Raw genomic sequence first — 56,280 nt, forward strand, 5'->3', positions numbered from 1 at the left:
CCGCCACCCGGGGTGTTACTTCGAGGCGGGCCTGGTGACCGGCCCGGGAGCGGGAGCGGAAATGTTGTTCGCGAGCGGGCTCTGCGGGTTGATGCGCCGGCGAAGCCGGTAGGCGATCAACGTCGCGATGAGGGCTCCGACGCTCAGGGAGATCTGCGAGCGGGACGATTCGACGTAGAACATCGACACCAGCACGGCGAGGATGCCGCCGGCAGCGAGGATCGACAGGTAGGGGAACAGCCACATCTTCAGGCGGAGTTGGGCGACCTCTTCGCGGGTCATCAGGCCGCGCAGTTTGATCTGCGACATCGCGATCATGAGGTAGACCATCAGGATGGTCGCGCCGGAGGCGTTGAGCAGGAAGGCGAAGACGGTGTCGGGGGAGAGGTAGTCGAGGCCGATGCAGGCGAAGCCGACGAGGGTTGCAAGGAGCAGCGAGTTGCGGGGGACGCCGTGCTTGTCCAGCTTTGCGATGCTCTGTGGCGCATCGCCTTTGTGCGCGAGGGTGAAGAGCATCCGCGAGGAGGTGTAGAGGCCGGAGTTCAGGCAGGAGAGTACGGCGACGAGCACCACAGCGTTCATGATGTCAGGTCCGCCGGGGATGCCCATGTGGGTGAGGGCGTCGACGAACGGCGACTGGCCGACCTTGACGTCGGTCCAGGGCACGATGATGGCGAGCAGCAGCACGGAGCCGATGTAGAAGAACCCGATGCGGGCGATCACGGAATTGGTGGCCTTGGCGACGGCCTTCTCCGGTTCGGCGGATTCGGCGGCGGCGATGGTGGCGATTTCGGGGCCGACCATGGAGAAGACGGCGACGACGACGCCGGAGAGGATGACGGCCCAGCCGTTGGGGGTGAAGCCGCCGTGATCGGTGAGGTTGGAGAAATCGGCGGAATGGCTGGGCCACAGCCCGAAGACGTAGGCGGCGCCGAGGGCGAGGAACAGCAGGATCGCGGCGACCTTGATGCCTGCGAACCAGTATTCGAACTCGCCGAAGTTGCGGACCGAGCGGAGGTTCGTGGCGACCATGGCCAACAGCAGGACGACCGCCATCACCCAGGAGGGCAGGTCGATCCAGCGTTGCAGCAGTTTGCCGCCGATGACGGCTTCGGCGCCGACCGCGACGACCCAGAAGAACCAGTACAGCCAGCCGGTGGTGAAGCCGGCCCACCCCCCGAAGGCCTTGCGGGCATAGCCGGCGAACGATCCGGTCGACGGGTTGGTGGTGGCCATTTCGCCGAGCATGCGCATCACGAGGACGATGACGACACCGGTGATGGCGTAGGACACGAATGCTGCGGGGCCGGAGGTGTGCAGCAGGGCGCTCGAACCTACGAAGAGCCCGGCGCCGATGACACCTCCGATCGCGATCATGGTGAGGTGTCGTTGTTTCAGAGACTTCTGCAACGTCTCGGGCGGTTGTTCGAGAGTGGACATCAAACGCTCCAAAGGTCGAGTCGGACACGAGATCGAAAGCGCGAGCTGTGCCCCGGTGGTCGCAGGCGTGATCGGACGCCGCGATACCGTGACGGGTCGGGACGGAAATGCCGTCCTGGGCCCGGCGAGATGGCGAACTTCCGTTCGTGTGTGATCAACCTAACGGCCCACCACGTAGCATGCTAGGGACATGTGCCAGAACTTTCCGCCCCGTCAGTCAGACACATGTATGGCCGACTCCGAATGATCGCCATAGTTATCGCTCACGAAATACGCTGTTCACGGAGATGGTGAAGTGAATCTCGATGAAGTGGTCACCGAGGTGGCCGAACGTCTGTCGGCATCAGTCGTCCTGGTCGACCGGGCCTTTTCGCTGATCGCTTACAGCACCCAGTTGCCTGGCGTCGACAAAGATCGGGTGCAGTCGATCCTTACCCGCAGTTGCCCGCCGGAGGCGCGCGCATGGTACGAAAGCTTCGGAATTGCCGATACCACGCGCCCGGTGATCACGCCGGACAATCCGGATATCGAAGCGTCGTCGCGGATCTGTCTTCCGGCTCGCTACGCAGGCGCGGCATACGGATATCTGTTCGTCCTGGCGGATGAGAACAGCGCCGTGTCCGAAAGCGATCTCACCGCCGCAATGTCCCTGGCCGGCCAGGCCGGCGCGCAACTCGCACACACCGCCCGGGGTCGTGACGATATGGCGGTCGCCGTCGCAGACCTCCTCGAAGGCGACCGAAAGGCGTTCGCCCGTGCGATTACTCGCATCGAAGACTCGGGGCTCTTCCCGGACGGCGGCGCGTTGACCGTGCTGGCCGTCGACGGTCTCCTGCCCGCCCCTGGCGCACGCGCTCTGCTGGCACCGATCGGATCGTTGACCGCGGTGATGATCCCTGCCGGCGACGGCGCCGTCGACCCCGTTCGGTCCGTTGCCGAAAGCGGTGCGGGTGCCGGAGCTCTGGTCGGGGTGGGGGGTTCGTACCAGGGGTTGCGGTCTGCCCGCCGAAGCTGGCAGCAAGCCAAACTCGGTGTCCGGGTCGCCCGGCACGACGAATCGATGGGACCGATCGCGTACTGGGAAGAACTCGGCATCTACCGGCTGTCCTCGTGCGGGCCCACCAGCGTCGTCGCCGATGCAGTCCTCACCCCGTCCGTCCGGGCCCTGCTCGACCACCGCAACGTCGACCTGCTCGTCACCGCACAGACTTACCTGGACCAGGCCGGTGACACCGGCGCAACGGCCGGTGTCCTCGGCATTCACCGTCAGACGCTGTACTACCGCCTCGCGAAGATCGAGGAAATCACCGGCCTCGATCTCTCGGTGGGTGCGCAGCGCCTCGAGTTGCATGTCGGCCTCACCCTCGGGCGCTTCATCTTCGAGCACCTCGGAACCGAAGAGGGCCGCAACGGCGAGCAGACCTGACCGCTGCGTCCGATCGGGCGATCAGATCTTCTCGGCAGCCGTCGACGCCGGGTCGACCGCGGCGCGAACGATGTCGGTGATGGCCCGCACCGTAGGCCTGGTCTCCGAGCCGGCGAGGCGTATGAGGACGATTCGCCGACCGATCTCCTGCTCGAGGTCGACGCGGATGATCGGCACCGAACTGTTGAGCCTGATCATCATGTCGGTGACCGGCGCTGCCCCCAGCCCCTTTCCGGCCAGCGCCAGAGACACCGCGGTATCGACGATTTCGTGCCGCACGATCGGCTCGAAACCCTCCTGACGGCAGGCGATGCGGACAGCGCGACCGAACTGGGTCTCCGCGGGAGGCAGAATCCAGTTCCACTCCGCGGCCTCGCGCAGATCGATGGTCCCCTCGGTGCGGATGCCGTAGGCGCCGGAGGAGACGGCGAGCCCGAATCGCTCGCTGCGCAGGGTGATCATCTCGATATCCGGTGTGCGGGGCATCGGTGAATTGGGGTAGTCCAGCCCGAATGCGACGTCGACCTGACCGCGTTGGACGGCGGTGGCGGCGTCGTCGACGTCGAGTTCGCGGCTGCTCAGGGCGAGATGCGGGTACTTGCGCTGCGCTGCGGCCACCACCGGTGGCAACAACGCTGCAGCGGTACTACCGAAGGTGCCGAGAAGAAGAGGCGCAGCGACGTCGTCGTGCACCGCGCGCAGCGCGTCGAGGGCCCTCTGTTCCGCGCTCAAGATTTTCACCGCATGCTCGGCCAGAACGGTGCCGGAATCGGTGAGCACGACATTGCGACCCACCTTGGTGACGAGCCGGGAGCCGACGGCTTTCTCCAAGGCTGCGATCTGCTGCGATACTGCGCCAGCGGTGTACCCGAGTTCCTCGGCGACCGCGACCATCGTTCCACGCCGGGCCAGCTCTCGGAGTGCGACGAGGTGCGCCAAGCTCATATTCATATAGAGATTCTAAACGGTAGTGGCTAACTTTCTTCGCTGGTGCTATTCATTTCCGCGGACCACGATGAACGTGCGGAACGAGACGTCGGACACGTCGGAGCTCTTCTGAGCCGGCCGGCGACCACGATCTCGATCTCACCCGATCCTCATCGACCCTGGAGTTGCACGCCATGCCGATCACCCAGCAGTGGGAACTGCGCGCCGAGTTCGCTCGCCGTCTCTCGCACATGTACGGGAAGGAAGTTCCCGCATACACCACGTTGCTCGAGGTATCGCAGGCCGTCAACGACACCGTGCTGTCGAATCTCGGTGCGGGCGCAGAACGTCTGGGTTCCATTGCCCGGGTCACCGCCGAACGTCACGGAGCCATCCGAGTGGGCACCCCGCAGGAGATGGCCCAGGTCGCCCGCGTGTTCGCGGCCATGGGCATGTACCCGGTCGGGTTCTACGACCTGCGCGAGGCCGCTGCCAGTTCCGTCCCGGTCGTCTCGACGGCTTTCCGTCCGACGGACCCGGACGAACTGGCGCGCAACCCCTTCCGGGTGTTCACCTCCATGCTGGTGCCCTCGGATCGCCGCTTCTTCAGCGCCGATCTGCAGCAACGCCTGGAAAGTTTCCTCGCCAAGCGCAAGCTGTTCACCACCGAACTGCTGGTCCTCGCCGACCGGGCGACCGAGTACCAGGGGCTGAATTCCGGTGACGCGGAGATGTTCCTGACGTTGGCCACAGCGGCATTCAAGCTGTCCACCGAGGCCGTCGACCGCGCCTGGTACCGCGAACTCGAGGAGGTCTCCTCGGTGGCCGCCGATATCGGTGGCGTCACCAGCACACACATCAACCACCTGACCCCTCGCGTGCTCGACATCGACGATCTCTACGCCCGCATGGAGCGTCGCCGGATCGACATGATCGACACGATCCAGGGTCCGCCGCGGTGGGCCGGTCCGGATCTGCTGCTGCGGCAGACCTCGTTCCGGGCTCTCGCCGAACCGCGGGTGTTCCGAGAGGCCGACGGCGCCGTCGAGAAGGGTTCACTGCGAGTGCGTTTCGGTGAGGTCGAGGCCCGCGGTATCGCAGCCACGGTCCGCGGCCGCGAGGTCTACGATCGGTTGACCGTCGAGATCGAGCAGGCGGTCAGGGAGGCGGCCGCGACCGCGCCGGTGTCGGCCGACGTACGCAACGAGATCGCTGCGGAGCTGTGGAACCAGCAGGTGCCCGCCACCGAACAGGGGCTCGCGCTCCACGATCTGGCGTACTTCACCTACCGGGTCGACAACGACAAGCAACGCAACGGCACGATGCCCGGACGATCGCTACAGGATCTGATCGATCAGGGCTGGGTCCGCCCGGAGCCGATCGTCTACGAGGACTTCCTGCCGAAATCCGCGGCCGGGATCTTCCAGTCCAATCTGACCTCGGACGGACACAAGGACACCACACAGTCGACGACCGATATCGACGCCGCCTGGATGGAAGGAGTTCTGGGACGCACACTGCACAACCCGTACACGCTCTACGACGGGATCCGCCGCGCTTCCCTCGATCACGTTGCCAGCCAATTGGGAATCCGCGGACCCATCGAAGAACCGGCACCCATCGCTACCCAAGGAGTCAAGTAAATGAGCACCGCTGTAGCCGAGACCATCGCCCTTCCCACCACCGACGAACTGCGCACTCTCGCACGCACCAGCCTGCAGCGGTGTGGGGTCGACCCGGCCGTACTCGATACCGCAGGGGTCGAGAACACCATCACCACCCGCTCCCCCGTCACGGGGGAGAGCCTCTTCGACTATCCCGCCGCCGACGCCACCGACGTCGAGGCCGCGATCGATGCCGCCCACGAGGCCTTCCTGCAGTGGCGCACCGTTCCCGGCCCGGTCCGCGGATTCCTGATCAAACGCCTCGGCGAACTGCTCACCGAGCACAAGGAAGACGTCGCCAACCTGATCAGCATCGAGGTCGGCAAGATCCGCTCGGAGGCCCTCGGCGAGGTCCAGGAAATGATCGACATCTGCGACTTCGCGGTCGGTCTGTCCCGGCAGCTCGACGGCCGCACCATGCCCTCGGAGCGTCCCGGACACCGACTGATGGAGACCTGGCACCCGCTCGGTGTCGTCGGTGTCGTCTCGGCGTTCAACTTCCCGGCCGCGGTGTGGTCCTGGAACCTGGCTCTTGCCATCGTCTGCGGTGACTCGGTGATCTGGAAGCCCGCGCAGCTGACCACCCTCACCGCCGCCGCCTGCTCGGCGCTGTTCGACCGTGCCGCAAAAGAATCCGGCGCCCCGGCCAACCTGAATGTCCTCGTCTCGGCGAGTGCCGCCGACACCCAGGCCCTGATCGACAGCCCGAAGGTGCCGTTGATCAGCGCGACCGGTTCCGAGCGGATGGGCGAGCAGATCGCTCCCCGCGTCGCCGCCCGGTTCGGCCGCGCCATCCTCGAGCTCGGCGGAAACAATGCTGCAATCGTCACCCCGTCGGCGGACCTCGACATCGCCACCCGCGGAATCGTCTTCGCCGCCGCCGGCACCGCCGGCCAGCGCTGCACCTCGATGCGCCGCATCATCGTCCACCAGGACATCGCCGACGAGCTGATCGACCGGATCTCCCAGGTCTACGGCCGCCTCCCGATCGGCGACCCGTTCGCCGACGGCACCCTCGTGGGCCCGCTGATCGACGGCAAGTCCCACGCCAACATGACCGCAGCCCTCGACAAGGCTGTCGCGCAGGGCGGCGAGATCCTCGTCGGCGGCAAGCGCCGCCCGAGCAGCGAAAGCTCGTACTACGTCGAGCCGGCGATCGTGCGGATGCCGGCCCAGAGCGAGATCGTCAAGGACGAAACCTTCGCCCCGATCCTCTACGTGCTGACCTACGACACGTTCGAGGAAGCGATCGCCCTGCACAACGACGTCCCGCAGGGTCTGTCGTCGTCGATCTTCACCACCGACCAGCGTGAGGCGGAGCGGTTCATCGCCGCCGACGGTTCGGACTGCGGCATCGTCAACGTCAACATCGGCACGTCCGGCGCCGAGATCGGCGGCGCGTTCGGCGGCGAGAAGACCACCGGCGGCGGCCGCGAATCCGGCTCGGACGCCTGGCGCGCCTACATGCGCCGCGCGACCAACACCATCAACTACTCCCGCGAGCTGCCCCTGGCTCAGGGCGTCAACTTCGGCTGACATTCCCCCTATCGAATCGCACGAGGAGCAACGACGATGTTCGAATTGATCGACGAATGGGGCCCGGAGAAGGTCGTGTGTGTCTCCGATGCACGCACCGGCATGCGCGGCGTTCTGGTCATCGACAACACCGCCCGCGGAATGGGCAAGGGCGGCACCCGCATGTCCACCACGGTCAGTGTCGGCGAGGTCGCCAGGCTGGCCCGCAACATGACCTGGAAGTGGGCGGGGGTCGACCTGTTCTACGGCGGGGCCAAGGCCGGCATCTGGGCCGACCCGACTGCCTCCTCCAAGGAGGCGGTCCTGCGTGCCTTCGTCCGGGCACTCCGCAACGAGGTCCCCGAGGAGTACGTCTTCGGGCTCGACGTGGGATTGACCGAGAAGGACGCCGCGATCATGCTCGACGAGGTCGGCGGACGCGGTGGCGCGGTGGGCACCCCCCACGCGCTCGGCGGGCTCCCGTACGACCAGCTCGGGGTCACCGGCCACGGTGTCGCGGAGTCGGCCGACGCCGCCGCGCAGGCCCTCGGCCTGTCCACCGGTTCGCTGAGCGTGTCCATCCAGGGCTTCGGAGCGGTCGGAGCCGCGAGCGCGAAGCGCCTCGCGGAACTCGGGGCCACCATCGTCGCTGTGTCCACCTCGCAGGGCGGCATCCACAACCCGGACGGGCTCGACGTCGCCACCTTGCTCGATCTGCGCGATCAGTACGGTGACGGACTCGTCGACCAGTACTCCGACGCCAAACCTCTCGCTGCCGGGGAAGAACTCTCGGTGACCGCGGACATCCTGATCCCGGCAGCGTTGCAGGACGTCGTCGACGCCGACCTCGCCCGCACGTTGCCGGCCAAGATCGTCGTCGAAGGCGCGAACCTGCCGAGCAGCCCCGAAGCACAGTCGGTGCTGTTCGACCGCGGCGTGACCGTGGTTCCGGATTTCATCGCCAACGCCGGCGGTGTGGTCGCCGCAGCCGTGGCGATGGATGCCCGCTACTCCGGAATCCGCCCCGAACCGGCAGCCGTGTTCGACAACATCTCGAACAAGCTGCGCGCCAGCACCATCGACACCCTCGATGCGTCGAAGGCTCAGGGTCGAACCACCCACGAGGTGGCCCGCACCACCGCCCAGGAGCGCGTGCGCGAAGCCATGGTGCTCCGCGGGCGTTCCCCGCAGAACGCCGCGTTCTAAAAGGTTCGGCACCAAATACCCCCACGCGCAACTGTGCGACCCCACTCCGGTCAGCGGGCGCGCGCCATTCTTCCAGGCATAGTCATCGACCCGGTCGTTCGTCAGGTGTCCCGGAAACCGGTCGGGCATCACATCACTACTCTCGAAGGAAAGAAGAGGACGACATGAGCAAGGAACTTCCCGAACAGGCATCCGTCGTCGTGATCGGCGGCGGCGTCATCGGCGCCAGCATTGCGTTCCACCTCGCCGAATCCGGGGTCTCCGATGTCGTCCTCCTGGAAAAGGACGAGTTGGCCTGCGGCTCGACCTGCAAGGCCGCCGGCGGTGTTCGCGCCTCCTTCAGCAACGAGGCCAACATCGCGATCGGTTTGCGCGGCCTCGACGTGTATTCGCGGTTCGCGCAGGAGTACCACCAGGAGATCGACTTCAGCCGCGACGGCTACCTCTATCTCCTCTCGGACCAGGCCAACGTCGACATCTTCACCGAAAGCGTCGCACTGCAGAACCGCCACGGCGTTCCGAGCCGCATGGTCACCCCCGAAGAAGCGCAGAAGATCTCGCCGCTCATCAGCACGGACGGACTCCTCGCCGCCTCGTGGTCGCCCCAGGACGGCAAGGCCACCCCCGAATCGGTCGTGATGGGATACGCCGCCGCTGCCCGTCGACACGGTGCCCGCATCATCCGTCACTGCGCGGTCACCGACATCGAGAGCACAGGCGGCACCATTACCGCAGTCGTGACCGAACACGGACGCATCAAGACCGACACGGTGGTCTGCGCTGCCGGAGCCTGGTCGGCCGGCATCGGCAACATGCTCGGGGTGAACATCCCCGTCGTTCCCGTTCGCCGACAGATCGCCTTCACCGAGCCGCTCTCGGAGTTGCCCGAATCCTCGCCGTCGCTGACCATCGACTTCCCGTCGAACTTCTACTTCCACCCGGAAGGCAAAGGCCTGCTTCTCGGCTGGTCCGACCCGAACGAGCGCGAGGGATTCAACCTCAAGTTCGAACTCGAGGACTGGCTGATGGGACTGGGCGCCATCGCCGAGACCCGGGTGCCGGCTGTACTGGACTACGGCATCAGCACCGGGTGGGCCGGTCTCTACGAGGTCACCCCCGACCGCAACCAGATCATCGACCGCTCCACCGAGGTCGAGGGCCTGCTCATCGCCACCGGCTACTCCGGCCACGGCTTCCTGATGGGACCGGCGACCGGCGAGATCGTGCGAGACCTCTACCACGGCAAAGAGCCCGGATACGACATCAGCTCCTTCGCCCTGGACCGCTTCGCGCAGGCCGGTATCGGCGCAGGCGAAACAAACATCGTCTGACCCCACCCGTTGCACCGCCCAGCAGAAGACGATCACCTGCCCCTCAGGAGCCGGATTCATGGCCGAACAGATCGATGATCACTTCACCACCACCGTCGCCGCGATGGCCGATACGACACGTCCGGGAGCGAGAGATCACGACCGGCCCGTCGAGACAGCGTCGAGCCTGTCCGTGCAGCAAACCCTGGACCTGTTCGATTCTCAATTAGGCAGTCGGCACCTGGATCTGGTTGCCCGACGGCTTCGCGCGAAGGGCAAGGGCTTCTACACGATCGGATCGTCCGGGCACGAAGGGAACGCCGTCGTCGCGGGAGCCCTCCGGCCGACCGATCCGGCGCTGCTGCACTACCGTTCCGGAGCCTTCTTCCTCGAACGTGCCCGGCAGGTCCGGGGCAGCAACCCGCTGCGCGATGTTCTTCTCGGCGTCGTCGCAGCCACCGAGGAACCGATGTCCGGCGGCCGGCACAAGGTGTTCGGCCGCCACGACCTCAATATCATTCCCCAGACCTCGACGATCGCCTCTCACCTGCCCCGGGCGGTCGGCGTCGCCTTCTCCATCGCCCGCGCCACCAAACTGAACGTGCTCTCCGCGTGGCCCGAGGACGCGGTCGCGGTCTGCAGTTTCGGCGACGCCTCGGCGAATCACTCGACCGCGGTGGGCGCGATCAACACCGCCATCCACTCGGCCTTCCAGGGCCTTCCGCTTCCGCTGTTGGTCGTCTGCGAAGACAACGGCATCGGCATCAGCACCAAGACGCCGAAGGGGTGGATCGCCGCGAACTTCGGCAACCGCGAAGGTCTCGAGTACTTCACGGTCGACGGATCCGACCTCCCGATGGCCTACGCCACCGCGAAGCATGCCGCCGACTGGGTTCGCAGGCACCGCAAGCCGGCGTTCCTGCACCTGCGCACCGTCCGGTTGATGGGTCACGCCGGCTCCGACTTCGAAGCCGCCTATCGCACCACCAGCGAGATCACCGCCGACTTCGACCGGGATCCGGTGCTGTGCACGGCGAAACTCCTCATCGAGCGTGGACACCTGAGCCCCACCGACATCCTCGACCTCTACGAGAACAAGCGCGCCGAAGTCGACGCGCTCGCACAGGAAGTCGGCGAGCTGCCGCAACTCGACAGTCCCGCCGCAGTGATGCGGCCACTGACCGAGGGCCTCGACGAGGCGATCGACGCCGAACCGCGACGGACCTACCCGGCCCGCCGAGCCCAGATCGTCGGATCCCCGCTTCCCGAGGAGGAAGGTCCGCTCACCGTCGCTCTCGCGATCAACCGTGCCCTGCTCGATGTGCTCATCGAGTATCCCGAGGCGCTGGTGTTCGGTGAGGACGTCGCCCGCAAGGGCGGGGTGTACGGGGTGACCCGGGGTCTGATGAAGAAGGCGGGGTCGGCGCGGGTGTTCGACACGCTCCTCGACGAGCAGGCGATCCTGGGTCTCGCGCTGGGCGCGGGGGTGTCCGGACTACTGCCGTTCCCGGAGATCCAGTACCTGGCGTATCTGCACAATGCGGCCGATCAGATCCGGGGGGAGGGTGCGACGTTGCAGTTCTTCTCCGACCGTCAGTACCGCAATCCGATGGTGGTGCGGGTCGCAGGCTACGGGTATCAGAAGGGGTTCGGTGGGCATTTCCACAACGACAACGCCGTCGCCGCGCTGCGCGACATCCCCGGTATCGTCGTGGCGTCGCCGGCGCGCCCCGACGACGCCGCGGCCATGATGCACACGTGCGCGGCGGCCGCGCGGACCGCGGGGGCGCTGTGTGTGTATCTGGAACCCATTGCGCTGTATCACACCCGGGATCTGTACGAGGACGGTGACGAGCGGTGGCTGGCCGCGTATCCGGATCCGGCAAAGCGGACCGAGAACCATGTGCCGATCGGCTCCGCCCGCACGTACGGTGACGGCACCGACCTGACGATCGTCACGTTCGGCAACGGTGTGTACATGAGTCTGCGGGTCGCGCGCCGTCTCGAACGGGCGAACATCGCCGCGCGTGTGGTGGACATGCGGTGGCTCGCACCGCTGCCTGTCTCGGACATTCTCCGGGAGGCGAACGCCACCGGACGGGTGCTCGTCGTCGACGAAACCCGATCCTCCGGGGGCGTCGCGGAGGGCGTCGTCACCGCCCTGATCGACGAAGGTTTCACCGGCCGTCTCGCGCGGGTAGCCAGTGAGGACAGTTTCATCCCGCTCGGCGATGCCGCCCTCGAGGTCCTGCTCTCCGAAGACACCATCGAGGCCGCGGCGATCAAGTTGGTACAGGTGAGCTGATGGCATTGGTCGGGCCGGAATACTGGGGCGGACTCTCCCCGAAAGAGCGTCGCCAGTACACATGGTTCCACCCCTCGAGTAAGACTGGGACGTAACCTGTCCGAGCACGAACCGACACCTGGAGCAGTTGTGCCCACCTTCGATCCCGAACCGCACGCTGAACCGTTACGTGCCCAGGAATTCAACGGAATCGCAGTGTTCGACGCCAGCGAACACAACCTCGCCCACGTCGATGTGTTCATTCCCCGGGACTGCATCGTCGCGTTCACCGGGGTCTCGGGATCGGGGAAGTCGTCGTTGGCCTTCGGCACCGTTTACGCTGAAGCACAAAGGCGGTTCCTCGAGTCCGTCACCCCGTACGCACGCCGGCTGATGGATCAGATCGGAGCGCCCAGGGTTGGGGACATCACCGGGCTTCCACCGGCGGTCGCCTTGCAGCAGGCCCGCGGTCACACCTCTGCCCGATCGTCGGTCGGCACCCTCACCCACATCTCGAACGTGCTGCGGATGCTGTTCTCCCGAGTCGGCACCTACCCGCCGGACGCCCCCGTTCTCGACTCGAACGCGTTCTCGCCCAACACACCCGAAGGCGGATGCCCAGCCTGCCACGGCCTCGGCCGTACCCACGACGTCGATATCGATGCCCTGGTGCCGGACCCGAGCCGCAGTATCCGCGGCGGCGCCGTCGCCGCCTGGCCCGGCGCCTGGCTGGGCAAGAACTACCGCGACATCCTCGACACACTCGGTATCGACGTGGACCGCCCCTGGTCCGAGCTTCCGGAAGACGAGCGCGAGTGGATCCTCACCACCGAGGAACAACCCACGGTCACGGTGTCACCCGTGCGCGACCCGGGCAAGATGGTGCGCGACTACCAGGGAACATTCTCGAGCGCCCGCACCTACGTTCTGCACACCTACGCGACGACGAAGAGCGCAACCCAGCGGGCGAAGGTTGCCCGATATCTGGTGTCCCGGCCCTGCAGTGCGTGCAAGGGCAAACGGCTGCGCCCCGAGGCGCTGGCCGTACGGTTCGCCGGGCTCGACATCGCCGACGCCACGGAACTGTCACTGGCCGATCTGGCCTCGGTCCTCGACGCCGTCGTCGCATCCCGCGGTTCCGACGCAAGCGACGCAACCGAACGCGCATCCGCGGCGCTGGTAGACAACCTTCGCGGACGCCTCGCGGGTCTGACCGAACTCGGGCTGGGCTACCTGAGCCTTGCCCGTTCGACCACCACGCTCTCGCCGGGAGAACTTCAGCGCCTGCGGCTGGCCACCCAGCTGCAATCGGGCCTGTTCGGAGTGCTGTACGTCCTCGACGAACCGTCCGCTGGCCTGCATCCCGCCGACACCGAGGCGCTGGTCACCGCCGTGCGCCGGCTACGCGCGGCAGGTAACTCCGTCTTCGTCATCGAACACAACCTCGACGTCGTCCGCGCGGCGGATTGGATCGTCGACGTCGGTCCCGGAGCCGGGGAGCACGGCGGGCGGGTGCTGTACAGCGGTAAGGTGGACGGTCTCGCTCACGTTCCCGAATCCATAACTCGCCGATACCTTTTCGGAACACCTGAGAGTTACCCCGAGCCCGGTCTGCCGAGCAGGTGGATCGAACTCGCCGGCATCACGATGCACAACCTGCGGGATCTGACGGTGCGAATCCCGCTCGGGGTGCTCACCGCGGTCACAGGCGTGTCCGGATCGGGCAAATCCACACTCGTGAGCCGGGTTCTCACCGACGTCGTCGCCCAACACCTCGGCGTCGACAGCGAACCCGTCACCGACACCGGGGGAGACGACGCCGACGACTCCACAGTCGTACTGGCCGAAGAGCGCGAGAACGACACCGAGCCGACGGTCGTGGCCGCCCACGGGCTGGGACACATCAACCGGCTGGTGCGCGTGGACCAGACCCCCATCGGGCGGACTCCACGTTCGAATCTTGCCACCTACACCGGTCTCTTCGATGTGATCCGGAAACTCTTCGCCGCACATCCCGTTGCCCGTGAACGCGGATACAGCCCGGGCCGATTCTCATTCAATGTCGGCGGCGGCCGTTGCGAGGAATGCGAGGGCGCCGGTTCGATCACCATCGGCATGCTGTTTCTACCCGAGGCCTCCGCGCCGTGCCCGGCGTGCGCGGGCGCACGGTACAACGCGGAGACCCTCGAGGTCCTCGTCGACGGCCGGACGATCGCCGACGTTCTCGCGATGACGGTCGACGACGCGCGCGCGTTCCTGAGTCACGTTCCGGCAGCAGCGAAAAGCCTTGACATGCTGGTCGAAGTCGGTCTCGGATACCTGCGACTCGGCCAATCGGCCACCACCCTGTCCGGTGGGGAGGCGCAACGGGTCAAGCTCGCCAGCGAACTGCAACGCATCCGATCCGGGCACACGCTCTACGTACTGGACGAACCGACCACCGGATTGCACCCCGCCGACGTCGACCGCCTCATGACGGTGTTGCGACGTCTCGTCGCGGCGGGAAACACCGTCGTACTCGTCGAACACGACATGCCGGTCATTGCCTCGGCGGACTGGATGATCGACCTCGGGCCCGGCGGCGGAGACAACGGCGGCCGGATCATCGCCTCGGGGCCACCGACGGTCGTTGCCGAGACGGCCGACTCCGCCACCGCCGCCTACCTCTCCCGGCACCTCGCCGTGTGACGTTGCGTGTGCGGTACCGGTTCAGTGCGCGTGAATTCCGTAGACGGTGACGACGAAGCTGTGGCCCTTGGCGGTGCAGGTGACGTCGCCCATGAACCCTGCGAGACAGGTGGTTCCCCCGTGGGTGATCGTCTTCAGATACATGCTCTGGCTGGTGGCGACCTCGGAGATGTCGGGGTTGCCGCCGGGCAGGGTGAACGGGGTGCCGGGAGGGTAAGTGGGGTGCGCCGGAAGCCAGGGAAGGTCGATGACGACGTGCTGGACGGGTCCCAGCCACGGCAGTCCGAACTCGCCGAGGATCGGGAAGTCCATCGGCAATGGTTGCGGCAGATCGCATCCCACCGTGTCGTCGGGTGCGATCGAGCAGTTGAAGTTCCCCACCCGGAAGTAGACGGGGGTGGGGGAGTCCGCCTCCGCGGGTGTGGCGAACGCGAGGAACGCGGCTGCTGTGGCCGTGAACAGGCCGATGGCTCGCGTCACTGAAGGTTTCATACGAGGTATATAGGCTGGGAGCGGCGGGCGTTAGCTGGATGTGGCATCGGCGGGCGAAGAGCTGACCGTGAGCACTGCCGTGCGAGTTGCCCTGTGGCGGGCGATGCACGTACAGGTCGACGCTGCACCGCACGTTCTCGTCGACGAGAACGGCCAACCGGCCGCGAAGCCTGGAAGCGGAACCGGCTGATCGAGCTGGGCTTCGGTCGCTGGACATTTGTCTAGATGACAGGCGCGGCGCCGTCGGCTAGAACTGGTGAGGCATCGACAGTGACGTGACTCACATTTTGCGTCCGGACGGGATCGTCGGCACACCGGCGGGTCGGCAGCCGATGCACGAGAGCGAAGGAGCATCGCGGAATGATCGAGGACAGCACCGAACTACTGACTCCGACTCCCGGCCCGACACGCCTGATCCCTCGTAGGCGTCCCGACGGACGTGAACTGCTCGGCACGGCGAAGGGAATCCTGATCGCCGGTCGCGGCTGCAGTGACGCCCAGGCGTTCGACGAACTCCTCGACGTTGCCCGGCGTCATCATCTGACCGTCCTCGGCGCTGCCCGGAGCCTGGTCGACCTCGCTGCCGGCCCCTCGCCCCGACGGCGCTCGCCCGAAGCCGCCCGATTCGAAGAGTGGGAGCAGCTGGTCAATCAGCTTCCGCCCCGCCGACACGCACAGGCGAGCTGATGCGACAGGAGTCGAGCCACCCGCGTGAAAGTACAGGGCCGCTCCCGGCCGACGCGATCGTGTGGCCGGAACCGAGCCCGCTCGATTCGTGGTGGAAGCACGTGGTCAACGACCATGCGGCCGCAGTTCCCGAGCGCGAGCCCGTCACCGACGCCGGCAAGTAGCAGACCACGACAGGCGGGTTCTCCAGGAAGTCTCGCTTCAGCCTAGACTGCGCGGTGCCCGGCAGTGCGAGCCGATCATGCGAGATCGGCTTCGGTGGCGCGTTGGACCCAGGTCGCGAACTTCTCGGAGCCTTCGCGGCCGGCCACGTACCGGCGGACGATCCGCTCGACGTAGTCGGGCACCTCGGTGGCGGGGAGCTTGTGGCCGCGCAATTTGCGCCCGAAGCTCGTGTCCAGCCCGAGGCTGCCGCCGAGATGGACCTGGAAGCCCTCGACCTGGTTGGAATCGGCATCGGTCACGATCATGCCCTTGAGGCCGATGTCGGCGACCTGAATGCGGGCGCACGAGTTGGGGCACCCATTGAGGTGAACTGTGATCGGGTGCTCGAGCTGATCCTGGACGTCGGCAAGTCGCTTCTCGACGTCTGTGATGAGTGCGGCGGCTCGCGCCTTGGTCTCGACGATCCCGAACTTGCAGAATTCGATGCCGGTGCAGGCCATGGTGCTCCGTCGCCAGGGCGACGGACGAGCGGGGAAACCCAGTTTTTCGAGATCGGCTTGGAGGGAGTCGATACTGTCGTCCTCGACGTCGAGGATCACCAGTTTCTGCATCGGGGTGATGCGTACTCGTCGGGATCCGGATGCTTCCGCTGCTCGTGCCAAGTCGGTCAGCACGGTGCCGCCGACCCTGCCGACGACGGGTGCGATCCCGAGGGCGTTGAGCCCGTTCTTCTGGCGCTGGATGCCGACGTGATCGCGTGGTTCGTCGAGCGGTTCGGGTGCTGGTCCATCGAGCATCGCGCGTCCGAGGTATTCCGTTTCGAGCACGTCGCGGAACTTTTCGACACCCCAGTCCGAGACGAGGAACTTCAGGCGTGCCTTCGCCCGCAGTCGCCGATACCCGTAGTCGCGGAAGAGGGAGACGATTCCGATCCACACGTCGGGCACGTCTTCCAGTGGTACCCACGCTCCGAGGCGCTCGCCGATCCGCGGATTCGTCGACAGGCCGCCGCCGACCCAGACATCGAGTCCCGGGCCATGGTCCGGGTGGTCGACACCGATGAACGCCACATCGTTGATCTCGTGGACCACGTCTTGGAGACCGGAGATGGCGGTTTTGAATTTGCGCGGCAGGTTGGAGTAGTCGGGGTTTGCGATCAATCGGCGGGTGATCTCGTGCAGAGCGGGTGTGGCGTCGAGAACCTCGTCGACGGCGATGCCGGCCATCGGTGAGCCGAGGACCACGCGCGGGGTGTCGCCTGCGGATTCGGCGGTCGTGAGGCCTACCCCCTCGAGCCTCCGCCAGATTTCGGGTAGGTCCTCGACCCTGATCCAGTGCAGCTGAATGTTCTGGCGGTCGGTGAGATCCGCGGTGTCGCGGGCGAACAGTTGGGAGACTTCACCGACGACGCGCAGCTGTTCGGTGGTCAGTGCCCCTCCGTCGATGCGGATGCGCAGCATGAAGTGCTCGTCCTCGAGCTCTTCCGGCGGCAACGTGGCGGTTCGGCCGCCCTCGATGCCGGGTGCGCGCTGGGTGTAGAGCCCCCACCAGCGGAAGCGGCTTCGCCGATCGGTCGGGTCGATGCCGGCGACACCGGTACGGCAGTACACCTCCTCGATTCTCTTGCGCACGTTGAGGCCGTCGTCATCCTGTTTGACCTGCTCGTTCACGTTGAGTGGCTCACGGTCTCCCTGAGCCCATTGCCCCTCCGTGCGCGGGGCCTTTGCCTGCGCAGGGCGGGTCTTCGGTGTTGTCATCGGTGCTCCTGTCGAAACTGCGTGCGCAAAACTGTAGCGTAGACGAATAGATCGTGCATTAATTATATGTGCACACCCCGGTTGCCGACGAAGTGAAGGATGAACCATGAGTAGAAGCAATTTTCTGGTCGACGCCGAATGGGTCGCCGAACACGGACGCGACCCCGACGTCGTCCTCGTCGAGGTGGACGAGGACACCACGCAGTACGAGACGAACCACATCGACGGTGCCGTCCGCATCGACTGGAAGCGCGATCTTCAAGATCCGGTGCGCCGCGACGTCATCGACCGGCGATCGTTCGAGAAACTCCTGTCCGAGCGAGGAATCGCCAACGGCGACACGGTGATCCTGTACGGCGGGAACAACAACTGGTTCGCCGCCTACGCGTACTGGTACTTCAAGCTCTATGGCCACCGCGACGTCCGGCTGCTCGACGGCGGACGCAAGAAGTGGGAGCTCGACGGCCGGCCCTTGTCGAGCGAGACGGTCACCCGGCCGGCCACCGACTACGTGGCGTCCGAGCCCGTGTCGGGAATCCGCGCGCACCGCGACGAGGTGATCGAGCAGATCGGGAGAAAGAACATTGTCGACGTCCGGTCTCCCGACGAATTCTCCGGGAGGATCCTCGCCCCGGCGCACTTCCCGCAGGAACAACCCCAGGTTCCGGGGCACGTCCCGACTGCTGTCAACGTGCCGTGGTCCAAGGCTGCCGCTGACGACGGCACCTTCCTCGGTGAGGACGCGCTCCGCGCCCTGTACGGCGACGCCGGCCTCGACGAGACGAAGGACATCATCGTCTATTGCCGGATCGGCGAAAGATCGGCGCACAGTTGGTTCGTTCTCCACGAATTGCTCGGCTACCCCGACGTCCGGAACTACGACGGCTCCTGGGTGGAGTACGGCTCGTTGGTCGGCGTCCCGGTCGAGAGGTAGCCCGCGCCTTGACCAGGTCTCGCTTCACCGAACTCAATCAGCGCGTGCGGTTCATGATGTTCACCGTGTTCCAGGTGGTCCCCGGCGCGCTGCCGGATGTCCGCGACGAGGTCGTGGACGATGCGCGCACCTACCTCGAGCGAGTCGCCGAGTCCGGTGTCGCGATCCGCGGAATGTACGACGTCGCAGGACTACGTGGAGACGCCGACTTCATGATGTGGACGCATGCCGACACCGTCGAGGAATTGCAGGCCGCCTACTCCGGTTTCCGGCGCTGCAGACTCGGTCGAGCGTGCACGACGGTGTGGAGTGCGGTCGCACTCCACCGGCCGGCCGAATTCAACCGCAGCCACATCGCGGCATATGTGGCCGACGAGAAGCCGGGACAGTTCGTGTGCGTGTACCCGTTCAACCGATCGCTCGAGTGGTATCTGCTGCCGGACGCCGAACGGCGACGGCAGCTCGCCGAACACGGCCGAGCGGCTCGCGCCTACCCGGACGTGCGGGCCAACACCGTGAGTTCCTTCGGGTTGAGCGACTACGAGTGGATCCTCGCCTTCGAGGCTCCGGACCCGAGCCGGATAGTTGACATGATGCGAAACCTTCGCGCTACTGACGCGCGCAGGCACGTTCGGCTGGAGACGCCGTTCTTCTCCGGCCCGCGAACCGGCCTCGATGCCCTCGTTGCGCGATTCCCGTGACGATCGCCGGCAACCTCCAGAATGATTCGTGCAATATTAGTTATTGCACGAATCATTCTGGTAGCCTGGTGGCATGACCGCAGACATCCAGCAGGGGAAGGCCGGCGACGATCTACTCGCTCTCGACCGGCAGGTGTGTTTCGCGCTCGCGATCGCGAACCGGGCGGTACTCGCCGTCTACCGCCCCTTGCTCGAACCGATGGGGCTGACGCATCCGCAGTACCTGGTCATGCTCGCCCTCTGGGGAAAGGCCCCGATGGCGGTCAAGGAGATCGGGACCGCACTGCAACTCGATTCACCCACCCTCTCGCCGCTCCTCAAGCGTCTCGAAGCGTCCGGACTGATCACGCGCACCCGCAGCCGGGCCGACGAGAGGCAACTGGATGTCGAACTGACCGAAGCCGGTGCTGCGCTACGTGCGGAGGCCGAGAAAATTCCGCCCGCCGTTATCGAAAAGCTCGGTGTCAGCCTGGCCGAACTCGAAGAACTTCACGACGTTCTCACCCGCGTCAATCAGGCTGCGCTCAGAGCGGGCGCGCTCGATCACTGAGGACAATCATGTCGAATTCGACTTCAGCACAACATGAACAGGTAATAGTCATGTCCCGAAACACGCAACGAACCCGGCCCGGCCCCCTACAGTGGCTGGGCTACGCGGTAGGCCGTAAACTACCCGACTCCATGCAGGACTGGGTCCGCAACGACCTGGTCGGTGACTGGGCGGTTCCCCGGCACCTCGTTCGCAGCATGGTCCCGTTCGTTCCGGTCTTCGCCGCGTTCTTCCTGTTCCCGGGGCCGCTCGGACTGCGAGCCTCCATGGTCTTGCTCGGAATGCTGCTCGCCGTGTTCTATGCGGTGTCGTACATGGCACAGAACCGATCTCGACGCCTGGAGAGGCACGGACTGCCGCCCGACCTGGAGAACCCGAGGAAGGCGTCCCGTCACGACGCCGAAAAGGCCGCGTACGAGAAGCTCCACGGACCTCCCGGCACCTGGGGCATCGAACGGCGCAGCGGCAACGAACTCCGCTGAAGACAGTCGATCAACCGTTGCCGAGAACGGTCACATCGTGAGGACCATCCGATAGCGTGCGCGTCCTTCCTCCATCGCGGCGTAGGCCTCCGCCGCTTGGGCCAGGGGCCGTTCCTCGATTCGGGCGCGCACGCCTGACAGGACCGCGAAGTGCATCGTCTCTTCGACGTCGCGGGCGGTGCCGGACGGGTGGCCGGTGACATCGACGCCGGGAGTGATCAGCTGTAGGGGGCTGATCGGCAGTGGGTCGGGCGTGACACCGACGACCGTGAGTTCACCGAACGGAAGCAGCCCACCGACCACATCACCCATCGCTTTCGAATTCGCCGCGGTCCCCAGAACCACGGATACGCCACCGAGAGCCTGCAACGCTTCGCTGACGTCACCGGCGGTGGAATCGATGTAGTGGTGGGCGCCGAGCTGACGGGCGTCGTCGCCTTTGTCTGCGCCGCGGGCGATGGCGACCGTCTCGAAACCCATCGCCCGGGCGAACTGCACACCGAGGTGGCCGAGTCCGCCGATGCCGAGGATGGCGACGCGGTCGCCCGGGACGGCCCTGGTTTTGCGCAGCGCGTCGTACGTGGTGACTCCGGCGCAACTCATAGGTGCTGCTTCGGCGAAGGACAATTCGTTCGGAATCCGGGCCAGTGCGTTTGCTGGAACGATCACCGACTCGGCGTATCCGCCGGGGTACTGCCAGCTCGGCACCTGCAACTTCTCGCAATGAATGAAGGAGCCCTGACGACAGGGGATGCACCGGTTGCAGTGCCCACCGAACCAACCCACAGCGACGCGGTCGCCGACGGCGTAGTGGTCGACGCCGTCGCCGAGTTCGGCGATGGTTCCGGCAATCTCGTGTCCAGGTGTCAGGGGCCAAGACATGTCCGGGAACGCGCCGTTGACGAAGGCGTGGTCGGTGCCGCACACTCCGCACGCCGACACCGCGATGCGTACGTGGTCGCGCGGGGGCGACCCTGTTTCGACGTCGACGAGTGTCAGCGGTTCGCCGGGGGCCTGGACGTGAACTGCCTGATGGGTGGGCATCTGTATTCTCCCTGTCTGTCGTCCTGGGCGATCGAGAACCAGGTTTCAGTGAAGCCCCTCGGCGGAGCTCCTGACAAGGGTTGACGGGGTCCAACCCATCGACGTGGAGACAAATGGTGCCCGGCGACACGACCCTCCGTAGGTCATGGCCGCGCCTTTTCCAACAGTGCTTCCTCGGTGGCGGCATCCGTCTCCCCGCGGATCACGTGCTCGTCCGGGGCGCCGGGGCTCAGGTGTTCGGCTGTGCTGATCCGCACGGTGATCAGGGCTGCGAGGGAGAATGCCATGACGGCTGCCGCGAACGTGATGATGGCTGCGCTGAAGGGGAGGAATTGGATCAGGTAGCCCGTTCCCACGGGTAGTAGAGCCGCAGGAATGTAGCCGGCAATGTTCAAGGTCGCGTTTGCTTCGGCGCGATGGTTCGAGGCGATGCGGGTGCCGATCAGCGTCAACGCCGCAAGCTGGCCGAGGCCCTGTGCGGCGCCGGCAAGAAGTGCCGCGATGACGAACAACGTCGGTGTAGGGGAGATGGTGACGCTCGCTGTCAGCGTCGCCATCGAGACGAACGCGGCAGCGGAACTCAGGGCGAGATGGGTTCTGGTACGGAGATGTGCCAGGGCGAACTGAATTCCGGTTGCTACCAGAAACATGCCGCATGCCGCCGCGCCCGCGAGTAGCGGGCTGGGGGCGTCGATGCCGGTGGCGAGGACTGTCGGCCCGAGGGAGAGGAAGAACGAGGTCGAGGTGATGCCCGGAGCGAATGCTGCTGCTCCCCAAGCGAGCTCACGGCGATTCGGGCGAGGAACGGAAGGCCATGACCAGAGAGGTCCGACAGGACCGTCCTCTGCGAATCCGCGGTGGAGTGGCAACCGTATCGCGACGACCAGCGTCAGCGTCGTTATCGCGAGCACGATTCCGAATATCCAGGACTGTGGTGTGTCGATGAGCTGGGAGAGCGCCCCGGACAGGAGGGGGCCGAGTCCGGCACCGAATACCATTGCAGCGGAGGCGATCATAGATCCGGTCCGGCGCCGGTGATCGGGGGCGAGATCGATCGTCGCCGACATGCCCGCTGTGACGGCCGCGCCGACCGCGGCGCCGGCCAGCAGCCTGGCCGCCAGCAACCACAGTACGTCCGTGGCCGACAGGAAGAGCCCCGCCGCGGTGACCGCGGCGATCAGGCCCGGGACGAGCACGATCTTCCGCCCGTATCGATCGGCGAGTTTCCCGGCGACGAGCAGGGTCCCGATCAGCCCGACCATGTACGCCCCGAACACGATCGTCAAGGTTCCGGAACTGAATCCCCATTCCGCTTGCCAGCGCGTGTACAGCGGTGTGGGTGCGTTGGACAGCACGAATACGGCTGTCACCGTGCTTGCGGCGGCCAGGGACCACCTCAGTTCCTTCGGGCCGGCCGAACTCTTTGCCATCGCTGTCTCCTCTTCCGCACCCGGTTCGATACCGGTCGTACTAGTACGAGAAATGTCGTACAGAGATGGTACGACAAAATTCGTACTAGCGCTATGCTGGATCTATGACCGACCTTGCGCCGACCTATCGCACGAGCGACAGCGAAGAGCCTTCTCTGCCGACGCCGCTACCCGAACCGGCGGCATCGGAGATCCGTCTGGAGCGGGTCATGGGCGTCCTCGCCGACCCGCTGAGACTCACGATCGTCAATCGGCTGTTGACCAGCTCCGAGGAATACGACCACACGTGCGGATGGTTCGGATTCGACCGGCCGAAGTCGAGCCTCACCCACCACTTCAAAGCGCTCAGGGAGGCGGGTGTCATCCGACAGCGGCAGCACGGGCTCGAGCGACGAAGCCGAGTCCGCATCGAAGACCTCGATGAGCGTTTTCCCGGCCTCGTGGAACTCATTGCGGACTGGCAGCCGGCCGATGGCGAAGCAGTGTGAGTCATTCGGAGCGCACTCGGCTCCTGATCTGCTCACCGATTTCCTCGGTGGAGCAGGATTCCTGTCCGCGGGATGCGACGTGGTCCTGAACTGCCTGGTCGATGGCGTTCGCTTCACGTGACAGCCCGAGGTGATGCAACATCAACGCGACCGAGAGGATCGCGGCTGTGGGATCGGCGACTCCTCGACCTGCGATATCCGGGGCGCTCCCGTGTACCGGTTCGAACATGCCGGGGTTCCTCCGTGAGCCGTCGATGTTTGCGCTTGCCGCCAGCCCGACACCCCCGCCCAGGGCTGACGTGAGATCGGTGATGAGGTCGCCGAAGAGGTTGTCGGTGGCGATGACGTCGAATCGGGCAGGGTTTGTGACGAGATGCAGCATGGCCGCATCGACGAGCATGTGATCAACCTCGACGTCCGGATACAGCGCTGCCAGGTCGTTGGCAGCGCGGGTCCACAAGGAGCCTGCGAAGGCGAGAACGTTCGGTTTGTGCACGATCGTCAACCTCTGCCGCCTGACCGTGGCGCGCTCGAACGCCTCCCGGAGAAGTCGATCGACGCCGAAGCGTGTGTTGACACTGACTTCCGTAGCGACTTCATGGGGCGTTCCGACGCGGAGTGCGCCCCCGTTGCCGGTGTACGGGCCTTCGGTTCCCTCCCGGACTGCCAACAGGTCGACATTCACATCTCCGGCAAGCACTCGAGGCGCGCCGGGCATCGTCTTCGTCGGGCGTAGGTTGATGTGATGATCTAGCGCGAAGCGCATTTCGAGCAGGAGGCCACGTTCCAGTGTGCCGGCGGCGACGGTGGGGTCGCCGATTGCACCGAGCAGGATCGCATCGTGATGCCGGATCTCGTCGAGTGTTTCCGGGGCGAGCAGGCGACCCGTTGCCCGGTAGTTTCGGGCGCCCAGGTCGAAGTAGCTGGTGTCGATGGTGGGGACAACCTCGTGCAAGGTCCTGACCGCCTGGTCGATGACTTCGGGGCCGATTCCGTCCCCGGGAATCACTGCAATTTTCATCAGATCTCCGAACTATGAACGTGGGACTGGGTCCGCGCGTGACGAGTCGCCCAGCGCGAGTGCAGCGGGCGGAAGGGGCGTCGGTCCACTGAAGCTATCGCGCTCACCCAAATGCTGGAATAGCGGTGCCACATAGTGGGATTCACGTCAACCGACGAACCCTGTGGACCATGCGCATCTCCGAGTGGTGCAGTTCGGCGCTGGGGTCTGTCGGGCTCGGGCATCGGAGGTCCACGTCGGCGTATTGACAAATTGTGAGCCAGTGCACATACTCGAAACTGACACGGCGTACCGCTGAACGGCACAGTCCCGCTAGGGGCGGCCCGCGGTTGCCATGTCTCGCGAACCCCACGCCGCCCGCGTGTGATCGCAGGTCGAATAGCGACTTACTGGAAAGGGAAAGGCCATGCCATTTGTGGACACGGAGAGGTTCACAGAGGCGCTCAACTTGGATCCCGAATTCAAGATTGCGGCGCGCTTCTGGAACGCCATCGTCCGGTTGGAGATCGGCGATGAAACCTACGTGCTGGTGATTCGTGACGGTCGACTCGACTCCATGGCACCGCCCGAGGGCAACAACCTCATGACGGTTGCGCGGAACTACGACATCGAGATCTCGGCGTCGATCGAAGAATGGAGCAAGTTCTTCCAGCGGGTGCCTCGCCCGTTCTATCAGGACCTCTTCTCGGCGGTCACCCGGCACAACTTCCGCTATGGGGGAGACATGAAGATGTTCTTCGCCTACTACGCCGCGCTCAGGCGACTCTTCGATTTCATGCGTTCGTACACCAACGTTGCCGAGGAGGCGAAATGACCACGACGAAGTTCGACAAGGCGGTCGGGCGGTACGTCCATCTCACGATCGACGACGTCGAGTACCGGGTCTACTACGAGGAGAGCGGGTCCGGGATCCCGCTGCTTCTCCAGCACACCGCCGGCTGTGACGGCCGCCAGTATCGTCATCTCCTCGAGGACGAGGAGATCACCTCGCACTTCCGTGTGATCACGTGGGATCTGCCGTATCACGGGCGGTCGCTGCCGCCGCTCTCGGTGCGATGGTGGGAGCAGGAGTACAACCTGACCCAGGACTTCTTCATGAAGTTCGTCATTGCCATGGCCGAGGCCCTCGACTGCGAGGACGCGGTGTACATGGGTAGTTCGATGGGCGGCAACCTCGCCCCCGATCTGGCCCTGCACTACCCCGGCGTGTTCCGTGCCGTGATCGCGCTCGAGGCGGCGCTGCATTCGCCCGGCTTCTATCTCGACTACTGGTTCCACCCCGAGATCAGCAACGACTCCAAGCCGGCGGCGATGTACGCGCTCACCTCGCCGACGGCGCCCGAGGCCGGCCGCAGGGAAACGACCTGGGTCTACAGCCAGGGGTCCCCGCCGGTCTTCAGGGGTGATCTCCACTACTACAGCGTCGAGCACGATCTTCGGGAAACGGCACAGAACATCGATACGTCGAAGACCGCCGTGTACATCCTCAACGGCGAATACGACTTCGCGACGGGACCGGAGGAGGCCGAGGAACTCGGCGCGCGGATCGAGGGTGCGAAGGTCGTTCCGATGGCGGGACTCGGACACTTCCCGATGAGCGAGGACGCAGCCCAGTTCTTCCGGTGCATCAAGCCGGTGCTGTGGGAAATCCGTGACTCGGCCGTGCCGTCGAAGGTGCTTTCGGCTACCCAGTGACCCACTGACCGGTTGCGCGGCCGGCAGTGCTCGTGGTGGTCACGAGGCACGGGGCCGGCGCAACCTCGCGGGCCGCCGACGAGCGAGTTCCTCCAACCTCGCTGTCGGCGGCTCCGCGCCACCCATCAGGTCGCGACCCGACTCGATGGGTATGAAAGATCGAATCCAGGATGGAAGTAGAAGTTGAGGTGGGCGTGAGCGAAGTCGAATGGGACGAGGTGCGCGACGGTGGGTTCATCGGGTTGATCGGTCCACTGCTGCTGCGTCGCGGAGAAGGCGGTGCACGGGAATACGGACTGCGGTGTGAACCCAAACATCGAAACCTTCGAGGAGTCGTGCAAGGGGGCCTGATCATGGCCTTCGCCGACCGAGCTCTCGGTTCGACCGCTCTGGCGGAAACCGGCACGCAGAACATGGCGACCGTGCAGCTGAATGTCAGTTTCCTCGGTATCGTCCGGGTCGGTGACCTCTTGACGAGCTCACCCCGTATCGTGCGGCGCACGGCATCGATCGTCTTCGCGGACTCCGACCTGCGGGTGAACGACTCGGTGGTGGCAACGGCGACGGGCGTCTTCAAGATCCTCGCGGACAGTTCGACGCCAGTCGGCGTCGGCGCGGCCGCCGAGGGTCGCCTTTCGGTGAGTCCGTAGCGGACATCCAGACTGGACATTTCGAGATACTGTGCCGATAATCGGCACAGTATGAAATGTTGCACCGCGCGGAGCGGCGGTCGAGGGAGAGGAACAGTAGGTGCAGGGCATCGAACGAGGTTTGCGCGTACTCGAAGCTGTGGCGGAGAGCCAGCCGGTCGGAGTAGGCGAACTGTCACGCACCCTTCAGTTGCCGAAATCGACCGTGCAGCGGACTCTTCAGGCACTCGCATCCGCCGGCTGGATCCGCAGCGATGAGAGCGAGTACACGCGATGGAAGCTCACGTCACGGGCACTCGCCGTGGGCCGGCGCGGCTGGGACAAGGGAGACTTGCGAACGGTCGCGCTCGAACCGATGCGTGAGCTGCGGGATCTGACGAACGAGACCATCACACTCCAGGTCCGTGACGGTGCGGAACGGGTGGTTCAGATCGAACGCATGGATTCCCATCAGGCGGTTCGCACCTTCATCAAGGTCGGCAGCACATGGCAGCTACCTCACACGTCGGGTGGAATGGCCATCATGGCGCGCCTGCCGGACGACGAGGTCGACAGAATTCTTTCCAATCCCATCCAGCAACTCACTCCGCAGACCGACACCGATCCCGAATCGATCCGAAAGAAGATCGAGGAGATCCGCCGCGTCGGGTATGCGGTGAACGTCAATCAGAACCGGATGGGAGTATGTGCCGTCGGGGCAGCTGTGCTGGGGGAGGGGGGATGCCCGGTAGGTGGCATCGGTATCTCGATGCCGGAGACCCGTTTCGACGAGCATCGTGTGCCCTGGTGGGGAAAGCAGGTCTCCGACACTGCAGCGAACGTGAGTTCACTGCTCTGATCCCGCCGGTAAGCGCTAGTCCGCGCAGGCGAAACTCGTTCGCGGTGATTCCTGGAAAACGCCCCGTGCCTCAGATGCGGCACGGGGGCTTCGACTGTGGTGACCTCGCAGGTCCGGCGATGTCGTCAACTGATGCGGTTACCCCGCGTCGGAAACTATGCCCGAGAGGAACTTCCGTTCCTCTCGGGCACAGTTGCCGCTCCGTCACAGGCGTGCGGTAACCGTCTTGAGCTGGCAGTAGTGCTTGAGCGCCTCGAAGCCCTTCTCCCGGCCGAAACCGCTCAACTTGTATCCACCGAACGGGGTTTCGACACCACCGGCGAAATACTGGTTGATGAAGACCTGCCCCGCCTCGATGGCGCCGGCCACGCGATGGGCCCGGCCGTGGTCTCGGGTCCAGACCCCCGCGACGAGTCCGTAGTCGCTGTCGTTGGCGATCTCGACCGCCTCCTCATCGGAATCGAATCGGAGCACCGTCAGCACCGGGCCGAAGATCTCCTCGCGCGCCACGCGCATCGTGTTGTCGACGTCGACGAAGATGGTCGGCTCGATGAACAACCCGCGGCCCAGCCGCCCGGTGTCGGCGACGTGTCCACCGGTCGCGACACGTGCACCCTCGCTGGGACCGAGTTCGAGATACGAGCGGACCTTGTCGAACTGCCCTCGCGTGGCCAGGGATCCGATGTCCGGGTCCTCGATGCCCGGCGCGATGACCGTGGTCTTCGCGTGCTGGACGAGGCGATCGACCAACTCGTCGTGCACCGAAGAATGCACCAGCAACCGGCTGCCGGCAGAACATACCTGCCCCGCCTTGGTGGTGAACGCGGTCCAGGCGCCTGCCGCGGCCGCGTCGAGATCGGCGTCGTCGAAGACGATGTTGGGGGACTTGCCGCCCAACTCGAGAGTCAGCGGAATCAGTCGCTGGGCGGCCGCCCGCATGATCGCCCGGCCGGTCTCCACCGAGCCGGTGAAGACGATCTTGCGGACCTTGTCGTGGCCGGTCAGCGCAGCTCCCGCATCAGCACCGAATCCGGGAACGACGTTGAGAACCCCTGCGGGCAGTCCCGCTTCGACGGCGAGACGGCTCATCTCCAGTGCCGACAGTGGCGTGTCCTCGGCGGGTTTGAGGACCACCACGTTGCCCATCGCCAATGCGGGTGCGATGGCCCGCGCGGCCTGGTTGATCGGCGCATTCCAGGGTGTGACGACACCGATCACGCCGAACGGTTCGTTGCGGGTGTACGAGAGGTAGTCGGGTCCCAGCGGAATCGTCTCGCCGTGTACCTTGTCTGCCGCCCCGCCGTAGTACTCGAAGTATCGTGCGGCAGTCTCGATGTCCACGTTCGACTGCGACAACGTCTGACCGGTATCGAGTGTTTCGATTCGGGCCAGTTCGTCTGCGTGTTCACGCAGTGTGCGGGCGACCTCGAGGAGAATGCGACCGCGAGTGGCGGCCGGGGTGTCACGCCACGAGCGGAAGGCGCTCTGCGCTACGGCAACTGCTGCCTCGATATCCTCCGCTCCGCCGAGCGCGACTTCGGCGATGACGTCGCCTGTGGCGGGATCACGAGTGGAAAAGTACTGCCCACTCCTACTGCGCTCGTCATGTCCGCCGACGAACGTTTCGTAACGCTCTCGCATTGTGCTTCCTATTCCGAGTGGTGCAGCCGGGTGACCGGCGCACCGAGTTTGTGCCGATATATGGCACAGTGTTTCTATTGATAGCTTGGTTCGTTCCCGCGATCTCTGTCAAGGGCCGGGTGTCCTCCCACCATCGGGGGAACACCCGGCCTGGATCGAAGATCGGAGGTACGAAATCCTCGATCCGCGGATCACGCAGCCGACCCGCAAATCCCATCCGGCTTCGGTGAGAACGGCTGTGGGCGTTGCAGACGGGAACGCTCCCCAACCGGAGTCGACTACGCGTGCGGCAGCGGTCGAGCGGGTTGTTCGCCGCCGCGCGCGTCGCCGTAGCTTCGCTTGGGTACGAGAACTTTGCGTCGGAAGATGCAGACGATCTGCCCGTCCTGCTTGTAGCCGCGGGTTTCGACGTACACGACGCCTCGGTCGTCCTTGGACTTCGAGGGCGTGACTTCCAGGACCTCGGTTTCGCCATAGATCGTGTCACCGTGGAACGTCGGCTTGACGTGCCGCAACGATTCGATTTCGAGATTGGCGATCGCTTTGCCGGACACATCCTGTACGGACATACCGAGCAGAAGCGAGTAGACGTAGTTGCCCACGACCACGTTGCGCCCGAATTCTGTAGTCGCCTCCGCGAAGTGAGAGTTGATGTGCAACGGGTGGTGGTTCATCGTCAGCAGGCAGAACAGGTGATCGTCGTATTCGGTGACGGTCTTGCCTGGCCAATGCCTGTAGATTGCTCCGACTTCGAAATCCTCGAAGTACCGACCGAACTGCATGTTCTGCACTTTCTCCGTGGTCGTCACTGTTCACACACCGCTCTCTACGGTCTCGGTCTCCGGCTTCCACACATCGAGTCGTTCCATGCCGGCCGCGCGGCCCTGGCCGGCGATGACCAACGCCATCTTGCGGGACGCCTCGTCGATCATTTCGTCGCCGAGCATCACAGCGCCCTTGCGGCCGCCCTGGTCGGAGGTGAACCACTCGTACGCGGCGAGAATGTTTTCGGCGTGGTCGTAGTCGGCCTGGGCGGGACTGAAGGTGTCGTTGGCGGCGTCGATCTGGGCCGGATGCAGCACCCATTTCCCGTCGTAGCCGAGTGCAGCGGCCTGTCCGGCAACCCGGCGGAAGCCGTCGACGTTTCGGACCTGAACATAGGGTCCGTCGATCGCTTGCAGCCCGTTGGCTCGGGCGGCCATCAGGATTCGCATCAGCGGATAGTGGAATGCGTCGCCGACCCCATAGCCCGGTGGCTGCTCACCGATCACGAGCGACTTCATGTTGATGCTCGCCATGAAGTCGCCGGGGCCGAAGATGATCGTTTCGATGCGCGGCGACGCGGCTGCGATCTCGTCGACGTTGATCAATCCGGCGGCGTCCTCGATCTGCGCCTCGATTCCGATTCGGCCTACCTCGAAACCCATGGTCTTCTCTATCTGGGTCAGAGTGAAGTCGAGCCAGGCGATCTGGGCAGCCGACTGCACCTTCGGAAGCATGATGCAGTCGAGATTCTGACCGGCACCTTCGACGACCTCGACCACGTCACGATAGGTCCAGTGGGTCGTGAGGTCGTTGACCCGCACCACGCGAATCTTCGACCCCCACCCACCTTCGTTGAGTGCCGAGACGATGGTCTTGCGCGCACCAGGTTTCGCGAGTGGAGCACACGCGTCCTCGAGGTCCAGGAAGACCTGGTCGGAATCGAGACCCTTCGCCTTCTCGATCATCTTCGGGTTCGAACCGGGAACCGCGAGGCAGGAACGCCGCGGTCGTTGTGTTCTGGACATGATCTCCCTATCTTGTTTCTTCGAGCTGAAAGGCAGCTGTGGTGTTGTCGAACTGGGCCAGCACTTCATCGGTATGCTCACCGAGTAGCGGTGCTCGCCGGACATGGGTCGGGGGCGCATCCGCGAACTTGATCGGAGAGTTGGCGATCGTCAGCGGGTGGGACACGCCGGGATGATCGACCTCGACCAACATGTTGCGGGCACGCACGTGGGGATCCGCATAGATGTCCTCGACGGTATTGACCGGTGCCACCGGGACCTTGCCGCCGAGTGTTTCCACGATCTGGTCCTTGGTCCGGGTGGTTGTCCACGCGGTCACCGCAGACATGGTGAAGTCACGATTGGCCAGTCGGCTGACGTTGTCCCTTGTGCGTTCGTCCGTAGCCAACTCGGGGCGACCGATTGCCGCGCAGAGTTGCTGCCAATGTTTGTTGCCCGGCGCGGCGATACTGACCCACCCGTCTGCCGCGGGCACGACATCGAAGGGACAGAGCAGGGGATGGCTGTTTCCCTGCCGGGTCGGTACTTCGCCGGTGTAGGAGTGCTGGTAGACGGCGCGTTCGCACATCGCCAGCATGGCGTCGTACATCGACACGTCGACGAAGCCGCCGACTCCGTCGCGGCGAGCACGGTGCACGGCCGACAGCAGGCCGATCACCGCGAAGAGCGCAGGCACGGTGTCACCGAGACCGGGACCGGTCTTGATCGGGGGGCGGTCGGGCTCGCCGGTGATTTCCATCAAGCCGCTGACGGCCTGGACGGTGATGTCGTACGCCGGCCAGTCCCGCATCGGGCTGCTGCCGGTGCGTTCGTCACCGAATCCGCGGATCGCCGCATATACCAGGTGGGGATTCTTCTCCTGGAGTCGCTCGTAGGACAGCCCCAGCCGGTCCATGACCCCGTGGCGGAAGTTCTCCACGACGACATCGGCGTGCGCGACCAGGTCGAGCAGCGAGGCGCGCCCCTCCTCGGTGGTGAGGTCGAGAACGACACTGCGCTTGTTGCGATTGACGCTCTGAAAATACCCACCGAATGCGCGTAGTTCGTCATCCGGTGCGAACGGTCCCTGCTCTCGGATGAAGTCACCATGAGGGGGTTCGACCTTGATCACGTCGGCGCCCAGATCTCCGAGGACCATGGTGGCGAAGGGACCCGCGAGCATGGTCGTCAGGTCGATCACCACGACATCGTTCAGTGGCCCGGCGGCCAGCGATCTCATCGTGTCTGCCTTCCGAGGATCGAATCCGAGATGATCTTCAGCTGGATTTCCGACGTGCCCTCGAAGATTTTGGTGAGCTTGGCATCCCGCCAGTACCGTTCGACGGCGAAATCGGTGGTGTATCCGGCACCGCCGTGAATCTGCAGGGCCTCACTGGTTACTCGTTCGGCCATCTCGGTGGCGAGGTACTTGACCATCGATGCTTCCACGGTATTGCGCCGGCCGGCGTCGACTTCGGTGCACACCCGGTACATCAGCGATCGGGCCGCCTCCACCTCGGTGGCCATGTGCGCGATCTTGAATCGGATCGCCTGGTTCTCGCCGATCGATCGGCCGAACTGGACGCGTTGCCGCGCATAGGCAACGGAGTCCTCGAGCGCTCCGCGTGCCACGCCGATGGCGCGGGCGGCGGTATGAATCCGGGCGGTCTCGAGATCGCCCATTGCGACCTTGAAGCCCTCGCCTTCGGGGCCGACCATGGAGTCACCAGCGGCGTAGGCGTTGTCGAAGGACAGCTCCCACGTCTTCCATCCGTGATATCCGATCTTGCGTACGGGCGTGCCCGTCACTCCCGGGGGGAGCTCACCCCGAGGCTTCGGCATGATGAAACAGCTGATACCGCGCGATCGGTGGTCGCGGTCAATGGGTGACGTACGGGCGAATACCTGAAGATAGTCGGCTCCGTCGGCGAACGTGCACCACATCTTCTGGCCGCTGATCCGCCACCCGTCCGCTTCTCTGCGGGCCCGAGTCGACAGCGCTGCCACATCGGATCCTGCATCGGGCTCGGACAAGGCAAAGGCACTGAGGAAATCGCCCGTAGCCATCCGCGGCAGGTACTCGCGGCGCTGTTCCTCGGTGAAACCAGCGGTGAATTGTTGTCCGCGAGCGATCAGGCTCGACACGCTCATCCACGCGCGGGCAAGTTCCTCGACGATCAGGGCGTATTCGAAGACCCCGAGGCCCAGCCCGCCGTATTCCTCGGGAATCAGAACACCGAAAAATCCTAGCTCGGCCATCTTCTGGCGCAGTTCCATCGGAATCTCGCCCTTGACCGGATCGAGTTCGTTCGCCACGGGCAGTACTTCCTTGGCGGCGAACTCTCGCGCCATCGTCTGGATCGCGAGGCGCTCGTCGGTGAGATACCCGGCTCCTGACGAACCGACGTCGTCAACTACAGCAGTCATGAGGCTTCAACCCTTCATCCGTGCCTCTAAGCGGCACAGTGTTCCGATATGAATTAGAATGCCCCACCGGAGCCGTATTGGTCAACCCTCCCTCTGACGAGTGGTGGAAACAACGTTGTCTATGCAGGTCAAAGGCGCATTACAACCGACGTCGTGTCCGGTCCTCGTTCTCCGATGTTGGCCAGGACTCGCGCTGTGGGCAGGGTTGCCGGGTGCGTAGAGAGGGGAAGTGGTGTGCCGTTATCTGGAATAGCGTGCCGATATCGACTACCATGGTTCGCGTCCGATCCAGATGGGTCGGCCTGCGAAGACAGCACCACGCGGCGATGGTTGATGCCGAAGGGCGACAGGAACGGATCGGTGTGGGCTCATGGGTGTCCGTGGCAACAAACAAGCGCCGGCGCATCGGCGGTTGTCCCACGCGCTGCGCGAGCAAATCGCCGCAGGCCACTTCCACGGTGGTCGCCAGCTTCCCACGGAACTCGAACTTGCCGAACAGTATGGATTGAGTCGGCAGACGGTGCGGCGAGCATTCTACGATCTCGTGGCGGATGGCCTGGTCTATCGCGTTCCGGGGAGGGGCACGTTCGTCTCCGAACTGGGGAGTAGGCGTCTCCGGCGGCTCGGAGCGATAGAAGAACTGACCAATCTCCCCGCTGGTACCACCACGGAAATTGTCGCGCCTCTGCGACGTAGGGCCGATATCGAAGCCGCAAGCCGTTTACGCCTCGACAATGACTTCGTCTCCACGATCGCGTATGTACGCCGGTACGCGGGGATCGTGTTCGCGATGACGACCGTCCATCTGCCGGATCTGCACGCGCAGCATCTGTGTGGCGGCGTGGGGACGGAGCCGGGCGCGATCGGAGCGCACACGATCATCGGTCTTCTGGAACCCCACCTGGCGTCTCCCGTTGTCGAACTCGTGCAGTCGATCACCGTGGCGCCGGCGACCGAGGAGACCGCCCATCACCTCGATTGCCCCGCCGGACATCCGCTGTTGCGCGCCGATCGTGTGTATCTCGATTCGGACAGTCGGGCAGTCGAGTTGGCGGTCAGCTACTACTTACCCGAGCACTACACCTACCGAAACACCATTGGCAGAAGTTGACGGGTCCTTCTCGGGCCGCCAGAGGCGGCCCGAGAAGGAGCGAATCCCGCGAACAGGGGGAGAAATGTCGATCAGGAATCTTCGCCCGAAATGTCGCTGCGGAACGTTTCCGGCACCGCTATGGCCCCCAGGAGCGTGATAATCGCGGTGGCCACGATGTACCACGGAAAATACTGGGAGTAACCGGCATTGGCCAGGCTAGTGGCAACAAGCGGGACCGTTCCGCCGAAGATTGCCACCGAGAGCGAGTAGGGAAAACCTAGGCCGCTCACTCGTACGTGCGGTGGGAAGTTTTCGACCATCACAGCTGACGTGATCGATGTGCAGAGGCTCAACAACAGTAGCCCGATGAGCTGAATGCATATCAGAACCGAAAAGTTCGAACTTGTTATCGAGAGCAGGAAAGGCGTCACGATGACGGTGCCGACGCCGAATGCGTACATGCACGGCTTACGTCCATATCTGTCGGAGATCAGCCCGGCCACCGGCTGTGCGAGTGTGTAGAGGATCAGCGTGATGATGCCGACCGTCATTGCGGTGGTGGCAGAGGCGCCGTTCTGGATCTGGAAGTACGTAGTCAGGTACGTCGCCCAAAAGTATTGTCCAACGCCCATTCCGGTGGCGATCGCAAACACGATCAGGGACTGCCTGGGGTAACGCTGCAGAGCATTGAGCGGGTTGCGGCTGCCCGGTGCCGCGCCGCCCTCGTCGGAGACGGTAGTCCCGAGGGTTTCCTGCGTCCCGCGGCGAATGTACCAGGCCACGATCGCAGCCAGGGCGCCGACAGCGAAGGGGATTCGCCAACCGTAGTCCCGCATCGCATCTTCACCGATGAGTGCGACGAACACGGTGATGAAGGCGAGACATGTCAACTTCCCTATGCCCGACGCGACGAACATGAAGCTCGAGTAGAAACCACGTCGGCCGGCGGGTGCGGATTCGACGATGAAGGCACCAGCCGTCGTGTATTCCCCTCCAGCGGACAATCCCTGCAGGATGCGGGCAACGGTGAGGATTATGGGCGCGGCGACACCGATCTGGCTGTACGTGGGGCAGACGGCGACAAGCAGGCTGCCGCCTGCCATGAGGCTGATGGTGAGGCTCAAGGCTCGCCGCCTGCCGTACCGATCTGCGAATAGTCCGATGAAGAGTCCCGCCAGCGGACGTGCGAGGAACCCGACGGCAAAGACGCCGAATGCGCTCAGGAGCGGCACCAGCCCCGACTCGGAAGAGGGAAAGAAGGAAGATGCGAAATAGACCGCGAGGTAGGAGTACGCGAGGAAATCGAAGAACTCGACCGAGTGTCCGATGGTGCCGGCGATCAGCTGTCGTCTCGGATTCAAGACAGCCGTTTGATCGGAAGTTTCTATCTTCATTGAGAATTGTCTTTCTGTGAAGGCGTTGCTCGTGATTCTGGAAGGCACTCGGCTGCCTGTGGCTCGATGAGGTTCCATTCGTGGGAGAGTTTTGGGGGACTGACCACCCCGGACCCGTGACTTCGAATATCGCACGGGAAATCTGCAATCGGTGCGAGCCCGTCACAGGGGCGTCGATAGTGAAGCCGACATCGATCGTGCTGCATAGCGGCACAGTGTGTCGGAAAGTGAGTATCGTGCCTCGGATCACAGTCTGTCAAGGATGCCTCATCGGGTTCGCCCACCAGTCACAGCGTTGTGCGCTGCCGGGCAGGTAGGTCGGCGGAGGTAGCGAACGTGCAGGCGGCATCACGGAGAGCAGGGGATGCATCTTGGATGCTGTGCCGACTAGCGGTATGGTGTGCCATAGATTGTTCAGCTGGGCGCAATGGGCGCACCGGTGGGGGAAGGAGTGGGCTATGACGATTGCGCCGCACGAATCAACCGATGCCATCGCGCACGATCTCGCAGTGTGGGCCGCAGGTATCGAGCCAGGGGCCGCGGATCTCGATCTCGCTCGACGTGCTCTGGTCGACACCGTTGCAGTGACCCTTGCCGCACTGGATGATCCGGCAGCTGCGTGGACGGATGGGCTGCCGGCTGCGCTTCGCTGGGCAGCGGTCGGGCACGTGCTCGATTTCGACGATCTGCACATACCCTCCACCACCCACGTCAGTGTGGTGTGCGTTCCCGCGACGTTGGCGGTGGGCGGCGGTGGGCGGGAGTACCTGGCGGCGGCGGGTGTGATGGCACGTCTGGGTACCGCGCTCGGTTGGAACCACTACACACAGGGGTGGCACACCACCGCGACAGTCGGTGCCATCTCGGCTGCTGTCGCTGCGGGGCTGTCGCTCGGGCTCGATTCTGACGGTATCGCCACTGCGATGGCACACGCCGTTCCCGCCGCAGGTGGCGTCCGCCAGGCCTTCGGCACCGCAGGCAAGTCGATTCAGGTCGGATTCGCCGCCGAAGCTGGTGTGCGTGCGGCCGGACTCGCCGCTGTCGGCGCGACTGCCGACCCTCGTGCTGTCGGTGAATGGTTCCGGCTCGTCGGCGGGCGGATGTCCCCGCAAGTCGAAGGTCCCATCATTCCGGATGGTCTCGGGCTGAAGCTTCACCCGTGTTGCTACGCGCTCCAGCGTCCAATCGCGGCGGTTCGGTCGCTTGGTTCGTTATCGATCGACGACATCGCCCGCATACGGGTGCACACTCCGCGCAGCGCGGTTTTGCCGTTGATACACAACTTTCCGAGTTCGGGTCTGGAAGGTAAGTTCTCGCTGAACTACGGCATCGCGGCAGCCCTGCTGGACGGGTTCCCCGATATCGGGAGCTTCACCGACGCTGCTGTGCAGCGGCCGGAAGTGCGGAGCATTCTCGACCGCGTCAGTCTGGTCGCCGAGCCTGTGGGCGAGGGGGTGCTCGATGGAGACTGCACGGTAGTCGTCGAACTCCGCGACGGATCACAACTCGAGGCCGTGGTCGACCTGCCTGTGGGGCATCCGCGCCGGCCTGCATCTGTCGCAGATTTCGAAGCCAAAGTTCGAGGGTGTGTCGGTGACGAACGGGCGGCCGAGATTATGAACCTGGACTGGGTTTCGGCAGCGGCATTGCTGCAACGTCATCTGCCGGGCGGTGTCAACTGAAGAACCGCACGGACATCATTCCGACCAAGCGGAGTTCAGGATCACATCGACGAAGTCACCCCGGACGAATCCGGGAACGAAGTGTGCCAGCACATCGGCCTTCACGTTGCCGAACGTAGTATCCGGGCGGTCTTCGAGTCCATCCGTGAAGGCAGCGAGGATCTCGTTCTTGAAGTCCGGCCGCGGGTGGGAGGCAACGACGGCGGCGCGTTCCTCGTCGGTGATCGCGTCGTATCCGATACCGAGTACGTCGAGTTCGACGCCGCGGGTAAGCAGCGCGATCTCCGGTGCCATATGCAGTGGAATCTCGGGGGTGGTGTGGAGTGCGATGCTCGTCCACACCGTGTCTGCCTCGTCTTCGCCGATTCCGTGGGAGCGGAGGAAATTGCGGGCCTCGTCGGCGGCGTCGATCTCGAATCGCTGATCCGCGCGTCGGTATTTCGTCGTGAGTCCGAGGTCGTGGAACATGGCCCCGACGTACAACAGTTCGGCATCGAACGCGAGTTTCTGGTGTCGGGCTCGGAGTGAGCCGAACAGGAACACGCGCCGGGAGTGGTGGTAGATCAACGGGTTCGCGGCCTCCCGCACCAATTCCGTGGCTTCGGTGACCAGGACGTTGTCGGGAATGTCGATGCCTGCGACGGTGTCGGTCATGCGTTTCTCGCTTGCGGAGGCTCTGGTCCGCGGGGCGCGGCTGATCTACTTCACAGTGACATTGTCAACCGCGGCGGAAACCGCCATTCCGGCCCACTTCCGCACAGATCGGGACATGTCCGGTCGGCTGCTCTCAGCGATGGGTGGAGTGGAATCGCTGGCGATACGCCCGCGGCGACACCCCGAGATGCTGGATGAAACTGCGTCGCAAGCTCTCCGGGCTGCCGAATCCGCTGTGCTGCGCCGCGGAAGTCACGGTGTGTCCTGCATCGAGCATGGCTTTGGCGGTGTCGAATCGGATCAGCTCAACGTACTTGGCCGGGGTGGTCCCCAGCTCGTCCTGGAACAGCCTGGTCAGATGCCGGGGACTGACGTTGGCGCGCGCGGCGAGCCGGGTGATGGAGTGGTCACCGGTGGGATCCGCGGCTACGGCATCGACCACCTCGCGGAGCTGTCCGGTGCGTGGCCGCGGCCCGCTCAGGCTGGGGGAGAACTGGGACTGACCGCCCGGTCGCTGCAGGAACACCACGAGTGACTGGGCGACAGCTCGTGCCAGTTCGGTGCCGTGATCGCGTTCGACGAAAGCCAGGGCCAAGTCGATCCCGGCAGTGACACCTGCCGAGGAGAAGATGGTGCCGTCCTCGACGAAAATTGCGTCGGGTTCCACGGTGATCCGGGGATATCCGCGCGCGAGGGTATCGGTGTGCTGCCAGTGGGTGGTCGCGCGCCGACCGTCGAGGAGCCCGGCCGCCGCCAGGATGAACGCACCAGTGCAGATCGAGGCCATCCGGTCGGCGTTGCCGGCCAGCGTGGTGGCCGCACCGGCGAGTTCCGGGCTCACCGGCGTCGACGGAAAAATGTCGCCACCCATCACCAGCGCGGTTTGACCGCGGAGCGTAGCGCGCAAGCCCGGTCCTTCAGGGCCGGGTTAGCACATCGACTTCGGCCTACCGGGAGCACGGGGCGGTCGCCGCTGCTGCTCGATGTACTGCCGGATGATCGAGATAGGTGCCCCGCCACACGACGCGGCGAAGTAGCTCGGGGACCAGAGGTGTCCGTTCATCGAGTGTCGGTTCACCCATCCGCGGTACTGGTCGCGCAGGCGGCGTGCGGAGACACCTTTGAGGCTGTTCACCAGCTTCGAGATTTGGATGGTCGGAGGGTATTCGATCAGCAGGTGCACGTGGTCGCCCTCCCCGTTGAACTCGACCAGCCGAGAACCGTAGTCGTCGCACACGCTGCGCATCACCTGTTCGCAGGTGGTCAGCAGCTCGTCGGTGAGGACTCCGCGCCGATACTTGGTAACAAAGACCAAGTGGACGTTCAGGGCGGAAACAACGGAGCGGCCGCGTCTGTATTCAGGTTCAGAAACCATAGACCAATGTTATTTCTTTGGGTGTGCAGTTGCGATACCAGTACCGCGTCCGTCCGACGCCCGGTCAGCAGGACATGCTGGCCCGGTCGTTCGGGTGTGCGCGGGTGGTGTTCAACGACTGCCTGCGCATCCACCAGGACGCGTATGCGTGCGGGGTGAAGCTGTCGGATACCGCCGTGCAGAAGCAGGCAGTCACCGCAGCGAAGAAGACTCCGGAGCGGGCCTGGTTGGGCGAGGTCGCATCGGTGGTGCTGGTGCAGGCGTGTCAGGACGCGCGGCGGGCGTACCGAAACTGGTTCGACTCGCTCTCCGGGAAACGGAAGGGCCGCAAGGTCGGCGCGCCACGGTTCCGGTCCCGCCGGGACAATCGGCAGGCGATCCGGCTGACCCGCAACGGGTTCTCGATTCGCCCGAACGGGAAGCTGTACGTGGCGAAGGTCGGCGAGTTGGAGGTCGCCTGGTCCCGCGATCTGCCCTCGGAACCGTCCTCGGTGACGATCATCAAGGATGCAGCGGGCCGGTACTTCGCGTCGTTCGTGGTCGAGAGCACCGACGAACCTCTGCCGCCGGTCGATGCGGAGGTCGGTATCGACCTCGGGTTGGCAACGTTCGCGGTCCTGTCGAACGGCAAGACGATCAGCTCGCCGAGGTTCCTGCGCCGTGCAGAACGCAAGCTCGGCAAGGCGCAGCGAGTTCTGTCGCGCAAGGAGAAAGGCAGCAACAACCGGGTCAAGGCACGTATTCGCGTCGCGAAGGCCCACGCCAGGGTGTCCGACGCTCGCAAGGACTGGGCGCACAAGCACTCCACGGCGATTATCCGCGAGAACCAAGCGGTGTTCGTCGAGGATCTGTGTGTCCGGGGGCTGGCGCGGACACGGTTGGCGAAATCGGTCCACGACGCCGGGTGGGGACTGTTCACCCGCATGGTGGAGGAGAAAGCCGCCCGCTACGGGCGCACCTTCGTCAAGGTGGACCGGTTCTTTCCGTCGTCGCAGATCTGCTCCCAATGTGGGGTCCAGGGCGGCCCGAAACCGCTCTCGATCCGGGAGTGGGCATGCACGGCGTGCGGCGCGGTTCACGACCGCGACGTCAACGCCGCGAAGAACATCCACGCCGCAGGACGTGCGGAGTGGCTAAACGCCTGCGGAGGGGCCGTCAGCCTTCCCTCCTAGAGGGAAGCGAGCCCCAATGAAACAGGAACCCACCCAAGCGGCGCGCAGCGGCGCAGAAGGAATCCCGGTCGTTCACAGCCGGGAGGACGTCAAAGACGATCTGTGTCCGCGGCGTCGACATCGACGGAAATTTGCATCCCGGTGGACGCGGTCACGTCGACCGCCCCGACCGAGCACAGCACCAACTCGTACGTGGCGCCGAGTCGATTGGCCTCCGTGAAGACCTCGGATGGACCGGCGACGTCGAGCATCTTCACGCCGTCGAACACGAGCACACCGACACGGTGGGGCACATCCATGAGCTCATCTTCCTCGCATCATGTTCTCAATGGACCGCCGGCGCGGACCCGCCACCGACACGTGGGGGCTATCAGTGTTACCGGTGATACTCGAACATCTGTACAGCAACACAATTCGGCCTGCGAGCTGTATGCCTTACCTCACCTGTCCGACAAGGTGTGCTGATGTTCGGGGGCCTCGTGGTCGTGGGCCGGGGGAGACCCCGAGGACGGAGAGTGTGCGACGCTCCTTGTCCGGCAAGGCGTCGGCCCTCCACTTCTTCACCGCCCGGTAGAGCCACTGGCCCACCTGTTCACCGTCTGCGGTGACATAGTTCGCGGGAACAAGTGCGTTACCGTGCTCTTCGCGGTAGGCGGCGATGGCGGTGAGCATCCGTCGTCGCTTGGCGTCGGTACGTGACACTGCCGGGAGTGGGACGTCGTCATCGCTCCACAGAAATCCGATTTCGTCGAGTTGCTCGATGCGCTGGGGCGGCAGTGTGCCGAGCATGCGGGCAATCCGCTGGCGGTCCTGCCAACGTCCCAGTCGGAAGCCGCATTCGGTGACGTAATCGGCCGGGACCGGAGTTCGGGGGTGCTGGTGCTGAAAGGCGCGGTAGAGCTGCAGTGCCGAGGTTGCGGGCCTGTTATCTCGCATCGAGATCGCATCCTTGTGAAAGCCGTCGAGCATTATCCGGATAGTCATCACTTCAAGTATGTCAACGAGTTTGACGATCTGTCACGAAAGTCGGCTCGTGTCGCCCCGGGAATGCAATCTCTGCCGGGGCAACGAGTGCCCGAATGTGGCGCTAGTCGTGGATGTCGACGGCGATTCTCGTCGGTTCTGTGAGAGTCGTGACCTGGAACTGCGGGTAGTCGGTACGGAGGCCGACGAACGACTGGGTGCCTCTCTCGTAGTTCGGTGTGAGGTGTACCTCGACCACGCTGTACGCCGCGGGGTCCGACAACGGATTCGGTCCGTTGTACGCGGCGATCCCACTCTCGGCCGAGGAGTCCGTGTCGAAGAAGTAGATCTGCAGGATCGATCGACCATTGAGTCGTGTCGCGGTCTCTTGACCGCGTTGCGTTGCCTCGGCGACGTATCCGGCGCGCCAGCCAGGCGCGTATGTGCCGCCGAAGTCGTAGACGATTCGATCGAATCCGTCGTGCCGCTCGATGTGCATGCCGCTGGCCGTAACTCCGGGGACGGGTGGAATTACCAGCGCTGTGGGCGGTAATAGTGGGATGTCGGTTGTCCTCGGGCCCGGTGTTGTCGGTGTGGGAGCGTCGGGGATACCGGGCCGCGCGTTCGGGTCCGTCGGTGGGGGAGGATCAGGTTGTTGGGGCGGGGCACCTCCGCCCGCCTGTGCGTCGGGGACCCTGCTCCACGGGATCGTTGTTCCTTCGACGGATCCCGTGTGCTCGGTGGTCGACTGGCAGCCCGCTGCCAGGGCGACGCATGCCATCATTGCCACGAATGGGATCCGCGTGCGCGTTTCGCCCCTCATAGTCTGGGTATCGCCTGGCGCGGACGAGATGTGACTCGGGCGAAGCTACGAGCAAGTAGCTGGTTCGTGACGCACGCGGAAGCGGAATCCAATCCGCTCCGGCCGCCGCGCCGCAGACGAGATCCTCGCCGAACCCGTCCTGAGCTCCGAGATGGCCCTGCCTTACGCGGGACACAGTGCCGATGGCCGTGGCCTCACAACTCCTCAGGTGGGCAGCTCCGCCCCGGACTGTTCGGCGGCCATGTACTCGGCGTACCAGTCGGGCCAGTTCGGGTCTTCTTCGCCGGTGCGCTCTTCGTGCCCGCCGTGGGCGGCCACCGCGCGCCGGAGCGCCGTCGCGAGGTCGCGTGCAGAGCCGAACGAGGTGACGGCGGTGTCGATGCGCCCAGGAAGCCTGGTCGTGACCTCTTGCAGCACCCAGGCATTGCCGTCGGGGTCGCTGACCGACGCCAGCGAGAAGTAGCTGCGACGGTCCGGGTCCAGCCCGTCGCCCGGGCCGTCCGTGCCGAGGTGGAACAGGGTCACCTCGATGCCGGCGGCGACCAGCTGGTCACGGGCAGCCTCGATGTCGGAGACGATGAGGTATCCCTTGGCGGAACCGGGTGCGGCTGTTGTGAGGTCGGCGCCGAAGTGGATCGAGGCGGCGGCGCCGGGCGGGGTGAACTGGACGACGCCGGAACCCGGCGGTGTGACGTCTTGTCTCCAACCGAGCCTGGTGTAGAACTCGGTGGCCCGGTCGACATCCGTGACGGGAATGACGACGACCTCCAGCTTCATGTCGACCGACGCGACCTGCGTGTTCGTCGAATCGTTGGTCTGAACTTCGTTTGTGCTCACGGGTTGCCTCTCTGGTTCTGGGGAATTGATCGGGAGTGGCGTCCCTCCAGCCACCCACGTTTCGTCGTGTGGCCATCAGAAAACGAACTGCTGCCCACCGTCGATGTCGTATGTCGCGCCGGTGAGCGCGGTGTTGCTCATGATGTGGACGGCCAGTGCGGCGACGTCGGCGGGTCCGACGACCCGGCCGATCGGAAGCGGTGTCCGCAATTCCTTCCGGCGCTCGTCCAGTCGATCTCCGAGCAGCGATGCCGGCAACGGGGTGTCGACGAAGCCGGCGGCGATGAGGTTGACGCGAACCGGCGCGAGCTCGAGCGCGAGGGCCGCCGTGAACGGGGGCAGTGCCGCGGTGGCGGCGGAGGCGATCCCCAGTCCGTGACCGATGCGCCGGCCGCCGGTTCCGCCCATCAGTAGCAGCGTGCCCCCGGGCCTCATCTTGCTCGCCGCGTTGCGCGCGACCTCGAGCCCCAGCACCACGTGACCGCTGAGTTGTTCGCGCACCTCATCGGAGTCCATCTCGAGCAGGGGTGCGTAGCGCGGGCCCCCGGCCGTGACCAACACATGGTCGATCGGGGTCGGCAGGGCGTGGAAGAACCTCGCCAAGGCGGCCGTGTCGTTGGCGTCGAAGGCTGCGGTGCGCTGCGTGCCGACATCTGTCGCTGCTTGCCCGAGCCGGTCCGGATTGCGGCCGGTGAGGATGACCTCGGCGCCCTCGGCCCGGGCGCGGCGAGCTGTCTCGAGGCCGATGCCTGCGCTGCCGCCGAGCACGACGACGGTTTGTCCGGCCAGTTCCGGTTCGCGCTGAATAGGGACTCGTTTGGTTTCGGTGGTCATGGTTTCTCCGATCGGTAGCGTCGGCTGCCGATGGCCGGGAAGCTTTGCGAACACGCTTCCTCCTCGGACCTGCCGCAGCCGTCGGCAGGACCGATCGCGGCCCCGGAGGACGCCGTCGCGATATGCAGTCGCCGATCGGCCTCCGCCTACGGAAATGCTTCTACAGTCGTCGCGGCCGGGCAAGGGCGGACGCACAGTGGGCTTCCGGGTGTGGAGCGGCGGCGAGCCTCAACGCCTCAAGGGTGGGCGAGCGGTGTCGCGTCGCGGGTATCGAGTATGGCTGTCATCACTGCGATTTCATTGCTCTGGTCACGGATCATCCCGCGTGCGATGCGGCGGATCGGTTCGGATGCAACCGCGTGGGTGGCTGCCTCGGCCATGTCGACGCCCCCTTGGTGGTGCCGAATCATGAGCTGCAGAAACAGTGTCTCGGCATCTGCTCCGCGCAGGCCGGCGAGCCGGGTGATCTCGCTGGTACTCGCTGCTCCCGGCATGGGCGCGCCGCCCTGGTCACCCATGGCGTGATCAGATCCGTGCATCCACTGCATCGGATTCGGGGTGGTGAACGGCTCGTCGAAGAGGTTGAGCCAACCGCGCATCGTCGCGATCTCGGAGGTCTGTGCGACGACAATCTGATCGGCGATGACCCGGATCTGAGGATCGACGTCCCGCGACAGCGTCTGGGCGATCAGCACGGCCTGCTCGTGGTGCACCGACATGTCCTGAGCGAAACCGATGTCCGCTGATGACAATTGCACCCCGTCGGGGCTCGTGTCGCGTTCCGATTGCAACCACATTCCGGCGGCGATCCCGGCGGCGCCGAACAGGATGGCGCTCAGCAATAGGACGAGGGGACCGCGGAACGACGAAGGCTTGGTGTCACTGCCCATAAGTCGACGCCTGATTCGCCGGTGGTTGATAAACGGTGTCGTCGAGCTGCAACGCCATGAAACCGTTGTCGCTGCACGAGGTCCAGATCTGGTTGCCGTGGAACTCCGGAGGCGAGAAGCACCAGTCCGCGGACAGGTCGCCGAACGCCACCATTCCGGCGCGCGGACCGAATGCGACCCGCGGATCCGTCTTGCCCTCGAAGACGGCGCGGGCGAGCGGAACGAAATTGAAGAGTGAGACACCGATCAGCGAGGACAGTGCGTGCGGTGAGTTGGTGAGCTGAACGTTCTTACCGGTCTGTGCCGGCGGGTTGTAGTAGGCGATCTCGCTGATGCGGCTCAGATCGCGAACATCGAACACGCGGATCCCGGACGATTCCCAGGAGCACGCGAGCGCGGTCGGGTCGGCTGGGCGGTCGACCACGCAGTAGTGCGGATCGTAGGAGAACACCGAGCCGCCTTGCGACGACCGAAGGTTCGCGGCGGAATTGGCCGGAAGCTGGATCTCGAGCTTGATCTTCTGCACGATCTCGGCGTGCGCCGGGTCGGCGACATCGAAGACCTTGATTCCGCCGCCGCCGGTTTCGTCGACGGTGAAGATGTAGGGCTTGTCCCCGTATGTGACCGGGATGCTGTGCTGATTGAAGAAGCCGTCGGTCCACAGATAGGTGGCGATCTGCGGGACGGTGGGATATGGGTCGCCGCGTTGCACCGCGCTGATGTCGAGGACGGTGATCCCACCGAGATTCGACAGGTACATCCGGTTCCCGTCCGGGGTGATGCCGAATCCGTGCCCGCCGAGTCCGTGCAATCCCTGCCAGATGATCCGCGGCTCGGCCGGGTTTCTGATGTCGATGGCGGTGAGGAATCCCGGTGCGGGCCCGGACACCCAGTAGGTGTTGCCGTCCGGGGAGAAGCCGCCTTCGTGGGAGATGAACGGCAGCGGCATCGTGACGTCGGTACCGGCACCCCGGTTGAGCAACCGGGGGTGGGCGCAGTCGGAAATGTCGTAGACGGAGAAGTAGCCGGTGCCGGCAGCGATCGGCACCGCTGTGGCCGCGAGCAACTTGCGTGCCTTGTTGACCTTCAGACTTTCCCAGGTTCCGCCCAGCATCGCCGGTTCGTTCAGGGTCGTGGACAACACCGGCTGTGCAGGGTTCGACACGTCGAGCACCTGTACGCCCGGCGTTGTGGGGTTGAGCAGGTTCCCGGGGAAGAACGTGCTGGTGTAGGAGCAGTGGTCGTAGGTCACCGACAGCAGGCCACCACCGCGATCCTGCAAGCCTCCGACCAGCGACATGTTGCATCGATAACCCTGGGTGCTGCGGCCGTTGTTCCGGTCCTCGGCCGGAACATCGCCCTGCATACCCGTTTCCGGCAGCGAACCGGGACCGCAATTCGCCCGCGGAACGGCCGTCGAACCGACATCGTCGAAGAAGAACGTGTCGGCTGACGCGATGGCAGGCATCGGGCTTGTCGCGACCCCGAGGACGGCCGAGACGGCCAGTGCCGCGGTCGCCACACCTCGCCGGGCACTTCCTGGCCGCTTCCGCGCGATCCGCATCGAGATCTCCCCTGCAGTGTGGTCTCAATCACGGGAACGCTAGCAACCCGTACTCGAGTTCACATACAAATTGGCCAACTTCGCAGAACTGGCCGACGGCGAGTGAAAGGTATGGCGAGATTCGATGCGTCGGTCGGATCCCTACACTGTCACTCGTGCGAATCGCGACCTTCAACGTCAACGGGATCCGCGCGGCGCAGCGGCGCGGATTCGAGGACTGGCTGGGCGACCGCGGCCCCGATGTGGTCGCGCTTCAGGAGGTGCGCGCTCGTGCCGAGGCCATCCCGCCGGGGGTGTTCGGCGACTACCACCTCACGTACGACGAGGGCGACGTCGCGGGCCGCAACGGTGTCGCGGTTCTGACCCGGCGTGCGCCCATCGCAGTTCGGACGTGGAGTGGTACAGCGCTGATGCGCGTGCCGGGTGAAATGCACACCGACAGCGTCGAACTGGATCCGGAGCCGTTGGCTCGGGGTCTGGCAGAGTTCGCGAAGCAGGGCCGGTACGTCGAGGTCGACCTGGCCGATGCGCCGATCACCGTGGCATCGATGTACCTGCCGAAGGGCGGTCTTCCGGCCCACCTCCAGAAGCCCGGACGCATGCGGGAGGCGCCCGACGGCGGAGCACGCTACGACCGCAAGATGCGTTTCCTCTCCGCGTTCGCGCGACAACTGACCCGCTCGCGGCGCACGGCACGCGCACGGGGCAGGGAGCTTCTGCTGATGGGTGACCTCAACATTGCGCACACCCGTTCCGACGTACGGAACTGGCGGCGCAGCAATCAGGCCGAGGGGTTTCTGCCGGAGGAGCGCGAGTGGTTCGACTCGATCCTGTCGCCGCGCACCCTCGTCGATGTCGTCCGGCGACAGCATCCAGGCGTCGACGGTCCGTACTCGTGGTGGTCGTGGCTGGGGCAGTCGTTCGTGAACGACATCGGCTGGCGCATCGACTACCACCTCGCGACGCCGGACCTGGCTCGAGCGGCGGTCACGGCCGGCACCGACCGGGATCCGGCGGCCGACCGCCGGATGAGCGATCACGCTCCGGTCGTCGTGGATTACGACTTCTGAGCGGTCCGGGCTCCCCGCGCGGCGAGGACAACCGGAGACTCAGGTGGTCAGTTTCATGGACAGGAAGGCCAAGGTCGCCCCGAACTCTCGGATCTCGCTGGGCTGGTCCGGCTGACATGCCCATTCGATCAGGTCTCGATCGGCCACCAGGTCGGCGGCGCGACGGCGGGACTCGTCGGGGTCGGGCGGTGTTGCCCGGAGCGCATCACCCAACCGGCTCAGGGGTTCGACGAGAGGGATGAGCTCGGAGGGAGGGCGGTTCTCAGGCGTGAAGACCCGCTGAGCGCTCTTGATCACCGTCATCGCCGCGAGCCACGAACCTTCCCAGGTACCTGCCTGGTCATTCGGTGGGTGCATAGCGTCAGCGTAGACATCGTGCGTCGAGTCTCGCGGCGACTGACCTGAAATCGTGGATTGATCGATCTACGGCTGTGCGACCACGGTGTTCCCGTTGTCGTCGGAGCAGTTGATCGTGTAACCGGTCTCCGCGGATTCCGGGTCTCCCGAGAGGCGGCATTCCCACCCGTCGAAGCTGTACACCGGTTCGCTCTTGTCAGGTGCCGCGAAGTACTTCGTCAGCATCGTGTGCGCCTCGTCGCAGCGGAGTGTGCCCTTCACGATGACCACCGTCGCAGGTTTTCCCGTCTCCGGATAGACAACGGGGCCACACTGATTCGATCCGCGGGCCTGCTGGGGGAGCGGGGCCGGGGTGGGCGCGATCTGCGGTGGGCTCGCGCTGGGGAGGCTCACGGGTAACGGGGTGAACTCGAACGTATAGCCGCTGGTGGAGATGGTGAATCCCTTGTCCGTCGCATCGTCCCTGCAGGAGACGCCGGAGAACTGCACATTGCAACTGAATCCGTCGATCGCCAGCGTGGTGTCATAGGGAAGGACGTTGGCGTTGCCGGGAAAGACAGCCTGGTTCCAGTTCTGGAAGCTTGGCTCCTTCCCCGCCTCGACCGCGATGAGGTTCGCCTCCGCCGGCGGGCCTCCGTCCGGCGAGGCGATCTGTGGAGTCCCCGGCACACCCAATGGCCCCGCGGTGGGATGAGAGGCGCATCCGGCCAGATTCTTCGTGGGAATTATCGCGCACAGCCATTTCCCTGACGGTGTGACGAAGCCGTAGGAATCGGCTTCCGGGTCGCTGGAGGCGTACTCCTTCGCATCGACACCGTTGACCGGTGCCTCCGTTGGCGGTGCCTCGCTGGAGGCACTCGGTGCGGCCGATTCGGTGCCCTCGGTCGACGATGCGTCCTGGGTGCAGGCCGCGAGAAACAAGGACGAGACACCGGCGATCGATGCCAGCGCCGCCGCGGGCCGAAGTCGAATCCTGGTCATGAACCACACCCCTTTCTCCTCAGTCTGCCGGATCGATCGGATGAGATGTTCCCACGAATACCGGTGTGCCGCGTGGCATCGATCGATCTGCGTCGAACACTGCAGGCGATAAGGGACCGGAGGTGTCGAGAAGGTCCACCCAGGTGTCGCATCACCCCACCCTGTGGTGATGGTGCCGAATCCGGATCCCCGCGAGGATCGATCCCGTGTTCCTCGAACTGTCCGGACTCGCGGGCGGCACCCGGTGAGTCTTCGCGCGCAGAGCGCGACCGCCCTGGTGACCGCCGCACTGGCTGTCGCGGTGGTCGCATCCGTCGACTGGCAGTTGTGCCGGGGCGAGTTCAGTCCGACGGAATTGGCGTTGTTCGTGATGGTCGGAGTGGTGTTCGTGGCGGCCGGCCTGGTGGCCAAGTGCCACCGACCGCAGGACAACCTGGGGTGGCTGCTGGTTGCCGCCGGGCTGCTGTGGCTGGTGAAGGGCTTTCGGCTGTCGACGGTCCCGGTGCTGTTCACGGCGGGCGCGGCGCTGACCAACATGTACATTGCGGTGCTGATCCAACTCGTGTTCAGTTTTCCCTGGGGTCGGTTGCGCCACCGGTGGGAGCGGTGGTTCGTCGGCGGAAGTTATGCGTACTACGCGGTCGCCGTCGTGTCCGAGCTTGCGTTCCTCGACACCCACCGCATCAGCCCGGCCCATCCGCCGTCGTTGAATCTGCTCTTGGTGAGTGACGACCCGAGGGTCTTCGCGGCGCTGCAAGTGATGTTCGGCGTGGTGGGGATCGCCCTCGGTGTGGTCCTGATCGGCGTGGTGATCGCCCGATGGAGGTCGGGTTCACCGGCCTATCGGGCCGCCGTGGCGCCGCTGTGGATCGCCGCTCTGCTCGGGACCGCCGCAACCGCCTGGACACCGCTGGTCTCCGTGTGGGTGCACAGCCCGCAGCATGCGTGGACGCTGCTTCTGCGATATCCGTCGACTGCGCTCATTCCGCTTGCGGTGCTGGTCGGGATGTGGCGCTACCGAGTCGCCCGAGCCGCGGTGCGCAACCTGATGATCGAGATCGATACCGCCCCACGCGGTGACGGCGTCATCGACGCGCTGCGGGCGGCATTGCGCGACCCGGATCTGGCGTTGTGGTCGTTCTCCCGCGCCCGCGACGGGTATGTGGACGCGCAGGGGCGTCCCCAGGTTCTGCCACCGAGGAATGATCCCCGTGAGGCCACTGCCCTCATCCGCGACGGCGTCCTGGTGGGGGCGTTGGTGTACGACCGGGCGGTCGCCGACCAGCCGAGGCTTCTGGCGGCTGTGCGCGCCGCGACCACCCTGGCGCTGGACAATCAGCGACTGCACGGCGAACTCGAGGCGCAGATGGCGGAGGTCCGCAGGGCCCGTGCGCAGACCGCCAAGTACCAGGGGTCACCCACTCGCCGGTGCTAGAATCTTGGGCATTGTCGCAGGTCCAGCAGTTGATGTCCTCGCATCTTCCTGTCGGAGTCCCCCGGCCGAGGAGGCCGTCCCATGGCTGAGTCATCGGTACTACCCGCGGATCTCGGCGGCAGCCCAGATCTCGAACGCATCATCCTCGAGCACGCCTATCGCGGCGCGTATCTCCAGCTCGCACTTCGTGGTGTTCTGGTGCTCTTTATCGCGTTGACGCTGGCGTTCGTCCCGCCCATGAACGACGCGGGCGTGTGTGTCGCGGTCCTGGTTTGCTACGCACTCTGGTCCGGCGGCCTCGCGCTGTGGACTCGTCGAGGAGGTCCGGGGCCGGTGAATGCGATGTGGCTCGCCCTGTTCGTCGACCTCGCGGTCCTCGGTTGCCTCACCCTGTTGACTGGTATTGCGGCACAACAGAGTTGGACCGCAGACATCCTGAGCAACGGTTTGTTCGTGATCCCGCTACTGGCCTCCACGCAGCTCCGCCCGGGGGTCTGTGCGTCCGTGGTCGTGCCGACGGTCTTGGTATTCCTGGCCGCGAGCTGGGCGACGATGGCGTCGAATGAAGAGCCCTGGTCCTCCATCCTGCTCAGCACGATGGCCCTCGCCGTCCTCGGTGCGGGCGCCGTCATGCTCAGCAGAATTCAACGGTCCAGGGTGCTGACGATCGGTCACCTGGTGCGCGACCGCACCGCTCTGCTCGCGGAGTTGATGGGTCTCGAACAACGCGAACGACGTGCGTTGTCCGAGCAACTCCACGACGGGGCGCTCCAATTCGTCCTGGCCGCGAAGATGGACCTCGACGACCTGACCGGCAGTGCCGACCCGCAGGCGGTCGCTCGCATCACCCACGCACTCACCGAATCCGCAACCTTGCTCAGGGCGACCGTCTCTGAGCTGCACCCCACTGTGCTCGATCGTGTCGGTCTCGCTCGCGCCCTCGGCGATCTCACCCGCTCGGCCCAGGCGCGTGGCGGTTTCGAGGTTCAGCTCCTGACCTCGGAATGGGTCGACGACCTTCGCACGTCCGCTGATGATGTGCTGTTCAGCGCGGCACGCGAATTGCTCAGCAACGTGGTCAAACACGCGCAAGCCAGCAATGTCCGGGTCGAGCTGGCGCGGTGGGGTGAGCATGCCGTCCTCGATGTCACCGACGACGGGCGCGGCATCTCCCGAGAGGCGATCGACCGCAGCCTCAGCAGAGGCCACATCGGATTGACATCGCACGAACTCCGTGTCGTCGCGGCGGGAGGCAGCTTCTCAGTCCACCCCGGGCCTCGATCCGGGACGGTTGCGCACATCGAAATGCCGTTCGAGATCGTGACAGCACCCGATTCCCTCACGACGTCGGCGCACTAGCAGTTCGCGGGTCGCTGAGCTGCCGAGGTTCGGGCTACTCGACGCCGAGCTTGACTTCACCGTGGCCAGCACACTGGCGAGGGTGACTTCGGTGTTTTCTTTTCCGTCGGAGCAGGGCTGCGAGGGCGGCGTTGGCGGCGATGCGGTGCAGCCAGGTGTTGAAGTGGGACTCGCCAGGCCGGAGTGCTGCCAGGCACCCTCGAACTGAGCGCTCGGCACCTCCGGCTGGTTACCGGTCGGGCTTCCCGTGTCGGACGAGATGACCACCCCGCGGGCATCGTCGATGCCGGCGACCACCAGGAAGTGGTCCGGCTGATCGTCCTCGACGCTCTCGGCCCCGGGGGCCAGATCTCCCCGGCGTCAACCATCGCGATCACGCCGTACCCGTCCTCCGGGGCAGCAGCAGGTTCGGGGTGGGGGACCAGCTCCGGTTCGGGCTCCGCCGGCGGCAGGTCCGACAAGTCCGGTTCCGGCGGGGGCGAGTGGCAGATCCGGGGCGGGTGCCGTTGGAGTAGGCGCGATGTCTTCCGACGGGAGGCTGGGGGCGTCGATGGTCTCGTCCTCGGGGAACACCGGGGAGGGTTCGTCGACGAATCCCGGGTCCAGTACGGGTTCGTTCAGTTCGGGGCCTGGGCCCCAGGGGACGCGTTGTGGTCCTCGAGGTCGGAAATGGTGTCGTCCATCGAATCGATCTCGCTGTGAGTCCAAGCAGAAGCAGCAGTGACCGCTGCCGCACGCCCGAAGTCTTTCGGTGCGTACGGCAGCGGGAAGTGGATAGGTCAGAAGAGGTCGTCGCCGGGGAGCGGTTCAGCGGGGCCGTCGAAGGTGCCGTCATACTCGGCGACGAGGCCCTGCGAACCGGTGGTGACCTCGTCGAGGATTCCGTCGTTGGTGGTGTCCTCCATCTTCAGGTCGAAGATCCCGTCACTGTCGGTGTCGACGAGCACGGTGTTGGGGACGTCTTCGCCGTCGCTATCGAGAATGAGGGTGTCGAACTGTCCGACGCCGGTGCTGTCGACGAGCGTGGTGTCGAGGTGCACGTCACCGTTGGTGTCGCGGTAGTACTCACGGACGACGCCGTCGGCGATTGCATCGGCCTGGACAACGTTGCCCTGCGCGTCGAGGATGCCCTTGGCGTCGACGTGCCGTCGTCGTCGAGATCGGTTGCGGCTCAGACCGTTCCGTCGGCCTGGGGATGAATGGCGGACACGTAGGTGCCGTTGCTGTCGGTGTCGAGGTGCTCGATCTGGTTGACGCCGTCGGTGGTCGTGTGGACGGTGTCGACGTTGCCGTCGCCGTTGAGGTCGCGGGGGGAGCGGTACGACTCACCGCTCGCGCCGGGGACATTTTCGGGTGCCGGGGCCGACTCGGTTCGAGGGTGGGCTCCGGTGCGAGTTCTGGCTCCGGCGCGACGGCGGAGGTGAAGGGACGCGTCCTCCGGGGACCCGGTCAGATTTGCGGTCGGTGCGGTCGGCGCGGCGGTGTCATTGCTGGAGGGGTTCGTCATCTTCTCGTCCTTGTCGGTCCGGTAAGCAGGGAGCCGATCTCCCTGCCTATGTAAGTGAGATGCCGACGATGACGGAAAAGTTCCCGTGAGTTCCCAACTATTTTCCCGACCGCGTGATTACCGGGCTGACCTGAGCATTTCGAGACTGACGGCGCTCAGAAGCGGCCCTCTGGGTGCATGCAGTCGCGATGCTTTCGCTAGCGTGGGCCCTCTATCCCGTTTGCCGCCCCTGAAAGGAAGATCCCCACCGGACGGATCAAACGGGTTTGCGCAGCTCAGCGAGTCTCAGTCAACGCCCCGCTTGCGGAACGTGCCGGTGCAGGTTCCGCTAACGGCGAGTGCTGCGACACTGTGGCCAAAGGGTGGGGATATTCGACAATGTCGTCCTCGGGGATTGGCGCAGGTAGACAAGCGCTCCGCACGTCGGGTCACCGACGATTGTCCGGTGTCAACTTCTCGAGCTTCGACGCCTGCGTCACAGCCCGCGGAGAGAGTCGCACCGTTGAATCAGGACGCCCGGGGTGTCATCCGAGACCCGCATCAATTCCAAGCGCGCCGAGTTCGTGACGGCAATCCATTGCACTGCGGTCGGAATGTTCGGCGACCGGGCTCCTCGACCAGTTCGCGTCGGCCCTGAGCACGACCACCCGATCTTCATACAACGACCGAGACCGAAGGAACCAGAATGAGCCGCTCCGACACCACCGAGACCATCATCGAGTTCGAGCGACTGAGCGAGATACTCGAGGGCCGCCGTCACCGCACCTTCCTGCGGGCCAGGAGCCGACGCCGCGTCGACGGCAAGGTTGTGCTGATCACCGGTGGGGCCCGAGGCATCGGTTCGGAGACAGCGAAGGCACTCACGGCCAAGGGCGCGCGGGTGGTCGTCACCGATGTCGACGCTGCCGCTTTGTCGGAGGTCGTCGCCGAGATCGGCGCGGACAAGGCCGTCGGTGTCGTCGCCGACGTCTGCGACCTCGCGGCGATGGAGGCGGCGGTGGCCCGGGGCGTCGAGAAGTTCGGTGGTATCGACCTGGTGCTCGCCAACGCCGGGATCGCCAGCTACGGCTCGGTACTCGGGGTGGATCCGGCCACGTTCAAGCGTGTCCTCGACGTTAATCTTCTGGGCGTGTTCCACACGGTGCGGGCGGCGTTGCCGTCCGTCATCGAGCGCAACGGCTACATCCTGGTCGTCTCGTCTCTGGCGGCGTTCGCACCGGCACCGGGCCTGGCGGCCTACAACGCGAGCAAGGCCGGCGCCGAGCACTTCGCCAACGCCCTCCGCCTCGAGGTCGCCCACCAGGGTGTCGATGTGGGGAGTGCGCACATGTCGTGGATCGATACCCCCCTTGTGCGGGAGGCCAAGGCGGACTTCTCCGCCTTCCGGCAGATGCTGAACTCGATGCCCGGCCCGCTGAGCAAGACCACCTCGGTCGAGGCCTGCGTGAAGGCGTTCATCCAGGGCCTGGAACGACGTCAGCGCCACGTGTTCGTCCCCGGCTGGGTCGGCATCATCGCTCAGCTCCGCACCCTCGTGAACTCGAGGATCGGCACCCATGTCACCCTCGCGCAGGCGTCCCAGCTCGTTCCCCGGATGGACGCGGAAATCGCCCGGCTGGGCCGCTCGACGAGTGCCCGCAACGTCGGCGCCGCGAGCTGACCCGACAAAACCACCTGGCAAGGCTGACGCCCATCGGAATTATCCGATGGGTGTCGGCGCATTCCCAGGCAATGCCGCGCCCAGCTACTGACGAATGTGCTTCCCCCAGAGGATGTGTCGGATATTTTCCTAGTCGATGCCGGGTGCGGTGCGGTCGGTATCCGATGCCTCACCGACGAGCTCGGCGAGGGCGAGTGCGACGCGCAGCTCGAGGGTGCGCTTGTCCACGGACCGTCCCAGTATTCCTTCGGCTTGCCGGAGCCGGTAGCTGACGGTGTTCTCGTGAACGCTGAGTCGTTTCGCCGTTCGGCCGCGGCTGCCGTTTTCGGAGAGGTAGACGCGTACCGTCGCGGCGAGCCGGCGGGTGGTGTCGTCCCCCAATGCCAATGAACCGAGCTCGCGTTCAACGAAGGCGCGGGCATGGTCGAGGTCTGCTGTGGCGAGCGAGCGCAGTGAGATGTCGTGGTAGCGGGTGATGCTGCCCGCGGGGCGCCCGGCCAGCTGGGCGATTCGCTGCGCTTGCAGGGCCTCGGCATGGCTGGCGCGAAACCCTGCGATGCCGCGGGCGGGCTCGCCGATCGAGACGCGGACGCCGGGCGCTGTCGCGGTCCGCAGCCGCAGCTCGTCCAGGACCCGGGACGGCACGACGCTCGTGGAGCTGATCCACGCTGCAACGGAAAGTATTCCGAGGGGATGGATGAGGGTCTTGCGGCTGCCGAGTGCGGTGGCGATGTCGCGGATGGCGGCCTCGAGCACGGTGAGGGTGTCGCGTCCCTCCTCCTGGCTGTCGAGCCAGGCGATGGCGCCGAGGTGCACCCGGCCCAGTTCGTGGCGCAGCCGCCGGCCCGCCACGTCGATGTCGATGGGCTGTCCGGACAGGATCGTTCTGATCGTCTCGGCCTGGGTGGCGGCGGTGCTGCGCAGCCAACGATCGCGTTCGGCAGCGTAGACCTCCTCGACCAGGCAGAGCGCGGCGTCGACATACGCGAACAGCCACGCCGACAACAGTTCGTTCGCGCGGTTCAGCTCGTCCGCGTCGGCCGCGTGGTTCGCGAGGATCGTGTTGAGGTGCGCAGACGTTGCGGCGTGGCCGAGCCGGTAGCTGCGTAGCAACGTGGTCAGTGGTATGCCGTGCCTTGCACCGTCCTGCGCGTAGGCGAGGGTCGCCGAGCCGAGGCTGGCGGCGTCCGCGGGGTCGGCGCCGGACTGCAGCACCTCGGCGAAGAGGCGGATACTCACTTCGGTGCTCGCCCGGTTCACCTCCAACGCCTCCGCGTTGGCGAGGAGTTCGGGCAGCCGCTCGCTCGTGTAGGCGGCGACCGCGTCGGCGAGCTCGGGGGCACGGGCGGCGAGTTCGACGGCCGCGGGTTGCAGGACCGTCGACCACAGCCGTCGCTCG

The 56,280-nt window shown here is 65.2% G+C and carries 54 protein-coding genes and 1 pseudogene (1 of these 55 only partly in view); 27 read left to right on the plus strand and 28 right to left on the minus strand.

Annotated features, from left to right (window positions below; genetic code table 11):
- Positions 1-15 precede the first annotated feature (15 nt).
- Positions 16-1,440: an amino acid permease gene (locus tag ACNJ7E_RS30310; RefSeq protein WP_280784304.1), complete on the minus strand. Its 1,425-nt coding sequence runs from the start codon at positions 1,438-1,440 to the stop codon at positions 16-18.
- A 295-nt stretch (positions 1,441-1,735) separates the two neighbouring features.
- On the opposite strand from ACNJ7E_RS30310, the gene ACNJ7E_RS30315 reads away from it, so the two are divergent.
- On the plus strand, positions 1,736-2,866 hold the full coding sequence (locus ACNJ7E_RS30315; RefSeq protein ID WP_418341680.1) for a PucR family transcriptional regulator: 1,131 nt from the start codon (positions 1,736-1,738) through the stop codon (positions 2,864-2,866).
- Between the two features lie 21 nt (positions 2,867-2,887).
- Here the strand turns inward: ACNJ7E_RS30315 and ACNJ7E_RS30320 are convergent, their stop codons facing one another.
- The gene (locus ACNJ7E_RS30320; RefSeq protein WP_280784302.1) at positions 2,888-3,817 is read right to left on the minus strand and encodes a LysR family transcriptional regulator; all 930 of its coding nucleotides are present in this window, start codon (positions 3,815-3,817) and stop codon (positions 2,888-2,890) included.
- Between the two features lie 170 nt (positions 3,818-3,987).
- On the opposite strand from ACNJ7E_RS30320, the gene hglS reads away from it, so the two are divergent.
- The 6 genes from hglS to uvrA all read left to right on the plus strand — a co-directional run bounded on the left by hglS (position 3,988) and on the right by uvrA (position 14,460).
- Positions 3,988-5,436 (plus strand): 2-oxoadipate dioxygenase/decarboxylase, encoded by a 1,449-nt coding sequence (gene hglS / locus ACNJ7E_RS30325; protein WP_418341681.1) that lies wholly within the window; start codon positions 3,988-3,990, stop codon positions 5,434-5,436.
- Positions 5,437-6,993 carry an L-piperidine-6-carboxylate dehydrogenase gene (amaB, locus tag ACNJ7E_RS30330; protein ID WP_011593615.1) on the plus strand — a complete coding sequence of 519 codons (1,557 nt, stop codon included), beginning with the start codon at positions 5,437-5,439 and terminating at the stop codon, positions 6,991-6,993.
- Positions 6,994-7,029: 36 nt separating this feature from the next.
- Complete coding sequence (locus ACNJ7E_RS30335) at positions 7,030-8,178, plus strand: Glu/Leu/Phe/Val family dehydrogenase (RefSeq protein ID WP_418341682.1); 1,149 nt, start codon at positions 7,030-7,032, stop codon at positions 8,176-8,178.
- A 164-nt stretch (positions 8,179-8,342) separates the two neighbouring features.
- Positions 8,343-9,509, plus strand: coding sequence for an NAD(P)/FAD-dependent oxidoreductase (locus ACNJ7E_RS30340; RefSeq protein ID WP_418341683.1), 1,167 nt, complete (start codon positions 8,343-8,345; stop codon positions 9,507-9,509).
- 103 nt (positions 9,510-9,612) lie between these two features.
- A complete protein-coding gene (locus ACNJ7E_RS30345) occupies positions 9,613-11,793 on the plus strand; it encodes a thiamine pyrophosphate-dependent enzyme (RefSeq protein ID WP_418341703.1) in 2,181 nt (726 codons plus the stop codon).
- A 129-nt stretch (positions 11,794-11,922) separates the two neighbouring features.
- Positions 11,923-14,460 carry an excinuclease ABC subunit UvrA gene (gene uvrA / locus ACNJ7E_RS30350; protein WP_418341684.1) on the plus strand — a complete coding sequence of 846 codons (2,538 nt, stop codon included), beginning with the start codon at positions 11,923-11,925 and terminating at the stop codon, positions 14,458-14,460.
- Positions 14,461-14,481: 21 nt separating this feature from the next.
- Here the strand turns inward: uvrA and ACNJ7E_RS30355 are convergent, their stop codons facing one another.
- Positions 14,482-14,940, minus strand: a complete 459-nt coding sequence (locus ACNJ7E_RS30355) for a hypothetical protein (protein WP_418341685.1) — start codon at positions 14,938-14,940, stop codon at positions 14,482-14,484.
- 79 nt (positions 14,941-15,019) lie between these two features.
- Here ACNJ7E_RS30355 and ACNJ7E_RS30360 point away from each other — a divergent pair, with 79 nt between their 5' ends.
- From ACNJ7E_RS30360 to ACNJ7E_RS30370, 3 genes are all read left to right on the plus strand, one after another.
- Complete coding sequence (locus tag ACNJ7E_RS30360; RefSeq protein WP_280784295.1) at positions 15,020-15,142, plus strand: hypothetical protein; 123 nt, start codon at positions 15,020-15,022, stop codon at positions 15,140-15,142.
- 170 nt (positions 15,143-15,312) lie between these two features.
- Positions 15,313-15,639, plus strand: a complete 327-nt coding sequence (locus ACNJ7E_RS30365) for an ANTAR domain-containing protein (RefSeq protein ID WP_005253133.1) — start codon at positions 15,313-15,315, stop codon at positions 15,637-15,639.
- Positions 15,639-15,803, plus strand: coding sequence for a hypothetical protein (locus tag ACNJ7E_RS30370; protein ID WP_167344056.1), 165 nt, complete (start codon positions 15,639-15,641; stop codon positions 15,801-15,803). The genes ACNJ7E_RS30365 and ACNJ7E_RS30370 overlap by 1 nt, the downstream gene beginning before the upstream one ends.
- 75 nt (positions 15,804-15,878) lie before the next feature.
- Here the strand turns inward: ACNJ7E_RS30370 and ACNJ7E_RS30375 are convergent, their stop codons facing one another.
- Positions 15,879-17,561 (minus strand): nitrite/sulfite reductase, encoded by a 1,683-nt coding sequence (locus ACNJ7E_RS30375; protein WP_280784294.1) that lies wholly within the window; start codon positions 17,559-17,561, stop codon positions 15,879-15,881.
- A 106-nt stretch (positions 17,562-17,667) separates the two neighbouring features.
- Here ACNJ7E_RS30375 and ACNJ7E_RS30380 point away from each other — a divergent pair, with 106 nt between their 5' ends.
- The 4 genes from ACNJ7E_RS30380 (at position 17,668) to ACNJ7E_RS30395 (ending at position 20,228) form a co-directional block, all read left to right on the plus strand.
- Positions 17,668-18,495: a sulfurtransferase gene (locus tag ACNJ7E_RS30380; RefSeq protein ID WP_280784293.1), complete on the plus strand. Its 828-nt coding sequence runs from the start codon at positions 17,668-17,670 to the stop codon at positions 18,493-18,495.
- A gap of 8 nt (positions 18,496-18,503) precedes the next feature.
- Complete coding sequence (hemQ, locus tag ACNJ7E_RS30385; protein WP_418341686.1) at positions 18,504-19,196, plus strand: hydrogen peroxide-dependent heme synthase; 693 nt, start codon at positions 18,504-18,506, stop codon at positions 19,194-19,196.
- A 73-nt stretch (positions 19,197-19,269) separates the two neighbouring features.
- Positions 19,270-19,746, plus strand: a complete 477-nt coding sequence (locus tag ACNJ7E_RS30390; RefSeq protein WP_009472891.1) for a MarR family winged helix-turn-helix transcriptional regulator — start codon at positions 19,270-19,272, stop codon at positions 19,744-19,746.
- Between the two features lie 50 nt (positions 19,747-19,796).
- On the plus strand, positions 19,797-20,228 hold the full coding sequence (locus ACNJ7E_RS30395) for a DUF5313 family protein (RefSeq protein ID WP_418341687.1): 432 nt from the start codon (positions 19,797-19,799) through the stop codon (positions 20,226-20,228).
- Between the two features lie 30 nt (positions 20,229-20,258).
- Here the strand turns inward: ACNJ7E_RS30395 and ACNJ7E_RS30400 are convergent, their stop codons facing one another.
- Together ACNJ7E_RS30400 and ACNJ7E_RS30405 are read right to left on the minus strand one after the other, a co-directional pair.
- Complete coding sequence (locus tag ACNJ7E_RS30400; protein ID WP_280784291.1) at positions 20,259-21,272, minus strand: alcohol dehydrogenase catalytic domain-containing protein; 1,014 nt, start codon at positions 21,270-21,272, stop codon at positions 20,259-20,261.
- A gap of 143 nt (positions 21,273-21,415) precedes the next feature.
- Positions 21,416-22,702: an MFS transporter gene (locus ACNJ7E_RS30405; RefSeq protein WP_418341688.1), complete on the minus strand. Its 1,287-nt coding sequence runs from the start codon at positions 22,700-22,702 to the stop codon at positions 21,416-21,418.
- 104 nt (positions 22,703-22,806) lie between these two features.
- On the opposite strand from ACNJ7E_RS30405, the gene ACNJ7E_RS30410 reads away from it, so the two are divergent.
- Positions 22,807-23,190 carry an ArsR/SmtB family transcription factor gene (locus ACNJ7E_RS30410; RefSeq protein WP_280784289.1) on the plus strand — a complete coding sequence of 128 codons (384 nt, stop codon included), beginning with the start codon at positions 22,807-22,809 and terminating at the stop codon, positions 23,188-23,190.
- 1 nt (position 23,191) lies between these two features.
- Here the strand turns inward: ACNJ7E_RS30410 and ACNJ7E_RS30415 are convergent, their stop codons facing one another.
- Positions 23,192-24,214, minus strand: coding sequence for a 3-isopropylmalate dehydrogenase (locus ACNJ7E_RS30415; protein ID WP_418341704.1), 1,023 nt, complete (start codon positions 24,212-24,214; stop codon positions 23,192-23,194).
- A gap of 403 nt (positions 24,215-24,617) precedes the next feature.
- Here ACNJ7E_RS30415 and ACNJ7E_RS30420 point away from each other — a divergent pair, with 403 nt between their 5' ends.
- The 4 genes from ACNJ7E_RS30420 to ACNJ7E_RS30435 all read left to right on the plus strand — a co-directional run bounded on the left by ACNJ7E_RS30420 (position 24,618) and on the right by ACNJ7E_RS30435 (position 27,394).
- Positions 24,618-25,025 (plus strand): hypothetical protein, encoded by a 408-nt coding sequence (locus ACNJ7E_RS30420; RefSeq protein WP_280784288.1) that lies wholly within the window; start codon positions 24,618-24,620, stop codon positions 25,023-25,025.
- Complete coding sequence (locus ACNJ7E_RS30425; RefSeq protein ID WP_280784287.1) at positions 25,022-25,906, plus strand: alpha/beta fold hydrolase; 885 nt, start codon at positions 25,022-25,024, stop codon at positions 25,904-25,906. The genes ACNJ7E_RS30420 and ACNJ7E_RS30425 overlap by 4 nt, the downstream gene beginning before the upstream one ends.
- A 194-nt stretch (positions 25,907-26,100) precedes the next feature.
- The gene (locus tag ACNJ7E_RS30430) at positions 26,101-26,556 is read left to right on the plus strand and encodes a PaaI family thioesterase (RefSeq protein WP_280784286.1); all 456 of its coding nucleotides are present in this window, start codon (positions 26,101-26,103) and stop codon (positions 26,554-26,556) included.
- 100 nt (positions 26,557-26,656) lie between these two features.
- Positions 26,657-27,394 (plus strand): IclR family transcriptional regulator, encoded by a 738-nt coding sequence (locus tag ACNJ7E_RS30435; protein ID WP_005253146.1) that lies wholly within the window; start codon positions 26,657-26,659, stop codon positions 27,392-27,394.
- Positions 27,395-27,598: 204 nt separating this feature from the next.
- Here ACNJ7E_RS30435 and ACNJ7E_RS30440 read toward each other — a convergent pair whose 3' ends face one another.
- From ACNJ7E_RS30440 to ACNJ7E_RS30460, 5 genes are all read right to left on the minus strand, one after another.
- Complete coding sequence (locus tag ACNJ7E_RS30440; RefSeq protein ID WP_280784285.1) at positions 27,599-29,035, minus strand: aldehyde dehydrogenase family protein; 1,437 nt, start codon at positions 29,033-29,035, stop codon at positions 27,599-27,601.
- A 278-nt stretch (positions 29,036-29,313) separates the two neighbouring features.
- The gene (locus ACNJ7E_RS30445) at positions 29,314-29,844 is read right to left on the minus strand and encodes a MaoC family dehydratase (RefSeq protein ID WP_283334012.1); all 531 of its coding nucleotides are present in this window, start codon (positions 29,842-29,844) and stop codon (positions 29,314-29,316) included.
- 3 nt (positions 29,845-29,847) lie between these two features.
- A complete protein-coding gene (locus tag ACNJ7E_RS30450; protein WP_105413863.1) occupies positions 29,848-30,825 on the minus strand; it encodes an HpcH/HpaI aldolase/citrate lyase family protein in 978 nt (325 codons plus the stop codon).
- A gap of 7 nt (positions 30,826-30,832) precedes the next feature.
- Positions 30,833-32,044, minus strand: coding sequence for a CaiB/BaiF CoA transferase family protein (locus ACNJ7E_RS30455; RefSeq protein WP_280784282.1), 1,212 nt, complete (start codon positions 32,042-32,044; stop codon positions 30,833-30,835).
- Complete coding sequence (locus tag ACNJ7E_RS30460; RefSeq protein ID WP_280784281.1) at positions 32,041-33,231, minus strand: acyl-CoA dehydrogenase family protein; 1,191 nt, start codon at positions 33,229-33,231, stop codon at positions 32,041-32,043. The genes ACNJ7E_RS30455 and ACNJ7E_RS30460 overlap by 4 nt, the downstream gene beginning before the upstream one ends.
- 370 nt (positions 33,232-33,601) lie before the next feature.
- Between ACNJ7E_RS30460 and ACNJ7E_RS30465 the strand changes: the two genes are divergently transcribed.
- Entirely contained in the window at positions 33,602-34,342 is a 741-nt protein-coding gene (locus ACNJ7E_RS30465; RefSeq protein ID WP_280784280.1) for a GntR family transcriptional regulator, read from the plus strand.
- A gap of 71 nt (positions 34,343-34,413) precedes the next feature.
- Here ACNJ7E_RS30465 and ACNJ7E_RS30470 read toward each other — a convergent pair whose 3' ends face one another.
- On the minus strand, positions 34,414-35,718 hold the full coding sequence (locus ACNJ7E_RS30470; RefSeq protein WP_418341689.1) for an MFS transporter: 1,305 nt from the start codon (positions 35,716-35,718) through the stop codon (positions 34,414-34,416).
- A gap of 380 nt (positions 35,719-36,098) precedes the next feature.
- Between ACNJ7E_RS30470 and ACNJ7E_RS30475 the strand changes: the two genes are divergently transcribed.
- A complete protein-coding gene (locus ACNJ7E_RS30475) occupies positions 36,099-37,400 on the plus strand; it encodes an MmgE/PrpD family protein (RefSeq protein ID WP_418341705.1) in 1,302 nt (433 codons plus the stop codon).
- Between the two features lie 15 nt (positions 37,401-37,415).
- Here the strand turns inward: ACNJ7E_RS30475 and ACNJ7E_RS30480 are convergent, their stop codons facing one another.
- The 3 genes from ACNJ7E_RS30480 to tnpA all read right to left on the minus strand — a co-directional run bounded on the left by ACNJ7E_RS30480 (position 37,416) and on the right by tnpA (position 39,429).
- A complete protein-coding gene (locus tag ACNJ7E_RS30480) occupies positions 37,416-38,054 on the minus strand; it encodes an HD domain-containing protein (protein ID WP_280784278.1) in 639 nt (212 codons plus the stop codon).
- Between the two features lie 133 nt (positions 38,055-38,187).
- Positions 38,188-38,925 carry a GlxA family transcriptional regulator gene (locus ACNJ7E_RS30485; protein ID WP_280784352.1) on the minus strand — a complete coding sequence of 246 codons (738 nt, stop codon included), beginning with the start codon at positions 38,923-38,925 and terminating at the stop codon, positions 38,188-38,190.
- Between the two features lie 57 nt (positions 38,926-38,982).
- The gene (gene tnpA, locus ACNJ7E_RS30490; RefSeq protein ID WP_418341690.1) at positions 38,983-39,429 is read right to left on the minus strand and encodes an IS200/IS605 family transposase; all 447 of its coding nucleotides are present in this window, start codon (positions 39,427-39,429) and stop codon (positions 38,983-38,985) included.
- Positions 39,430-39,452: 23 nt separating this feature from the next.
- On the opposite strand from tnpA, the gene ACNJ7E_RS30495 reads away from it, so the two are divergent.
- Complete coding sequence (locus tag ACNJ7E_RS30495; protein ID WP_418341706.1) at positions 39,453-40,601, plus strand: RNA-guided endonuclease InsQ/TnpB family protein; 1,149 nt, start codon at positions 39,453-39,455, stop codon at positions 40,599-40,601.
- 92 nt (positions 40,602-40,693) lie between these two features.
- Here ACNJ7E_RS30495 and ACNJ7E_RS30500 read toward each other — a convergent pair.
- The 7 genes and pseudogenes from ACNJ7E_RS30500 to ACNJ7E_RS30530 form a co-directional block, all read right to left on the minus strand.
- Positions 40,694-40,900: pseudogene (locus ACNJ7E_RS30500) on the minus strand (AraC family transcriptional regulator); the annotation flags it as partial.
- Positions 40,901-41,036: 136 nt separating this feature from the next.
- The gene (locus tag ACNJ7E_RS30505) at positions 41,037-41,537 is read right to left on the minus strand and encodes a helicase associated domain-containing protein (RefSeq protein ID WP_283352185.1); all 501 of its coding nucleotides are present in this window, start codon (positions 41,535-41,537) and stop codon (positions 41,037-41,039) included.
- A 151-nt stretch (positions 41,538-41,688) separates the two neighbouring features.
- Entirely contained in the window at positions 41,689-42,063 is a 375-nt protein-coding gene (locus ACNJ7E_RS30510) for an AMIN-like domain-containing (lipo)protein (RefSeq protein WP_283334031.1), read from the minus strand.
- 528 nt (positions 42,064-42,591) lie between these two features.
- Complete coding sequence (locus tag ACNJ7E_RS30515) at positions 42,592-43,224, minus strand: VOC family protein (protein WP_418341691.1); 633 nt, start codon at positions 43,222-43,224, stop codon at positions 42,592-42,594.
- A 75-nt stretch (positions 43,225-43,299) separates the two neighbouring features.
- A complete protein-coding gene (locus ACNJ7E_RS30520; RefSeq protein WP_418341692.1) occupies positions 43,300-44,058 on the minus strand; it encodes an SDR family oxidoreductase in 759 nt (252 codons plus the stop codon).
- A gap of 236 nt (positions 44,059-44,294) precedes the next feature.
- Positions 44,295-44,948 carry a DUF305 domain-containing protein gene (locus ACNJ7E_RS30525; protein WP_280785156.1) on the minus strand — a complete coding sequence of 218 codons (654 nt, stop codon included), beginning with the start codon at positions 44,946-44,948 and terminating at the stop codon, positions 44,295-44,297.
- Positions 44,938-46,512 (minus strand): LVIVD repeat-containing protein, encoded by a 1,575-nt coding sequence (locus tag ACNJ7E_RS30530; RefSeq protein ID WP_280785157.1) that lies wholly within the window; start codon positions 46,510-46,512, stop codon positions 44,938-44,940. Before ACNJ7E_RS30530 ends, ACNJ7E_RS30525 begins: the two co-directional genes overlap by 11 nt.
- 155 nt (positions 46,513-46,667) lie before the next feature.
- Here ACNJ7E_RS30530 and ACNJ7E_RS30535 point away from each other — a divergent pair, with 155 nt between their 5' ends.
- Complete coding sequence (locus ACNJ7E_RS30535; RefSeq protein WP_280785158.1) at positions 46,668-47,582, plus strand: exodeoxyribonuclease III; 915 nt, start codon at positions 46,668-46,670, stop codon at positions 47,580-47,582.
- 39 nt (positions 47,583-47,621) lie between these two features.
- Here ACNJ7E_RS30535 and ACNJ7E_RS30540 read toward each other — a convergent pair whose 3' ends face one another.
- A complete protein-coding gene (locus tag ACNJ7E_RS30540; RefSeq protein WP_105413872.1) occupies positions 47,622-47,939 on the minus strand; it encodes a hypothetical protein in 318 nt (105 codons plus the stop codon).
- Positions 47,940-48,005: 66 nt separating this feature from the next.
- On the minus strand, positions 48,006-48,920 hold the full coding sequence (locus tag ACNJ7E_RS30545) for a hypothetical protein (protein WP_418341693.1): 915 nt from the start codon (positions 48,918-48,920) through the stop codon (positions 48,006-48,008).
- Between the two features lie 244 nt (positions 48,921-49,164).
- Between ACNJ7E_RS30545 and ACNJ7E_RS30550 the strand changes: the two genes are divergently transcribed.
- The 3 genes from ACNJ7E_RS30550 (at position 49,165) to ACNJ7E_RS30560 (ending at position 52,416) form a co-directional block, all read left to right on the plus strand.
- Positions 49,165-50,355, plus strand: coding sequence for a hypothetical protein (locus ACNJ7E_RS30550; protein ID WP_418341694.1), 1,191 nt, complete (start codon positions 49,165-49,167; stop codon positions 50,353-50,355).
- An 81-nt stretch (positions 50,356-50,436) separates the two neighbouring features.
- Positions 50,437-51,714, plus strand: a complete 1,278-nt coding sequence (locus ACNJ7E_RS30555) for a sensor histidine kinase (protein WP_418341695.1) — start codon at positions 50,437-50,439, stop codon at positions 51,712-51,714.
- Positions 51,715-51,897: 183 nt separating this feature from the next.
- Positions 51,898-52,416, plus strand: a complete 519-nt coding sequence (locus ACNJ7E_RS30560; RefSeq protein ID WP_280785162.1) for a hypothetical protein — start codon at positions 51,898-51,900, stop codon at positions 52,414-52,416.
- 77 nt (positions 52,417-52,493) lie between these two features.
- On the opposite strand, the gene ACNJ7E_RS30565 is transcribed toward ACNJ7E_RS30560, so the two are convergent.
- Both ACNJ7E_RS30565 and ACNJ7E_RS30570 read right to left on the minus strand, forming a co-directional pair.
- The gene (locus ACNJ7E_RS30565; protein ID WP_280785163.1) at positions 52,494-52,754 is read right to left on the minus strand and encodes a hypothetical protein; all 261 of its coding nucleotides are present in this window, start codon (positions 52,752-52,754) and stop codon (positions 52,494-52,496) included.
- Between the two features lie 131 nt (positions 52,755-52,885).
- On the minus strand, positions 52,886-53,221 hold the full coding sequence (locus ACNJ7E_RS30570) for a hypothetical protein (RefSeq protein ID WP_283352161.1): 336 nt from the start codon (positions 53,219-53,221) through the stop codon (positions 52,886-52,888).
- A gap of 685 nt (positions 53,222-53,906) precedes the next feature.
- Here ACNJ7E_RS30570 and ACNJ7E_RS30575 point away from each other — a divergent pair.
- The gene (locus tag ACNJ7E_RS30575) at positions 53,907-54,881 is read left to right on the plus strand and encodes an SDR family oxidoreductase (protein ID WP_418341696.1); all 975 of its coding nucleotides are present in this window, start codon (positions 53,907-53,909) and stop codon (positions 54,879-54,881) included.
- 129 nt (positions 54,882-55,010) lie between these two features.
- Here the strand turns inward: ACNJ7E_RS30575 and ACNJ7E_RS30580 are convergent, their stop codons facing one another.
- On the minus strand, positions 55,011-56,280 hold the 3' portion of the coding sequence (locus ACNJ7E_RS30580; protein WP_418341697.1) for a PucR family transcriptional regulator. Its footprint extends 35 nt past the window's final position; the window shows 1,270 of its 1,305 coding nt (coding positions 36-1,305); its start codon lies off the right edge, out of view; it ends in the stop codon at positions 55,011-55,013.

It is taken from the genome of Rhodococcus mengyinensis, assembly GCF_048381435.1.
Taxonomy (GTDB): domain Bacteria; phylum Actinomycetota; class Actinomycetes; order Mycobacteriales; family Mycobacteriaceae; genus Rhodococcus_F; species Rhodococcus_F opacus_D.

What these genes read in the sequence shown, in the direction of transcription:
- ACNJ7E_RS30310 (WP_280784304.1), bottom strand. Translation starts at nt 1,440, where the DNA reads ATGTCCACTCTCGAACAACCGCCCGAGACGTTGCAGAAGTCTCTGAAA.
- ACNJ7E_RS30320 (WP_280784302.1), bottom strand. Translation starts at nt 3,817, where the DNA reads ATGAATATGAGCTTGGCGCACCTCGTCGCACTCCGAGAGCTGGCCCGG.
- hglS (WP_418341681.1), top strand. Translation starts at nt 3,988, where the DNA reads ATGCCGATCACCCAGCAGTGGGAACTGCGCGCCGAGTTCGCTCGCCGT.
- amaB (WP_011593615.1), top strand. Translation starts at nt 5,437, where the DNA reads ATGAGCACCGCTGTAGCCGAGACCATCGCCCTTCCCACCACCGACGAA.
- ACNJ7E_RS30335 (WP_418341682.1), top strand. Translation starts at nt 7,030, where the DNA reads ATGTTCGAATTGATCGACGAATGGGGCCCGGAGAAGGTCGTGTGTGTC.
- ACNJ7E_RS30340 (WP_418341683.1), top strand. Translation starts at nt 8,343, where the DNA reads ATGAGCAAGGAACTTCCCGAACAGGCATCCGTCGTCGTGATCGGCGGC.
- ACNJ7E_RS30345 (WP_418341703.1), top strand. Translation starts at nt 9,613, where the DNA reads ATGGCCGATACGACACGTCCGGGAGCGAGAGATCACGACCGGCCCGTC.
- ACNJ7E_RS30365 (WP_005253133.1), top strand. Translation starts at nt 15,313, where the DNA reads ATGATCGAGGACAGCACCGAACTACTGACTCCGACTCCCGGCCCGACA.
- ACNJ7E_RS30370 (WP_167344056.1), top strand. Translation starts at nt 15,639, where the DNA reads ATGCGACAGGAGTCGAGCCACCCGCGTGAAAGTACAGGGCCGCTCCCG.
- ACNJ7E_RS30375 (WP_280784294.1), bottom strand. Translation starts at nt 17,561, where the DNA reads ATGACAACACCGAAGACCCGCCCTGCGCAGGCAAAGGCCCCGCGCACG.
- ACNJ7E_RS30380 (WP_280784293.1), top strand. Translation starts at nt 17,668, where the DNA reads ATGAGTAGAAGCAATTTTCTGGTCGACGCCGAATGGGTCGCCGAACAC.
- ACNJ7E_RS30390 (WP_009472891.1), top strand. Translation starts at nt 19,270, where the DNA reads ATGACCGCAGACATCCAGCAGGGGAAGGCCGGCGACGATCTACTCGCT.
- ACNJ7E_RS30395 (WP_418341687.1), top strand. Translation starts at nt 19,797, where the DNA reads ATGTCCCGAAACACGCAACGAACCCGGCCCGGCCCCCTACAGTGGCTG.
- ACNJ7E_RS30400 (WP_280784291.1), bottom strand. Translation starts at nt 21,272, where the DNA reads ATGCCCACCCATCAGGCAGTTCACGTCCAGGCCCCCGGCGAACCGCTG.
- ACNJ7E_RS30405 (WP_418341688.1), bottom strand. Translation starts at nt 22,702, where the DNA reads ATGGCAAAGAGTTCGGCCGGCCCGAAGGAACTGAGGTGGTCCCTGGCC.
- ACNJ7E_RS30410 (WP_280784289.1), top strand. Translation starts at nt 22,807, where the DNA reads ATGACCGACCTTGCGCCGACCTATCGCACGAGCGACAGCGAAGAGCCT.
- ACNJ7E_RS30420 (WP_280784288.1), top strand. Translation starts at nt 24,618, where the DNA reads ATGCCATTTGTGGACACGGAGAGGTTCACAGAGGCGCTCAACTTGGAT.
- ACNJ7E_RS30425 (WP_280784287.1), top strand. Translation starts at nt 25,022, where the DNA reads ATGACCACGACGAAGTTCGACAAGGCGGTCGGGCGGTACGTCCATCTC.
- ACNJ7E_RS30440 (WP_280784285.1), bottom strand. Translation starts at nt 29,035, where the DNA reads ATGCGAGAGCGTTACGAAACGTTCGTCGGCGGACATGACGAGCGCAGT.
- ACNJ7E_RS30450 (WP_105413863.1), bottom strand. Translation starts at nt 30,825, where the DNA reads ATGTCCAGAACACAACGACCGCGGCGTTCCTGCCTCGCGGTTCCCGGT.
- ACNJ7E_RS30455 (WP_280784282.1), bottom strand. Translation starts at nt 32,044, where the DNA reads ATGAGATCGCTGGCCGCCGGGCCACTGAACGATGTCGTGGTGATCGAC.
- ACNJ7E_RS30460 (WP_280784281.1), bottom strand. Translation starts at nt 33,231, where the DNA reads ATGACTGCTGTAGTTGACGACGTCGGTTCGTCAGGAGCCGGGTATCTC.
- ACNJ7E_RS30465 (WP_280784280.1), top strand. Translation starts at nt 33,602, where the DNA reads ATGGGTGTCCGTGGCAACAAACAAGCGCCGGCGCATCGGCGGTTGTCC.
- ACNJ7E_RS30470 (WP_418341689.1), bottom strand. Translation starts at nt 35,718, where the DNA reads ATGAAGATAGAAACTTCCGATCAAACGGCTGTCTTGAATCCGAGACGA.
- ACNJ7E_RS30480 (WP_280784278.1), bottom strand. Translation starts at nt 38,054, where the DNA reads ATGACCGACACCGTCGCAGGCATCGACATTCCCGACAACGTCCTGGTC.
- ACNJ7E_RS30485 (WP_280784352.1), bottom strand. Translation starts at nt 38,925, where the DNA reads ATGGGTGGCGACATTTTTCCGTCGACGCCGGTGAGCCCGGAACTCGCC.
- tnpA (WP_418341690.1), bottom strand. Translation starts at nt 39,429, where the DNA reads ATGGTTTCTGAACCTGAATACAGACGCGGCCGCTCCGTTGTTTCCGCC.
- ACNJ7E_RS30505 (WP_283352185.1), bottom strand. Translation starts at nt 41,537, where the DNA reads ATGCGAGATAACAGGCCCGCAACCTCGGCACTGCAGCTCTACCGCGCC.
- ACNJ7E_RS30510 (WP_283334031.1), bottom strand. Translation starts at nt 42,063, where the DNA reads ATGCACATCGAGCGGCACGACGGATTCGATCGAATCGTCTACGACTTC.
- ACNJ7E_RS30520 (WP_418341692.1), bottom strand. Translation starts at nt 44,058, where the DNA reads ATGACCACCGAAACCAAACGAGTCCCTATTCAGCGCGAACCGGAACTG.
- ACNJ7E_RS30525 (WP_280785156.1), bottom strand. Translation starts at nt 44,948, where the DNA reads ATGGGCAGTGACACCAAGCCTTCGTCGTTCCGCGGTCCCCTCGTCCTA.
- ACNJ7E_RS30530 (WP_280785157.1), bottom strand. Translation starts at nt 46,512, where the DNA reads ATGCGGATCGCGCGGAAGCGGCCAGGAAGTGCCCGGCGAGGTGTGGCG.
- ACNJ7E_RS30540 (WP_105413872.1), bottom strand. Translation starts at nt 47,939, where the DNA reads ATGCACCCACCGAATGACCAGGCAGGTACCTGGGAAGGTTCGTGGCTC.
- ACNJ7E_RS30545 (WP_418341693.1), bottom strand. Translation starts at nt 48,920, where the DNA reads ATGACCAGGATTCGACTTCGGCCCGCGGCGGCGCTGGCATCGATCGCC.
- ACNJ7E_RS30555 (WP_418341695.1), top strand. Translation starts at nt 50,437, where the DNA reads ATGGCTGAGTCATCGGTACTACCCGCGGATCTCGGCGGCAGCCCAGAT.
- ACNJ7E_RS30570 (WP_283352161.1), bottom strand. Translation starts at nt 53,221, where the DNA reads ATGACGAACCCCTCCAGCAATGACACCGCCGCGCCGACCGCACCGACC.
- ACNJ7E_RS30575 (WP_418341696.1), top strand. Translation starts at nt 53,907, where the DNA reads ATGAGCCGCTCCGACACCACCGAGACCATCATCGAGTTCGAGCGACTG.